Annotated in this window: 51 protein-coding genes and 2 pseudogenes (1 of these 53 running past the window's edge); 40 read left to right on the plus strand and 13 right to left on the minus strand. The window is 59.1% G+C overall.

All coding sequences use genetic code 11. The annotated features are described in order from the left end of the window. Both HU743_RS18225 and HU743_RS18230 read left to right on the plus strand, forming a co-directional pair. Nucleotides 1-617: RNase A-like domain-containing protein (locus tag HU743_RS18225; protein ID WP_276569459.1), on the plus strand; the 617-nt coding region annotated here is incomplete at its 5' end. Continuing rightward, nucleotides 607-906 (plus strand): contact-dependent growth inhibition system immunity protein, encoded by a 300-nt coding sequence (locus tag HU743_RS18230; protein WP_186650310.1) that lies wholly within the window; start codon nt 607-609, stop codon nt 904-906. The genes HU743_RS18225 and HU743_RS18230, both read left to right, overlap by 11 nt. A 191-nt stretch (nt 907-1097) precedes the next feature. Here HU743_RS18230 and HU743_RS18235 read toward each other — a convergent pair whose 3' ends face one another. Then, nucleotides 1098-1748, minus strand: coding sequence for a lytic polysaccharide monooxygenase auxiliary activity family 9 protein (locus tag HU743_RS18235; RefSeq protein ID WP_186650313.1), 651 nt, complete (start codon nt 1746-1748; stop codon nt 1098-1100). A gap of 221 nt (nt 1749-1969) precedes the next feature. After that, nucleotides 1970-2407 carry a hemerythrin domain-containing protein gene (locus HU743_RS18240; protein ID WP_186551833.1) on the minus strand — a complete coding sequence of 146 codons (438 nt, stop codon included), beginning with the start codon at nt 2405-2407 and terminating at the stop codon, nt 1970-1972. A gap of 151 nt (nt 2408-2558) precedes the next feature. On the opposite strand from HU743_RS18240, the gene HU743_RS18245 reads away from it, so the two are divergent. Further along, a complete protein-coding gene (locus tag HU743_RS18245; RefSeq protein ID WP_186650316.1) occupies nt 2559-2984 on the plus strand; it encodes a GNAT family N-acetyltransferase in 426 nt (141 codons plus the stop codon). A gap of 105 nt (nt 2985-3089) precedes the next feature. Here HU743_RS18245 and HU743_RS18250 read toward each other — a convergent pair whose 3' ends face one another. Beyond that, nucleotides 3090-3440 carry a hypothetical protein gene (locus HU743_RS18250; protein ID WP_186623005.1) on the minus strand — a complete coding sequence of 117 codons (351 nt, stop codon included), beginning with the start codon at nt 3438-3440 and terminating at the stop codon, nt 3090-3092. 102 nt (nt 3441-3542) lie between these two features. Here HU743_RS18250 and HU743_RS18255 point away from each other — a divergent pair, with 102 nt between their 5' ends. The 7 genes from HU743_RS18255 (at nt 3543) to HU743_RS18285 (ending at nt 7435) form a co-directional block, all read left to right on the plus strand. Further along, nucleotides 3543-3872, plus strand: a complete 330-nt coding sequence (locus HU743_RS18255; RefSeq protein WP_186551830.1) for a DUF6388 family protein — start codon at nt 3543-3545, stop codon at nt 3870-3872. Between the two features lie 96 nt (nt 3873-3968). Beyond that, on the plus strand, nt 3969-4361 hold the full coding sequence (gene tusD / locus HU743_RS18260; protein WP_186623001.1) for a sulfurtransferase complex subunit TusD: 393 nt from the start codon (nt 3969-3971) through the stop codon (nt 4359-4361). A gap of 1 nt (nt 4362) precedes the next feature. After that, nucleotides 4363-4719 carry a sulfurtransferase complex subunit TusC gene (gene tusC, locus HU743_RS18265; RefSeq protein ID WP_186650319.1) on the plus strand — a complete coding sequence of 119 codons (357 nt, stop codon included), beginning with the start codon at nt 4363-4365 and terminating at the stop codon, nt 4717-4719. Further along, the gene (gene tusB / locus HU743_RS18270; RefSeq protein WP_186551827.1) at nt 4719-5012 is read left to right on the plus strand and encodes a sulfurtransferase complex subunit TusB; all 294 of its coding nucleotides are present in this window, start codon (nt 4719-4721) and stop codon (nt 5010-5012) included. Before tusC ends, tusB begins: the two co-directional genes overlap by 1 nt. Further along, nucleotides 5009-5344, plus strand: a complete 336-nt coding sequence (locus tag HU743_RS18275) for a TusE/DsrC/DsvC family sulfur relay protein (RefSeq protein ID WP_186650321.1) — start codon at nt 5009-5011, stop codon at nt 5342-5344. The genes tusB and HU743_RS18275 overlap by 4 nt, the downstream gene beginning before the upstream one ends. Next, nucleotides 5341-6342, plus strand: coding sequence for a glycosyl transferase family protein (locus HU743_RS18280; RefSeq protein WP_186650323.1), 1002 nt, complete (start codon nt 5341-5343; stop codon nt 6340-6342). The genes HU743_RS18275 and HU743_RS18280 overlap by 4 nt, the downstream gene beginning before the upstream one ends. A 91-nt stretch (nt 6343-6433) precedes the next feature. Beyond that, on the plus strand, nt 6434-7435 hold the full coding sequence (locus tag HU743_RS18285; RefSeq protein ID WP_186650325.1) for a glutathione S-transferase family protein: 1002 nt from the start codon (nt 6434-6436) through the stop codon (nt 7433-7435). A 132-nt stretch (nt 7436-7567) separates the two neighbouring features. Here the strand turns inward: HU743_RS18285 and cysG are convergent, their stop codons facing one another. The 6 genes from cysG to HU743_RS18315 form a co-directional block, all read right to left on the minus strand. Then, nucleotides 7568-8962: a siroheme synthase CysG gene (cysG, locus tag HU743_RS18290; RefSeq protein WP_186650327.1), complete on the minus strand. Its 1395-nt coding sequence runs from the start codon at nt 8960-8962 to the stop codon at nt 7568-7570. Then, the gene (gene serS / locus HU743_RS18295) at nt 8963-10243 is read right to left on the minus strand and encodes a serine--tRNA ligase (RefSeq protein ID WP_186622990.1); all 1281 of its coding nucleotides are present in this window, start codon (nt 10241-10243) and stop codon (nt 8963-8965) included. 15 nt (nt 10244-10258) lie between these two features. After that, complete coding sequence (gene crcB, locus HU743_RS18300; protein ID WP_186551821.1) at nt 10259-10633, minus strand: fluoride efflux transporter CrcB; 375 nt, start codon at nt 10631-10633, stop codon at nt 10259-10261. Next, nucleotides 10633-11955 carry a replication-associated recombination protein A gene (locus tag HU743_RS18305; protein WP_186650329.1) on the minus strand — a complete coding sequence of 441 codons (1323 nt, stop codon included), beginning with the start codon at nt 11953-11955 and terminating at the stop codon, nt 10633-10635. The genes crcB and HU743_RS18305 overlap by 1 nt, the downstream gene beginning before the upstream one ends. A gap of 171 nt (nt 11956-12126) precedes the next feature. Further along, complete coding sequence (lolA, locus tag HU743_RS18310; protein WP_186551819.1) at nt 12127-12747, minus strand: outer membrane lipoprotein chaperone LolA; 621 nt, start codon at nt 12745-12747, stop codon at nt 12127-12129. 66 nt (nt 12748-12813) lie between these two features. Beyond that, entirely contained in the window at nt 12814-15222 is a 2409-nt protein-coding gene (locus tag HU743_RS18315) for a DNA translocase FtsK (protein WP_186551818.1), read from the minus strand. Nucleotides 15223-15740: 518 nt separating this feature from the next. Between HU743_RS18315 and aat the strand changes: the two genes are divergently transcribed. The 3 genes from aat to infA all read left to right on the plus strand — a co-directional run bounded on the left by aat (nt 15741) and on the right by infA (nt 17517). Then, the gene (gene aat / locus HU743_RS18320) at nt 15741-16421 is read left to right on the plus strand and encodes a leucyl/phenylalanyl-tRNA--protein transferase (protein ID WP_186650331.1); all 681 of its coding nucleotides are present in this window, start codon (nt 15741-15743) and stop codon (nt 16419-16421) included. A gap of 57 nt (nt 16422-16478) precedes the next feature. Beyond that, on the plus strand, nt 16479-17186 hold the full coding sequence (locus HU743_RS18325) for an arginyltransferase (protein ID WP_186650333.1): 708 nt from the start codon (nt 16479-16481) through the stop codon (nt 17184-17186). Nucleotides 17187-17298: 112 nt separating this feature from the next. Then, nucleotides 17299-17517: a translation initiation factor IF-1 gene (gene infA / locus HU743_RS18330; RefSeq protein ID WP_002553999.1), complete on the plus strand. Its 219-nt coding sequence runs from the start codon at nt 17299-17301 to the stop codon at nt 17515-17517. Nucleotides 17518-18501: 984 nt separating this feature from the next. Here the strand turns inward: infA and clpA are convergent. Together clpA and clpS are read right to left on the minus strand one after the other, a co-directional pair. Continuing rightward, a complete protein-coding gene (gene clpA, locus HU743_RS18335) occupies nt 18502-20772 on the minus strand; it encodes an ATP-dependent Clp protease ATP-binding subunit ClpA (protein WP_016775266.1) in 2271 nt (756 codons plus the stop codon). 30 nt (nt 20773-20802) lie between these two features. Next, nucleotides 20803-21186 carry an ATP-dependent Clp protease adapter ClpS gene (clpS, locus tag HU743_RS18340; RefSeq protein WP_011334948.1) on the minus strand — a complete coding sequence of 128 codons (384 nt, stop codon included), beginning with the start codon at nt 21184-21186 and terminating at the stop codon, nt 20803-20805. A gap of 224 nt (nt 21187-21410) precedes the next feature. Between clpS and HU743_RS27370 the strand changes: the two genes are divergently transcribed. After that, on the plus strand, nt 21411-21722 hold the full coding sequence (locus HU743_RS27370; RefSeq protein WP_186650335.1) for a cold shock domain-containing protein: 312 nt from the start codon (nt 21411-21413) through the stop codon (nt 21720-21722). Nucleotides 21723-21804: 82 nt separating this feature from the next. Here HU743_RS27370 and icd read toward each other — a convergent pair whose 3' ends face one another. After that, on the minus strand, nt 21805-23061 hold the full coding sequence (icd, locus tag HU743_RS18350; protein WP_186650337.1) for an NADP-dependent isocitrate dehydrogenase: 1257 nt from the start codon (nt 23059-23061) through the stop codon (nt 21805-21807). 481 nt (nt 23062-23542) lie between these two features. Between icd and HU743_RS18355 the strand changes: the two genes are divergently transcribed. The 25 genes and pseudogenes from HU743_RS18355 to HU743_RS18475 all read left to right on the plus strand — a co-directional run. Beyond that, complete coding sequence (locus tag HU743_RS18355; protein ID WP_186622985.1) at nt 23543-25768, plus strand: NADP-dependent isocitrate dehydrogenase; 2226 nt, start codon at nt 23543-23545, stop codon at nt 25766-25768. 197 nt (nt 25769-25965) lie between these two features. Beyond that, nucleotides 25966-26412: an NUDIX hydrolase gene (locus HU743_RS18360; RefSeq protein WP_186650340.1), complete on the plus strand. Its 447-nt coding sequence runs from the start codon at nt 25966-25968 to the stop codon at nt 26410-26412. 59 nt (nt 26413-26471) lie between these two features. After that, a complete protein-coding gene (gene mnmA / locus HU743_RS18365) occupies nt 26472-27596 on the plus strand; it encodes a tRNA 2-thiouridine(34) synthase MnmA (protein WP_186650343.1) in 1125 nt (374 codons plus the stop codon). Continuing rightward, nucleotides 27593-28216, plus strand: coding sequence for a high frequency lysogenization protein HflD (hflD, locus tag HU743_RS18370; protein WP_186551810.1), 624 nt, complete (start codon nt 27593-27595; stop codon nt 28214-28216). The genes mnmA and hflD overlap by 4 nt, the downstream gene beginning before the upstream one ends. A gap of 126 nt (nt 28217-28342) precedes the next feature. Further along, nucleotides 28343-29713, plus strand: coding sequence for an adenylosuccinate lyase (gene purB / locus HU743_RS18375; protein ID WP_186551809.1), 1371 nt, complete (start codon nt 28343-28345; stop codon nt 29711-29713). An 86-nt stretch (nt 29714-29799) separates the two neighbouring features. Next, complete coding sequence (locus HU743_RS18380) at nt 29800-30969, plus strand: cupin domain-containing protein (RefSeq protein WP_186650345.1); 1170 nt, start codon at nt 29800-29802, stop codon at nt 30967-30969. Beyond that, nucleotides 30962-31387 (plus strand): GNAT family N-acetyltransferase, encoded by a 426-nt coding sequence (locus HU743_RS18385; RefSeq protein WP_186622978.1) that lies wholly within the window; start codon nt 30962-30964, stop codon nt 31385-31387. Before HU743_RS18380 ends, HU743_RS18385 begins: the two co-directional genes overlap by 8 nt. Nucleotides 31388-31682: 295 nt before the next feature. Next, nucleotides 31683-31766: pseudogene (locus HU743_RS18390) on the plus strand (GNAT family N-acetyltransferase); the annotation flags it as partial. A 374-nt stretch (nt 31767-32140) separates the two neighbouring features. Further along, a complete protein-coding gene (locus HU743_RS18395; RefSeq protein ID WP_186650347.1) occupies nt 32141-32902 on the plus strand; it encodes a secretin N-terminal domain-containing protein in 762 nt (253 codons plus the stop codon). Nucleotides 32903-33375: 473 nt separating this feature from the next. Then, on the plus strand, nt 33376-34701 hold the full coding sequence (gene aceA, locus HU743_RS18400) for an isocitrate lyase (protein ID WP_186622975.1): 1326 nt from the start codon (nt 33376-33378) through the stop codon (nt 34699-34701). Nucleotides 34702-35345: 644 nt separating this feature from the next. Then, nucleotides 35346-35759, plus strand: coding sequence for an NADH-quinone oxidoreductase subunit A (locus tag HU743_RS18405; RefSeq protein ID WP_003223812.1), 414 nt, complete (start codon nt 35346-35348; stop codon nt 35757-35759). Nucleotides 35760-35769: 10 nt separating this feature from the next. After that, nucleotides 35770-36444: an NADH-quinone oxidoreductase subunit B gene (locus tag HU743_RS18410; RefSeq protein WP_186634957.1), complete on the plus strand. Its 675-nt coding sequence runs from the start codon at nt 35770-35772 to the stop codon at nt 36442-36444. A 69-nt stretch (nt 36445-36513) separates the two neighbouring features. Then, nucleotides 36514-38298, plus strand: a complete 1785-nt coding sequence (nuoC, locus tag HU743_RS18415; protein WP_186650348.1) for an NADH-quinone oxidoreductase subunit C/D — start codon at nt 36514-36516, stop codon at nt 38296-38298. A gap of 2 nt (nt 38299-38300) precedes the next feature. Beyond that, nucleotides 38301-38798, plus strand: coding sequence for an NADH-quinone oxidoreductase subunit NuoE (gene nuoE, locus HU743_RS18420; protein WP_003223804.1), 498 nt, complete (start codon nt 38301-38303; stop codon nt 38796-38798). Further along, nucleotides 38795-40150 carry an NADH-quinone oxidoreductase subunit NuoF gene (nuoF, locus tag HU743_RS18425; RefSeq protein WP_186650350.1) on the plus strand — a complete coding sequence of 452 codons (1356 nt, stop codon included), beginning with the start codon at nt 38795-38797 and terminating at the stop codon, nt 40148-40150. Before nuoE ends, nuoF begins: the two co-directional genes overlap by 4 nt. A gap of 136 nt (nt 40151-40286) precedes the next feature. Continuing rightward, entirely contained in the window at nt 40287-43001 is a 2715-nt protein-coding gene (gene nuoG / locus HU743_RS18430; protein WP_186650352.1) for an NADH-quinone oxidoreductase subunit NuoG, read from the plus strand. Continuing rightward, the gene (gene nuoH / locus HU743_RS18435) at nt 42998-44005 is read left to right on the plus strand and encodes an NADH-quinone oxidoreductase subunit NuoH (RefSeq protein ID WP_039763316.1); all 1008 of its coding nucleotides are present in this window, start codon (nt 42998-43000) and stop codon (nt 44003-44005) included. Before nuoG ends, nuoH begins: the two co-directional genes overlap by 4 nt. A gap of 11 nt (nt 44006-44016) precedes the next feature. Beyond that, the gene (gene nuoI / locus HU743_RS18440; RefSeq protein WP_186534151.1) at nt 44017-44565 is read left to right on the plus strand and encodes an NADH-quinone oxidoreductase subunit NuoI; all 549 of its coding nucleotides are present in this window, start codon (nt 44017-44019) and stop codon (nt 44563-44565) included. 9 nt (nt 44566-44574) lie between these two features. After that, complete coding sequence (nuoJ, locus tag HU743_RS18445; protein ID WP_007951462.1) at nt 44575-45075, plus strand: NADH-quinone oxidoreductase subunit J; 501 nt, start codon at nt 44575-44577, stop codon at nt 45073-45075. A gap of 3 nt (nt 45076-45078) precedes the next feature. Further along, a complete protein-coding gene (gene nuoK, locus HU743_RS18450) occupies nt 45079-45387 on the plus strand; it encodes an NADH-quinone oxidoreductase subunit NuoK (RefSeq protein ID WP_003180046.1) in 309 nt (102 codons plus the stop codon). Next, on the plus strand, nt 45384-47237 hold the full coding sequence (gene nuoL / locus HU743_RS18455) for an NADH-quinone oxidoreductase subunit L (protein ID WP_186650354.1): 1854 nt from the start codon (nt 45384-45386) through the stop codon (nt 47235-47237). The genes nuoK and nuoL overlap by 4 nt, the downstream gene beginning before the upstream one ends. A gap of 39 nt (nt 47238-47276) precedes the next feature. Further along, on the plus strand, nt 47277-48809 hold the full coding sequence (nuoM, locus tag HU743_RS18460) for an NADH-quinone oxidoreductase subunit M (RefSeq protein WP_016775285.1): 1533 nt from the start codon (nt 47277-47279) through the stop codon (nt 48807-48809). Nucleotides 48810-48816: 7 nt separating this feature from the next. Further along, nucleotides 48817-50280 (plus strand): NADH-quinone oxidoreductase subunit NuoN, encoded by a 1464-nt coding sequence (nuoN, locus tag HU743_RS18465; RefSeq protein WP_101159113.1) that lies wholly within the window; start codon nt 48817-48819, stop codon nt 50278-50280. A gap of 284 nt (nt 50281-50564) precedes the next feature. Continuing rightward, entirely contained in the window at nt 50565-50996 is a 432-nt protein-coding gene (locus HU743_RS27215; RefSeq protein ID WP_238351755.1) for a type II toxin-antitoxin system prevent-host-death family antitoxin, read from the plus strand. Further along, nucleotides 50993-51157: pseudogene (locus HU743_RS18475) on the plus strand (PIN domain-containing protein); the annotation flags it as partial. The gene HU743_RS27215 and the pseudogene HU743_RS18475, both read left to right, overlap by 4 nt. Before the next feature lie 196 nt (nt 51158-51353). Here HU743_RS18475 and HU743_RS18480 read toward each other — a convergent pair. After that, complete coding sequence (locus HU743_RS18480; protein ID WP_186650357.1) at nt 51354-55367, minus strand: hypothetical protein; 4014 nt, start codon at nt 55365-55367, stop codon at nt 51354-51356. Between the two features lie 335 nt (nt 55368-55702). Here HU743_RS18480 and HU743_RS18485 point away from each other — a divergent pair, with 335 nt between their 5' ends. Then, nucleotides 55703-57671, plus strand: partial view of a Tc toxin subunit A gene (locus tag HU743_RS18485; RefSeq protein WP_186650359.1) — the 5' portion only. Its footprint extends 1655 nt past the window's final position; 1969 of the gene's 3624 nt are visible here — the first part of the coding sequence; it begins with the start codon at nt 55703-55705; the stop codon falls past the right edge of the window.

Genomic DNA, 57671 nt, shown 5'->3' on the forward strand with positions numbered 1-57671 from the left:
CGCTGCGCTTTCAGGGGCAGTACTTCGATGCGGAAAGCGGGCTGCATTACAACCGGCATCGGTATTACGACCCGAGGCTTGGGCGGTATCTGACCCCGGATCCGGTGAAGCTCGCGGGTGGGGTGAATCAGTACCAGTACGTGCCGAATCCGACGGGGTGGGTGGATCCGTTGGGGTTAAGTTGCAATCCGTGTCCGGGGGAAATACGCGCTGACGGGCCATATAGCGAAATTGTACCGGGGGGCGGTCTGGCCGCTAACGACTCACGAGGTGGCCACGTTATCAAAAAACATGTTGAGCGAACCGAAGCCCAATTGAGAACCCGGCTGGAGGAAGAGCCCAACATACCTATCGCGTCAACATTTCAAAGTCGGGCAGAAGCCGAGGCTGCGCTGTCGAAGGTAATTAGAAATAATCAGAATAAAATTGATACCTTCATCAAAGGGCAAGCTAAAAAGGCTGTTATCAATGAGCAGGTCTCCGCACCAGCAGGTATTGGCGTTATTCGAAAAACTGGAAAATTAGAGCAACTGTACAGTATTAGGCTGGTGCTGCAACGCAAGGAAAAAACTCCACTCGGATACTTTATCTTGACAGGATTCGTAAATGACAAATGAAGACTTCCCAGCACTCTTTCAATTCTTGGGTGCCTATTTTCACGAAGATTGGATGTGTGAATCCAATCTAGCGGACGAGATTGTAAACTCATTCATAAATGACTCTGCGCTCAAAACGATAGAAGTTGTTGCAAAAGAAATTCAAAACCTATTGGATTTAAAATTAAGTGAAACCGTTTTGAGAGATTTCCTGTTGAAAGAAATCGGATGTAGCTATTGCTACTGGCATGAGTGGCAGAGCGGAGAGCAATGGCTCAGACACGTAGCTTTCAAGCTACAGCAGCCGTGAGAATCAACCGAAAGACGCTTCCAAGATAGTTTCTATTGAGGCTCAGCGACTCACTAAAATAGAAAGCCCGGCAGCACTGCCGGGCTTATATATCTGCAACTAATGAGCGCTACGATCTAGCGTACCGAGCCCGGGTTTGCGGCAAAGTGAAGTCGTTTCCCGGCCTGTTCCGACCATCAGAACAGTCGAGCCTAAGAAGCAGCGCCACTATTAAAGTCAACATCAAACGCCTGATAAAACGCATTCCCGGTATTAGCGACGATCCACATCAGCACAATAACGTGATGCCCCTTCTTGTTCGCAGGCAGTTTCACTTCGTGGTCGACTTTGGCCTTCAGTTCGTCCGCATGGCTGTAATACGGCACTTGGGGGTAGAAGTCCTCGAAGAAGGGTGCCGCTTCCAGTTGCGCGCGGGTAATGCGTTGCTGTGGATCCCAGCCATCCTTGGTGATCAGCCAACGATATCCGCGGGTGGTGTGCGGTGCGGTGTAGACCCAGCTGACCTTGAAGGTCTGGCCCGGATCGACGTTAAGCAGCGGCCAGGTGAACGGGCGAGCGAGCTTGGTGCTCATCTCGATATGGGTGTAGTTCACGCAATCGCGTGCATCGGTCTTGCCGCCGCTGAGAATGTAGCCGTCGGCTGGCGGCGCGACGCTGTCAGCGTCTGTGTCGAAGGGCTGCGGGAACGGTCCGGCCGCCAATGCCGGAAAGTTCTTGCCACCTTCCATTTCGTTGACTTGCCAACCGCCGAGCAAGCCGAGGTCAATGGCCACTGCGCCGCGACTCGCTGGCGAAATAACGCGGCCGTGTTTCAGTTGGGTCTGTGCAATTGCCTGATTCATGTTTTTCACTCCGTTGATTTAAGAACTCTCCTTCCCGAGGAGAGGCCTTCAAGCTAACGGAGGCAGTTTTTTTGTCCATCGGCGCTTTTGTCGCAGGTTGATCGGCCGGAAAGGCAGATCGCCGAAAATACTGGATGGATAACCAGTTACTACAGAGACTTCGCACTCGTCATGTAGCTAATCGCGTACACGCTGAATTGATGAAATCGCGCCTGGTTGATTCAAGCCAGTTTTGCCTGATATTCCTTTTCGTACTGCCCGGCGAGTTGCACTTTCTGTTTTTCGTCGAGCAGCTTGCCGGCCATCTGGAAGAATTTATGCTCTTCCTCCTCAAGGTGATGATGGACCTTGTCCGACAGCTTTTTTGCCGTGGCCAACCATGCCGGGCTCGACATCTCGGTTTCGTCGAGTTCTTCCATCATCTCGTCCATTTCATGATGCTCGGCAATGGCGTGGCGGCTCAGATCAACGCCTTCGTCGATTTCCATCAACGGAATGTAGAAGTGCCGCTCTTCTGCGGTTTCGTGCGCTTGCAGTTCAGCTTTCAGCTGTTTGTAGGCTTCGACCCGCTCAGGGCTGTCGCCGCTGGTCGCGATGAGCGCCTTGGCGTAAGTGCGCTGGCGCTCGTGGCTTTCGCGCAGGGCTTCAAAAATATTCAAGGGGGTTTCCTCATCAATCGCGCTCAGGGAAAGACGCGGTAAAAGCTAGACCGCGGCGCTTGATTGACGGTTCCGCTTGTTTATCGAGGGGCTTGGAGGCACCTGCCCGAACACGGTAGGCTGGGCCTTCAATTACACAAGGAAGTCATGCATGAATTTGCGTATCGAGTTGACGCAGAGCCCTACCGAAGAACAGCGCCAAGCAATTCTCCAACCATTGATTGAATACAACGATGCGAAGACCGGAATATCGAAAACCGAGCCGTTCGCCTTGATGGTCAAAGATGAGTATGGCGCGATACTGGGCGGTTTGTACGGGCGAGTGACTTTGCGCTGGATGTTCATCGATTTGTTGTCAGTGCCGGAACAAGGTCGCGGACAGGGGATTGGCTCCCAGTTGATGGCACAGGCAGAAGCATTGGCCAAAGACAAGAATTGCTACGGAATCTGGCTCGATACCTTCGACTTTCAGGCTCCGGAATTTTACAAGAAGTTGGGCTTCAGCCAGTTCGGAGAGATCGTTGACTACCCACCGGGGCACAAGCGTCATTTCTTCCAGAAGCGGCTTATCGGTTGAATGTTCCGCCGCCTTCGCGAGCAGGCTCGCTCCACAGGTTCTGTGGCATTCACCTATGTGGGAGCGAGCCTGCTCGCGAAAAGCGCCAGCCGCTTCAGCACCTGATCAGAGACAGGTTGCCAGAGCCGCCAAACGCCGCTTGGCGACGAAATCATCCTGCTGGGCGTAGTAGTTCAACGTTGTGCCGGATGCCTCGGTGATCACATCGACAAACGATTCTGCCGAACGCGTATACACCGTCGTGCCGCCCGGCTTGCGCGGTTCCAGATAGGCCGCCGCATCGACGCCAAATACCGCTTCGTCCTGCCAGCCGAACTGCACGCACTGGGCGACGACTTTCTCAGGCTTGTCCGAGGTCAACACCTTGTAGGGGCTCTTGGTGCGAGCATCGTCCATCACCGAACCTGCGCAACCGGCCAGCAGGACCGTCACCAGCGCTACCATCAGCATTCGCATTGCATTTGCTCATTCAGAAAAAAGCGGACTGTAGCACTGCAAAGCGAGAATTCGTTCTGCTTTACTGTTTTTATACGGCCACCGGTCCCACGAGGAAAATACATGGCGCCTAGCGACCAGCGACATGAACACGCGCTGAAACTGTTTCTCGACGCGCGCCCCGAACTGCGCGAAACCCTCGATCATCTCAATCCGCTGCTGGCCCAGGCCAAGGGAGAAACCCAGGCGCAATACCGCGAAGAACGACTGCATGAAGCGTTTGAAGCCGAAGCGGAGAGTCAGGGGTTGTTTGCCTGGGAGCTGACGCTGCAACTGACGGCTGATTCGCCTGAGGAATATCAGGCGCAGCGTCTTGAGGTACACCGGGAAGTGGCGGAGATGGCGGGGATGGACTGGCTCGAATATTGCGACTTGTACGGCATCACCCCGTAGGCCCCACCCCACGCTAATGGGTCATAGGCAACCTGGATTTCGCGGCGCGACTGATAAAGCTTTATCATGCCCGCAGTTTTGCTGATCGAGTCCGTCATGAAATTCGCCATTGCGCTGTTTTCCGCCGCCCATGCGCCCTCCTCGCGCCGTGCCCTGCTGTTTGCCCAGGCCGCGCTGGCCGGGGGGCATGAGATTGTCCGGCTGTTCTTTTATCAGGACGGCGTCTTCAACGCCTGCGATGCAGTGGTAACGCCGCAGGACGAGCTGGACTTGCCCAAGCAGTGGCGCAGTTTTATCAGCGAGCAGAAGCTGGACGGTGTGGTGTGCATCGCCGCCGCTTTGCGCCGTGGTGTATTGAATGAAGAAGAAGCCAAGCGTTACCAGCGCGAGGCGATTTCACTCAGCGCGCCGTGGGAATTGTCCGGCCTCGGCCAACTGCACGACGCCGTGCAAGACGCTGATCGCCTGATCTGCTTTGGAGGTGCATAAGATGGCCAAATCGCTGCTGATCATCAGCCGTCAGTCGCCGTGGTCCGGCCCTGGCGCTCGCGAAGCGCTGGATATCGTGCTGGCCGGCGGCGCCTTCGATCTGCCGATCGGCGTGCTGTTTCTCGATGATGGCGTGCTGCAACTGGCCGCCGGTCAGAACGCCAAGGCCCTGCAACAGAAGGACCTCAGCGCCAATCTGCAAGCGCTGCCGATGTTTGGTGTCGAGGAGCTGTTCTATTGCGCCGAAAGCGGCAACGCTCGCGGACTTGGAAAACGGTCGCTGGACGAAGCACAGCCGCTGACCGCCGAGCAAATCACCGCCCTTATTGACCGTTACGACCAGGTGATCACCCTCTGATGTCGACTTTGCATGTGTTGTCCCATTCCCCGTTCGGCGACGATCGCTTGAACAGTTGCCTGCGTGTCATCGGCAGCGCGGATGCATTGCTGCTCTGCGGTGACGCGGCCTATGCGTTGCAACCGGGCACGGCGCCATTCGCCGCGCTGCAAGCCTGTGCGCGCAAACGCTACGTCCTGGCCGAAGATGCCCAGGCTCGCGCCATCGAGATTCCCGACTGGGCCGAAACCATCGACTACCCGGCCTTCGTCGCACTGTCGATCCATCACGACAAGGTCAACAGTTGGCTATGAATCGCATGACCGTAGGCGGCCGTACCATCGAACTCGACAAGGACGGCTTTCTTGTCGAACTGAGCGACTGGTCGACCGAGGTCGCCAGCGCCCTCGCCACCGCCGAAGATCTCGATTTGACGCCCGAACACTGGGAAGTCCTCGAACTGCTGCGCAGCTTCTACGAAGAATTCCAGCTGTCGCCGGCCACGCGACCGCTGATCAAGTACACCGCGATGAAGCTCGGTCCGGACAAAGGCAACAGCCTGCACCTGAACCGACTGTTCAAAGGCACCCCTGCCAAACTCGCCGCGAAACTGGCGGGCCTGCCCAAACCGACGAATTGCCTATGACCGACTATCCAGCGCTGACCCTCGACACACCCGCCGAACACCCGTTCGCGCAGTTCGTGCGCATCCTTGGCAAGGGCAAGCGCGGCGCCCGCGACCTGACCCGAGCCGAAGCGCGGGAAGCCATGGGCATGGTGCTCGACGACAAGGTCGAGGACACCCAGCTCGGCGCCTTTCTGATGCTGCTGCGGCACAAGGAAGAAAGCGCCGAGGAGATGGCCGGTTTCACCGAAGCCCTGCGCGAACGCTTGCAGGCGCCGGCGCTGCAGGTCGATCTCGACTGGCCGACCTACGCTGGCAAGAAACGCCATCTGCCGTGGTATCTGCTGGCGGCCAAGTGCCTGGCGCAGAACGGCGTGCGTATCTTCATGCACGGTGGCGGCGCACACACGGCCGGACGGCTTTACAGCGAGCAATTGCTCGGCGAGCTGAACATCCCGTTGTGCCGCAACTGGCAACAGGTCGGTACCGCGCTGGATAATGCTGGCCTGGCCTTTATGCCGCTGGTGGATTGGGCACCGCACTTGCAAAAAATGATCGACCTGCGCAATACCCTGGGCCTGCGCTCGCCGATCCACTCGCTGGCGCGGATTCTTAATCCGCTCGGCGCACGTTGCGGGCTGCAAAGCATTTTCCACCCCGGCTACCAGGCGGTGCATCGTGATGCCAGCGGTCTGCTCGGCGATACGGCGATTGTGGTCAAGGGTGATGGCGGCGAAATCGAAATCAACCCGGACGCCACCAGCCATCTCTACGGCACCCGCGGCGGTCAGAGCTGGGATGAAGAATGGCCGCAGTTGTCAGCGCAACGCCACGTCAAACCCGCATCGCTGGACATCGAACAGTTGAAAGCCGTGTGGCGCGGCGATGTCGTCGACAGCTACCCGCAAATGGCTTTGATTGCGACCATGGCCCTCGCCCTGCGCGGCCTCGGCCAGGGTCGTGAACAGGCCTTTGCAACCGCCGAGCAGTATTGGGCGGCACGCAACACATCGATCTAACCGATCATTAACGCCCGATCTTTGCGCTTTTTGTTCGAACTCATCGGAATAGACTCGGCTCCAACGATTATTGGTTTACGGAGTCTTGATCATGGGTTTACTCGTCGATGGCCACTGGCAGGACAAGTGGTATGAAAGCAGCAAGGACGGCGCGTTCCAGCGCGAACAGGCGCAACGCCGCAACTGGGTGACCGCTGACGGTCAGGCCGGGACGAGCGGCGAAGGCGGTTTTGCTGCCGAAGCGGGGCGCTATCACCTCTACGTGTCCCTCGCCTGCCCTTGGGCGCACCGCACGCTGATCCTGCGCAAACTCAAAGGTCTGGAAAGCCTGATCGACGTATCCGTGGTCAGTTGGTTGATGCTGGAAAACGGCTGGACCTTCGACAAGGCGCTGGGCTCGAGCGGCGACCGTCTCGACGGTTTCGACTTCATGCACGAGCGTTACACCGCTGACACGCCTGACTACACTGGCCGCGTCACGGTGCCGGTGCTGTGGGACAAAAAGCTCAAGCGCATCGTCAGCAATGAATCGGCGGAGATCATCCGCATGTTCAACAGCGCGTTCGATGGTCTCACCGGCAATGATCTGGATTTCTACCCGGCGCCGTTACGCAACGAGATAGACGCGCTGAACGAGAGGATCTATCCGGCGGTTAACAACGGTGTTTACCGTGCCGGCTTCGCCACCTCTCAACAGGCCTATGAACAAGCCTTCGATGAAGTGTTCGCCGAGCTGGATCATCTGGAACAACTGCTGGGCGCCAATCGTTACCTGAGCGGGGAATACCTGACTGAAGCCGATGTGCGCTTGTTCACCACGATGATTCGCTTCGACGCCGTGTATCACGGGCACTTCAAGTGCAACCTGCGGCGCATTGCCGACTATCCGAACTTGTCGAACTGGCTGCGCGAAATGTATCAGTGGCCAGGGATTGCCGAAACGGTAGATTTCCAGCACATCAAGCATCACTACTATGGTAGCCATAAGACCATCAACCCGACCGGGGTGGTGCCGAAGGGGCCGCACCAGGATTTCAGCGTGGCGCATGACCGGTCGCGGTTGATCGGGAGAGGGGTTTGGCGCCGGGGTTGAAATTCGAGCAGCTCTTGAGGGCGCCATCGCTGGCAAGCCAGCTCCCACAACGTCTTGTGTAATGCTGAAGATTGCAGCTTTGACACAATACCTGTGGGAGCTGGCTTGCCAGCGATTGGGGCGACGCGGTGTTTAGACCTGTGCCTGCGCCCCTTCAAACCACGCCAGTTTTTTACGCAACTGCACCACTTCCCCAACGATCACAAGCGTCGGCGCATGAACTTCATGCTCCGCCACCAGTCGCGGCAGGTCGGCCAGCGTGCCGGTAAACACTCGCTGATTGACCGTGGTGCCTTGCTGAATCAGGGCCGCCGGGGTGTCCGCTGAACGGCCATGCTTGATCAACTGCTCGCAGATGATCGGCAAGCCCACCAGGCCCATGTAGAACACCAGCGTCTGCGCCGGAGCCACAAAGTCGGCCCATGGCAGATCGGTTGAGCCGTCCTTCAAATGGCCGGTGACAAACCGCACGGATTGCGCATGATCGCGATGGGTCAACGGAATCCCGGCATACGCCGCGCAACCGCTGGCCGCCGTGATTCCCGGCACCACCTGGAACGGAATGCCGTGGGCCGCCAGTTCTTCGATCTCTTCGCCGCCACGACCGAAGATGAACGGATCACCGCCCTTCAACCGCACCACGCGTTTGCCGGCCTTGGCCAGGTCGACCAATTGCTGGTTGATCTGATCTTGCGGCACGGCGTGTTCGGAACGACGTTTGCCGACGTACACGCGCTCGGCGTCACGACGGCACAACTCCAGAATCGCCGGCGCCACCAGACGGTCGTACAGCACCACATCGGCTTGCTGCATCAAACGCAGCGCACGAAAGGTCAACAGATCCGGATCGCCCGGCCCGGCACCGACCAGATAAACCTCGCCGGTGGTGACCATGGGTTCGCCATCCACCTTGGCTTGCAGCAGGCGTTCGGCCTCGGCGCCCTGCCCGGCCAGTTGCCGATCGGCGATCGGCCCCTGAAACACATCTTCCCAGAAGCCACGGCGCTGCTGCACATCCGGAAACAGGGTTTTCACCTGGTTGCGAAAACGCGCGGCAAGTCCGGCCAGTTGACCGTAGGTCGAGGGAATCCAGGTTTCGATCTTGGCGCGAATCAGACGCGCCAGCACCGGCGCATCGCCGCCGCTGGACACTGCAATGATCAACGGCGAGCGGTCGACAATTGCCGGGAAGATCACGCTGCACAACTGCGGCGCATCGACCACGTTCACCGGCACGCAACGTCGATGCGCATCACTGGAAACCTGTGCGTTAAGCGTTTCATCGTCGGTGGCGGCGATAATCAGCGCGCAACCGTCCAGATCCGCCTCCACGTAACCGCGCAACAGGCACTCGCCAGCGGAGGCGACGACCAGTTCGCGCAGTTGCGTTTCGATTTCAGGTGCGACCACCCGCAGCAGCGCACCGGCATCGGCCAGCAGGCGGGATTTGCGCAAGGCAATCTCCCCCCCGCCGACAACCAACACACGACTGCCGCGCAGGTTGTGAAACAGCGGCAGATATTTCATTTAACCGATGACCTCAAGGCCGCCCATGTACGGCTTGAGCACGTCCGGGACGCGGATCGAACCGTCGGCCTGCTGATAGTTTTCCAGCACGGCAACCAGGGTACGGCCGACCGCCAGGCCGGACCCGTTCAAGGTGTGCACCAGTTCCGGCTTGCCGGTTTCCGGGTTGCGGAAGCGCGCCTGCATGCGGCGGGCCTGGAAGTCGCCGCAGTTGGAGCACGAGGAAATTTCACGGTACTTGTCCTGGCTCGGAATCCACACTTCCAGGTCGTAGGTCTTGACCGCGCTGAAGCCCATGTCACCCGTACACAGGGCCAGGGTGCGGTAAGGCAGACCGAGCAGTTGCAGGACTTTTTCGGCGTTGGCGGTCAGGCCTTCCAGCGCTTCCATCGATTGCGACGGCTCGACGATCTGAACCATTTCAACCTTGTCGAACTGGTGCTGGCGGATCATGCCGCGAGTGTCGCGACCCGACGCACCGGCTTCGCTGCGGAAGCACGGGGTGTGGGCGACGAACTTGATCGGCAGCAGTTTCGAATCGACGATTTCGCCGGCGACAATGTTGGTCAGCGACACTTCGGCAGTCGGAATCAGGTACAAATCGGCTTCGCCTTCGCGAGCTATCTTGAACAGGTCTTCTTCGAACTTCGGCAACTGGCCAGTGCCTTGCAGTGCCGGGGCTTGCACCAGATAAGGCGTGTAGGCCTCTTCATAGCCATGTTCGTTGACGTGCAGGTTGATCATGAACTGCGCCAGTGCACGGTGCAGACGGGCGATCGGGCCACGCAGCAGAGCAAAGCGGGCGCCGGACAGCTTGGCGGCAGTCTCGAAGTCCAGCCAGCCGAACTTCTCGCCCAGGGCGACGTGGTCTTTCACTTCGAAATCGAATTGAGTCGGGGTGCCCCAGCGGCGCACTTCGACGTTGTCGTCTTCGTCTTTGCCGACCGGCACCGACTCGTGCGGCAAGTTCGGAATACCGAGCAGGATCGAATCCAGTTCGGTCTGGATCGCGTCCAGCTCGACTTTACCGGCACTCAGTTCGCCCGCCATGCGCTCGACGTCCGCCATCAACGGCGCGATGTCTTCGCCGCGCTGCTTGGCCTGACCGATGGATTTGGAACGCGCGTTACGTTCAGCCTGCAGTGCTTCGGTGCGGGTCTGGACGGTCTTGCGCTGTTCTTCCAGCGCTTCGATGCGCGCGGTATCCAGGGCATAGCCACGGGAAGCCAGGCGGTCCGCTACGTCCTGAAGGTTGCTACGTAACAGTTTGGAATCGAGCATGTCGGTTTCTCGTTATCAAAGTTTGGTCAGGGACAGGCCAGCCCACGTCGCGAGCAGCCCGCCGAATACGCTGAGTGCCGCGTAGCCCAGGGCCAGCAACACCTGCCCGCTTTCGAGCAGGCGCACCGTATCCAGTGAAAAGGATGAAAAAGTCGTCAGCCCCCCGAGGAAGCCGACCATCAACCCGGCACGCACCTCGATCGGCACCTCCGGGCGTATCAAAAACAGGCCGTACAACACGCCAATCAGCAGACAGCCCACGATATTAACGGCCAGCGTCGCGGTATAGAAGTGCCGCGGCCAATTGGCGCTGACCCAATTGCCAGTGGCGAAGCGCAACAAGGTGCCGGCCACGCCGCCGACCGACACCGCAACGATCAATGGAAGCACTATTTTCTCCGCCGTCGAGGGCTTAAACGGTCGAGTTGGGCAAGGTGGTTGAGCTTCTCGCCGATCTTCAATTCCAGGCCACGCGGCACCGGCTGGTAGAACGGGATCGGCTCGAGTTCTTCCGGGAAATAATCTTCGCCGGCGGCGTAGGCATCCGGTTCGTCGTGGGCATAACGGTATTCGTCACCGTAACCCAATTGCTTCATCAGTTTGGTCGGCGCGTTGCGCAGATGCAGTGGCACTTCCAGCGAGCCGTGTTCAGCGGCGGCACGCAGGGCGGTTTTGAAGCCTATGTACACCGCGTTGCTTTTCGGCGCGCAAGCCAGGTAGGTGATGGCCTGCGCCACGGCCAATTCACCTTCCGGACTGCCGAGACGCTCCTGCACTTCCCACGCCGCCAGGCACAGACTCAGTGCGCGCGGGTCAGCGTTGCCGATGTCTTCGCTGGCCATGCGCACCACGCGCCGGGCCAGGTACAGTGGATCGCAACCGCCGTCGATCATCCGCGCAAACCAGTACAACGCACCGTCGGGATTGGAGCCGCGTACCGATTTGTGCAGCGCCGATATCTGGTCATAGAACGCTTCGCCGCCCTTGTCGAAACGCCGCCGGGTGTCGCCGAGCAGACTTTGCAGCAGCTCGGTGCCGATTTCGCTGTTGTCTTCGGCCAGGTCCGAGGCGTTTTCCAGCAGGTTGAGCAGGCGCCGGCCATCGCCATCGGCGGCTGACAGCAGCATCTGGAAGCCTTCGTCGTTGAGCGTCAGGTTGCGCTTGCCCAGGCCGCGCTCTTCAGTGAGCGCGCGGTGCACCAGTTTGCGCAACGCCGCTTCGTCGAGGCTTTTCAGCACGTAGACGCGCGCGCGCGACAGCAGCGCGTTGTTCAATTCGAACGAAGGGTTTTCGGTGGTGGCGCCGATGAAGATCAGCGTGCCGTCTTCAACATAGGGCAGAAACGCATCCTGCTGCGACTTGTTGAAGCGGTGCACCTCGTCGACGAACAGAATCGTGCGCTTGCCGTACTGGCCGGCCTGCTGTTTGGCGATTTCAACGGCCTGACGGATTTCCTTGACCCCGGCGAGCACTGCCGAGACCGTTTCGAAGTGTGCATCGGAAACTTCCGCGAGCAACCGCGCAAGGGTGGTCTTGCCCACACCCGGCGGCCCCCAGAAGATCATCGAATGCAGGGCACCCTGCTCCAGCGCCTCGCGCAGAGGCTTGCCGCGAGCGAGTACATGCTCCTGACCGACGTACTCATCCAGATTGGCCGCACGCAAACGCGCGGCCAGCGGCTGGGCTATCGGTGCACTGCGAAACAGATCCATCACGTAGCGTTGAAACCTCTGATGTTCCTGGCCCCATCGGAGACCTGTGGCGAGGGAGCTTGCTCCCGCTGGCGCGCGAAACGGCCCCGCTGTTATTAGAAAGCGGGCCTGCTGCGCAGTCCAGCGGGAGCAAGCTCCCTCGCCACAAATGCCCCGACAAGGACCCCGGATTTATTCCTGGATGACGTCGGCACCCTTGGGGATGTCGAACTTGAACTTCGATGCCGGTACCGCTTCGTTGGCTTTCACCCCAGTGAACAGGATATTGGTGCGTTGGCCAACGCTGTCAATCAGTTGCATGTCATTGAGCAGGCCGTTGCGGAACGACAGGCGCAGGTTGTCGAACAGGGTGTCCTTGGTCTTCGGCTTGAGGGTGAAATCGATCACGCCGCCCGCCTCTTTCGCGCTGATGTCAAAGCTCTGGCTGATCTTCGACACGTCGCCGGAGAGCAGCAATGCCGGGGTCTGGGTCAGGCGTTCGTCGAGCTTTTTGATGGTCGCCTGTTCCAGGTCCGGGTCCCACAGGGTGACTTTCTTGCCGTCGGAGACCATGGTCTGCTCGGCCGGGGCGTTGGTGTGCCAGTAAAACAGGCCCGGACGCTGCAGGGTCATGTTGCCAGTGGTTTCCTGCAATTGCGTGCCGCTGCCGTCGAGGGTCAGCTGCGAGAAGTTCGCGCTCAGGGTCTTGGATGTTTCCAGCAATTGGGTCAGACGGGCTACGTCTTTTTCATCGGCGTGAGCGGTGAGCGCGGTCAGCGCCAGTACTGGCAACAGCATGCGGATAAGACGCATGGGAGTCCTCTTGAATACTCGTGGGAGAGTGGCGAAACTTCATTGTCCCGCCGCTTGCTTGTCAAATCAGTCGCGCACCGGGCCTGGCGCCAGGACTTCGCGCGAACCGTTGGTGTTCATCGAGGTGACGACCCCGGCCATTTCCATGGCTTCGATCATCCGTGCGGCGCGGTTGTAGCCGATCTTCAGCTTGCGCTGGACAGCGGAAATCGAGGCGCGACGGCTTTCCAGCACGAACTGCACGGCCTCGTCATACAGCGCATCGGCTTCAGGATCATCGCCGTCGCCGCCACCGCTGCTGCCTTCAAAGCCGCTGCCCGCCTCTTCGACACCGTTGAGGATGTCGTCGTTGTATTCCGGCGCGCCGCGCAGTTTCCAGGCTTCAACCACACGATGTACTTCATCGTCGGAAACGAACGCACCGTGAACCCGGATCGGCAGGCTGGTGCCCGGCGGCATGTAGAGCATGTCACCGTGACCGAGCAACTGTTCGGCGCCGCCCTGGTCGATAATGGTCCGCGAGTCGATCTTGCTCGACACCTGGAACGCCATACGGGTCGGAATATTGGCCTTGATCAGACCGGTGATCACGTCCACCGACGGCCGCTGGGTCGCCAGAATCAAGTGAATACCGGCCGCACGGGCCTTCTGCGCAATACGGGCGATCAGCTCTTCAACCTTCTTGCCGACGATCATCATCATGTCGGCAAATTCATCGACCACCACAACAATGGTCGGCAGTTTCTGCAGCAGTGGCGCTTCGTCGTGAATGCTTTCGCGCTTGTACAACGGATCGCTCAATGGCTCGCCGGCATCCTGCGCTTCCTTGACCTTGGCGTTGAAGCCGGACAGGTTACGTACGCCCATCTTCGCCATCAATTTATAACGCCGTTCCATCTCGGCGACGCTCCAGCGCAGGGCGTTGGCGGCGTCCTTCATGTCGGTCACCACCGGGCACAGCAGGTGCGGAATGCCTTCATAAATCGACAGTTCGAGCATCTTCGGGTCGATCATGATCAGCTTGGCGTCTTCCGGGCCGGACTTGAACAGGATCGACAGGATCATCGCGTTCACGCCCACCGACTTACCGGAACCGGTCGTACCCGCCACCAGCAGGTGCGGCATCTTCGCCAGGTCGGTAATCACCGGTTTGCCGCCAATGTCGTGGCCTAGCGCCAGGGTGACCGGCGACTTGAAGTTGTCGTACTCGGGCGTCGACAGTACTTCGGAGAAGCGCACGATCTGCCGGTCTTCGTTAGGGATTTCAATACCCACGGTGGTCTTGCCCGGGATCACTTCAACGACCCGCACACTGGTCACTGCCAGCGAACGCGCAAGGTCTTTTGCCAGGTTGGCGATACGGCTGACCTTGACGCCGGCGGCAGGCTGAATTTCGTAACGGGTAATCACCGGGCCCGGGTGGATCGAATCCACGGTGACCTCGACGCCAAACTCCTTGAGCTTGATTTCGAGCAAATGGCCGACCGCAGCCAGGGATTCCGGCGAATAGTTGAGCTGTTTCTTTTCCGCAGGATCAAGGATCGAGATCGGCGGCAAGGTGCCTTCGACGGCGCTGTCGACAAACAACGGCGCCTGTTTCTCTTTCTGCACGCGCTTGCTTGGCTCGGGGGCTTTGGCCGGGGCCGGCGCAATGACCGGCGGGACCTGCTTCTCGCGATCGGACATATGCTTGCTCAGGGCTTGCTCACGCTCGATCAGGCGCTCCTTGACCTTGGCCTGCTCACGCTTGTCAGTGACAGTCGGCGCGACCACGTCGTGCACGCGGTCATCGACCTCACGCAATTGCGCGACCAATTGTTTGCGCTCGGTGCGCGCCGTCCACCAGCGGTTGAGCGCGCTCTGGAACAATTCGAACAGGTCGAGCGTGATCTTGCCGGTGATGTCCATCACCTTGAACCACGACAGATCGGTGAACACCGTCAGGCCGAACAGGAACAGCGCAATGAACAGCAACGTGCTGCCCTGAATATTCAGCGCATTCTTCGCCAGGTCGCCTAGGCTTTCGCCCAGCGCCCCACCAGCGCCAGCCGGCAAACCAGTCGCGGCATGGAAATGGATGTGGGCCAGCGCAGCCCCGGACAGCACCAGAAATACCAGGCCGATCAACCGCCAGGAGAACAGCCAGCCGCTCCACTGCCATGGCTCGTGGCGCTGACGGAAGATCTGATAGGCCTTGATCGCCAGCAAAAGCGGAAAGATGTAGGCGAAGTAACCCAGCACCATGAACAGGATGTCGGCGCTGTAGGAACCCGCAGGGCCGCCGAAATTCTGTACGTCGTCGATCTTGCTGTTATGACTCCAACCCGGATCGTCCTTGCCGTAGGTCAGCAAGGCCATCATCAGGAACAGACACAACGCGCCGATGGCGATCAATGCACCTTCCTTGAGCCGGTAGTGCAGTTGCTGACGCCAGAGCGGAACGACTGTTTTTGGTGCTTCGGTGGATTTCTTCAAAACGCTTCTTTTCCTGCGCCCGAGGCGCGTCCATCTATTGAATGACAAAAAACTGCCCAATCCAGGCAGGTAAAAAGTAAACGGGCACAACCGAGACTACTTTTAACACTGTGCGGCGGCTTTTATAAACACAGCGATAGGCGCGGCGCGCAGCAAATATCTGTAACAGCCCGGCATTGTACGGGTTTGTACGAGCGTTACCATGCTTGCAGCCCAGTGTTGAGCATAGCCAAGCGTACACAAACTGCGGTCCAATTTGATCATGCATTGTCTTTTGTGACAAAGGCTTATGAGGTGTATTTGATGAACGTAGCGAAGCCTGCGACCGCGTCCCGCTTGCCACGCTGAATCGGCACACACGCGATGATCGCTTACGACCGCAGCCGACACCTCAAGTTGCACCACGATGCAGGTGCAGGCAGGCTTGCATGCAGGACATCTCGGGCGATTCGCGGCACACTCGCTCCCGGGACCAAAACACCCCTGACCGCCCTCCCCTTCTGCAAAGCCTGGATGCCATGCTGACTTGGTTACAACGTAATTCACTGACTTTTCCACCACTGGAAAAGGCCATGCGCGACCCCAACGGCCTGCTCGCCGCGGGTGGCGACCTGTCCGCCGATCGGCTGATACAAGCTTATCGCCACGGCTGCTTTCCGTGGTTCTCAGAAGGCCAGCCGATTCTCTGGTGGTCGCCTAATCCGCGTACGGTGCTGTTTCCCGACGAACTGCACGTTTCGCGCAGTCTCGGCAAATTGCTGCGCAAGCAGCGTTACCAGGTGACCTTCGATCAAGATTTCGAGGCCGTAATCCGCGCCTGCGCCGCGCCACGGAATTACGCCGACGGCACCTGGATCACCCAGGCCATGCAGGACGCTTACGTTGAATTGCACCGACGCGGCTTTGCCCATTCGGTCGAGGTCCGCGATCAGGGCGAACTGGTCGGCGGCCTGTACGGCCTGGCGATGGGCCAGTTGTTTTTCGGTGAATCAATGTTCAGTCGCGCCGACAACGCCTCGAAATATGGCTTTGCCACGCTGGTGCAGCACTTGAAGGACTCCGGATTCGTGCTGATCGATTGCCAGATGCCAACCGATCATCTGCACAGTCTCGGCGCCCGGGCGATTCCGCGCCAGGAATTCGCCGACTATCTGGCCCGACACCTGGATCAACCCAATCGCGCGACCTGGGTTTGCTGAGCGACTTTCGCGCGCGTGGCTTACACTTAATTCACCAGCTTATCCCGAGGGTTGATCATGACCGAGTTGGCGCGGTTGAAGTTCTATGCCACTCAGCCTCACTCTTGCAGTTATCTGCCCGAGGAGCAGGCCACGACCCTGTTTCTCGATCCAAGTCAGCCCATGGATGTGCATGTCTACGCAGACCTGTCGGAGATGGGCTTTCGTCGCAGTGGCGACCATTTGTACCGGCCGCATTGCCAGAATTGCAATGCGTGCGTGCCTGCGCGCATTCCGGTCGCGCAGTTCAGCCCTAATCGTCAGCAGAAGCGTATTTTCAAACGCAACGCCGATTTGCAGGTACGTCCGGCCAAGCCTCAGTTCAGCGAAGAATATTTCGACCTGTACCAGCGTTATATCGAACAACGCCACGCCGACGGCGATATGTACCCGCCGAGCCGCGATCAGTTCTCGACTTTTCTGGTGCGCGACCTGCCCTTCTCGCGCTTCTATGAGTTCCGACTCGACGGACGGCTACTCGCGGTGGCGGTGACCGATTTGCTGCCGAACGGTTTGTCGGCGGTGTATACCTTTTACGAACCCGAGGAAGAACGTCGCAGCCTTGGCCGTTTCGCCATCCTCTGGCAGATCGGCGAGAGCCAGCGCCTTGGCCTCGAAGCGGTCTACCTCGGTTACTGGATCAAGAATTGCAAAAAGATGAATTACAAGACGCAATATCGGCCCATCGAACTGCTGATTAATCAGCGCTGGGTCGTCCTCAACTAATCCCACCGCCTAAACCCCTTGGCGTAAACCCCATTTTTCGGGCACAATGCACGCCGCTTTTGCCTGGCGCAGTTGCACCGGGCCATTCATTGGATACCGAGGGCTTTACTGCATGTCGAAAGAAGACAGCTTCGAAATGGAAGGCACTGTCGTCGACACCCTGCCCAACACCATGTTTCGTGTGGAGTTGGAAAATGGGCACGTCGTAACCGCGCATATTTCCGGCAAGATGCGCAAGAACTACATTCGTATTCTTACCGGTGACAAAGTGCGCGTCGAGCTGACGCCCTATGATTTGAGCAAAGGGCGGATCACTTACCGCGCTCGTTAATCAAGTCAATACAGAACGCCCGGGTTATGCCGGGCGTTTTTGTATGTGCGGTTTTTGGTTTTTTGGTTTTTTGGTTTTGTGAGCATATCCGTTGCTGCGGGTGTGGCCGCTGGCGGTTTCGCTCTTACAGCGAGTCCCTTTTTCAAACGCCAAAAAGGAACCAAAAGGCTTTGCCCCCGGCGTACGGCCCGCTCGCTGGGGCTCGGGGTTCCTTCGTTACGGGATCGATCCGGGCGCAGCGTCTCCGGTTTGCTTCGCTGCACCTCCTCTCGCTGTGTACGACTGCGTCGTACGGTCGCTGCGCTCCCACGCCCGGATCAATCCCGTAACGAAGCCTGCCGATGGGGCATAAGATCAAAAGCCAGAGCCAGAGCCAGAGCCAGAGCCAGATCAAAAGATCGCAGCCTGCGGCAGCTCCTACGGTTGGATCGTTTGTATCCGGTAGAAATATGTTGGCCGGAAGGCCGCCATCGCGAGCAGGCTCACTCCTACAGTTGGAATAGGTACAACCTCAAGAAACAGGTCGGCTGTCAGGCCGCCTTCGCGAGCAGGCTCGCTCCCACAGAAAAGCAAAGCAGCGCAGCTGCCCGCGGCAAAGCCGCCCCACTCAACAATGAGCGTTAGCTCGAGTACCGCTCTTGATCTTGATCCACGGGCGACTTCGGAAGGCTGAGTGGAGGGATTGATCGGGGCGTGGGAGCGCAGCGACCGTTTGGCGCAGCCAAACACAGCGAGAGGAGGTGCAGCGAAGCAAACCGGAGACGCTGCGCCCGGATCAATACCGCAGCGAAGGAACCCGAGCCTGCGAGGGCCGAACGCAGGAGCAAAGCCTTTTTGGTTACTTTTTCGGCGTCTGGAAAAAGTGACCCGCCGTAAGGGCGGAACCCTAAGCAGCCATCACCGCAGCAACGGATATTCACCCCCCCCCAAAAAAACGACAAATAACAAAAAGGCGCCCGAAGGCGCCCTCGTGATCCAAGGCCGTCAGGCCATTTCCGCGGTAGTTTCGAAGTCGAACGTCAGTTCCCCGTCCTTGATGTCGATGTGCACCACACCGCCATGCTCGGCCAGCTCACCAAACAGAATCTCCTCTGCCAGCGGACGCTTGATCTTGTCCTGAATCAAACGCGCCATCGGCCGTGCGCCCATTGCCGAGTCGTAACCACCCGCCGCGAGCCAACTGCGCGCCGCATCGGTCACTTCCAGCAACACGCGCTTGTCTTCCAGCTGCGCCTGAAGCTCGGTAAGGAACTTGTCCACCACACTTTTGATGACCTCATGGCTGAGGCGACCAAACTGGATAATGGTGTCCAGACGGTTACGGAATTCCGGCGTGAAGCTCTTCTTGATCACCTCCATCGCATCGGACGAGTGGTCCTGATGGGTGAAACCGATCGAAGCCCGCGCGGCCGTTTCGGCACCGGCGTTGGTGGTCATGATCACGATCACGTTGCGGAAGTCCGCTTTGCGCCCGTTGTTATCGGTCAGCGTACCGTGGTCCATGACCTGCAGCAGCAGGTTGAAGACTTCCGGATGCGCCTTCTCGATTTCGTCGAGCAGCAATACGCAATGTGGCTGCTTGGTGATCGCTTCGGTCAACAGACCGCCCTGATCAAAGCCGACATAACCCGGAGGCGCGCCGATCAAACGCGATACGGTGTGACGCTCCATGTATTCGGACATGTCGAAACGCACCAGCTCGATGCCCAGTGCCTTGGCCAGTTGGCGCGCGGCCTCGGTCTTGCCGACACCGGTAGGCCCTGCGAACAGGAACGAACCGACCGGCTTGTCGGGCGACTTGAGCCCGGCACGGGACAATTTGATCGCGGTCGACAGCGAATCGATCGCCGCGTCCTGGCCAAACACCGTGAGCTTCAGATCGCGCTCCAGATTACGCAGCAGCTCCTTGTCGGAACTGGTGACGTGTTTCGGTGGAATCCGCGCGATTTTCGCCACGATGTCTTCGACCTGCGGCACTTCGATACGCTTGACGCGCATCTCGACCGGTTGCAGACGCTGGTAGGCGCCCGCCTCGTCGATCACATCGATAGCCTTGTCCGGCATGTGCCGGTCGTTGATGTAGCGCGACGCCAGCTCGGCGGCGGCACGCAACGACTCATCGCTATATTCGATGTTGTGGTGCTGCTCGAAACGCCCTTTCAGGCCACGCAGGATACCGATGGTGTCTTCCACCGACGGCTCGACGACATCAACCTTCTGGAAACGGCGGGCCAAGGCACGATCCTTCTCGAAGATGCCGCGAAACTCCTGGAAGGTGGTCGAGCCGATGCAACGAATGTCGCCAGACGACAGCAGCGGCTTGAGCAGGTTGGATGCATCCATCACGCCACCGGACGCAGCGCCCGCACCAATAATGGTGTGGATTTCGTCGATGAACAGGATCGCCTGCGGACGTTTTTTCAGTTCATTGAGCAGCGCCTTGAAGCGCTTCTCGAAATCGCCGCGATATTTGGTGCCCGCGAGCAGAGCGCCAAGATCGAGCGAGTAGACAACCGCATTGGCCAGCAGATCCGGCACCTGATTGTCGACAATGCGCTTGGCCAGGCCTTCGGCAATCGCGGTTTTACCCACGCCTGCCTCGCCGACCAGCAGCGGGTTGTTTTTGCGCCGACGCGCAAGGATCTGCGCGACACGCTCGACTTCCGACTCGCGCCCGACCAGCGGATCAATCCGCCCCTGACGAGCAAGTTCGTTGAGGTTGCTGGCATAAGCATCCAGAGGATTGCCTGAAGAAGAAGACTCACCGCCCTCGTCGTCCTGCATATCTTGTTCACCTTCAGAGTGATCGCCATGCCCCGGCACTTTGGAAATGCCATGAGCGATGTAGTTGACGACATCAATGCGCGCAACGCTCTGCTGTTTCAGCAGAAACACTGCCTGACTCTCTTGCTCACTGAAGATTGCAACCAGCACGTTGGCGCCGGTGACTTCGCGTTTGCCCGAGCTCTGTACGTGGAAAACAGCACGCTGCAGGACACGCTGGAAGCCCAGGGTTGGCTGGGTTTCACGGTCCTCGTCATGAACGGGGATCAATGGCGTGGTGGAGTCGATGAACTCCTGCAGGTCGTGCTTGAGTTTGTCGAGGTTTGCGCCGCAGGCACGCAAAACGGTGGCGGCAGCCTCATTATCCAATAGGGCCAGCAGCAGGTGTTCGACGGTCATGAATTCATGACGTTTCGAACGAGCCTCCTTGAAGGCTAGATTGAGGGTGACTTCGAGCTCGCGGTTTAACATAGCTTCACCTCATACCCAAGTGGTCGGCGATTAACCGTCCTTCTCGATTTCACAGAGTAGCGGATGCTGGCTTTCCCTGGCGTACTGGTTGACCTGCATGGCCTTTGTCTCGGCGATGTCGCGGGTAAACACTCCACATACTGCCCGCCCTTCTGTATGGACGGCCAGCATGACCTTGGTCGCCAGCTCGCGATTCAGGTTAAAAAACACCTCGAGCACTTCGACGACGAAATCCATCGGTGTGTAGTCATCATTGAACAAAACCACCTTGTACATCGGCGGCGCCTGTAACGCAGGCTTTGCTTCCTGAACAGCAACGCCTGCCGAATCGTCGTCGTGCTCCTGTGGAAGATCCTTTTGGAGAAGCGGGCGATCCTGATTGAATGTTAGTCGAATCTGGCTGATTGCATGCATGGAAAGAAAGGTTCGTCAGTTGTGCAAATACAGTGGTGGGGGCGATTGCTCACGTTTTCAACTCCGACTGCCCGGTCACCTTGACTATCGGGAAAACGGTGTTACAACCAATAGAGCCCACAGTGGGTAAAAAAGATCCGCGGAGTCAATTCTTTTAACGAATTCGATTGCGGATGTCCTGGATGATACTCCAGCGATGGAGACTGTTGCAGAGGGATTTGAGCATGGCTGTCGGCAAGGTGAAATGGTTCAACAATGCCAAGGGGTTCGGCTTCATCAACACCAATGGCCGTGAAGGTCGCGACGAGGATGGCAAGGACATCGATTTCTTTGCCCACTTCTCGGCGATCGAAATGGACGGGTACAAAACCCTGAAAGCGGGCCAGGAAGTGAACTTCGACATCGTGCAGGGTCCGAAGGGACTGCATGCCGTAGGCATCAAGCCCGTGATCATCAAACCAACCACGGCTTCTGAAAGTGCCGCTGTTGGCGCAGCGGCTGCTGCCGCTGCCGCAACTGCCAAAGCGATGAGCTGACTGATTCCTGCCTGAATACGCCGAGCAAAAAAACCGCCTGACTCAACCCATCGAGTCAGGCGGTTTTTGTGTGCCTGCGACTTTACATATGTGAGATCAACGCATCCCCGAACCCCGACGACGAAACCAGCTTGGCTCCCTCCATCAAACGCTCGAAATCATAAGTAACAGTCTTCGCCCCAATCGCACCGTTGGTGCCCTTGATGATCAGGTCTGCCGCTTCAGTCCAGCCCATGTGACGCAGCATCATCTCGGCCGAGAGGATCAGCGAGCCCGGGTTGACCTGGTCCTTGCCGGCGTACTTCGGCGCCGTACCGTGAGTCGCCTCGAACATTGCCACGGTGTCGGAAAGGTTGGCGCCCGGCGCGATACCGATACCGCCCACTTCCGCTGCCAGCGCGTCGGACAGATAGTCACCGTTCAGGTTAAGCGTAGCGATGACGTCGTATTCGGCCGGGCGCAGCAGGATCTGCTGGAGCATGGCGTCGGCGATAGCGTCCTTGACCACAACGTTCTTGCCGGTTTTCGGGTTCTTGAACTGCATCCACGGACCGCCGTCGAGCAGCGTTGCGCCGAATTCTTCGGCCGCCACTTCGTAGGCCCATTCCTTGAAGGCACCTTCGGTGAACTTCATGATGTTGCCTTTGTGCACGATGGTCAGCGAATCGCGGTCGTTATCGACCACGTATTGCAGGGCCTTGCGCGCCAGACGCTTGGTGCCTTCGCGGGAAACCGGCTTGACGCCAATGCCGCAGTTTTCGTCGAAACGGATCTTGGTGACACCCATTTCTTCTTTAAGGAATTTGATGACCTTGGTGGCTTCCGGCGAACCGGCCTTCCACTCGATACCGGCGTAAATGTCTTCGGAGTTTTCGCGGAAGATGGTCATGTCGACATCGCCAGGCTTTTTCACCGGGCTTGGCACGCCTTCGAACCAGCGCACCGGGCGCAGGCAGACGTACAAGTCGAGTTGCTGACGCAGGGCGACGTTCAGCGAGCGGATGCCGCCGCCAACCGGGGTGGTCAACGGGCCTTTGATGGACACCACGTAATCCTTGACCGCATCGAGAGTTTCCTGCGGCAGCCAGGTGTCCTGATCGTAAACCTGGGTGGCCTTTTCCCCGGCGTAGACTTCCATCCAGGAAATCTTGCGCTTGCCGCCGTAGGCCTTTTCAACAGCAGCATCGACAACCTTGATCATCACCGGACTGATGTCGACACCAATACCGTCACCTTCGATGAAGGGGATGATCGGGTTATCAGGAACATTGAGAGAATGGTCTGCATTGACGGTGATTTTGTCGCCGACGGCTGGAACCTGAATCTTCTTGTAACCCATGCTGAACTCCATTGTTTGGATTGAACATCTGGCTTGCTTCGAGCGTAACCCAGTTAAATCAACACGCAAACCCCATGTTCCGCCACCGCGCACTTCTCGTTTCGTACAAGCCTGAAAGCAAAGGGAAAAGCGCCAAACTCCAGCATTCGTAACGAGTCTTTGCCCAACCCCGCCCTGCGACCTTTAGACCAATGGACGAGAATCGTTGCATATGAACCATCGGCAGATTGCCAGCTACCTATGTATAATGCCGCCCGCTGACCACAGGGTCACGACGGCTGGCCTCTCTAGCACGAGACTTTCCGCCTGATTGGTCGGGTTGTTACCGCAGCCTGACTGCTTGACGCTCTACTGATGCACCCAACATCACCGCGAAGAATCTCGACATTCGGTTCATGGATGACTTTGAACGAACGCGCTTACCCGGCGCCCCTCGAGTTTCTGCGCACGCTTTAGCAAAGAAGAGAGAGTTAATCCGAATATGCCCACCCGCTCGAAGATCATCTATACCTTCACCGACGAAGCCCCAGCCCTCGCCACCTATTCCCTGCTGCCGATCATCGAGGCTTATACCGCCTCGGCCGATATCGCCGTGGAAACCCGCGATATCTCTCTTGCAGCGCGCATCCTGGCCAGCTTCCCCGAGCAACTGGGCGACAAAGCCGTAGCCGACCACCTCGCCGAACTGGGCGACCTGGCCGTTACGCCTGAAGCCAACATCATCAAGCTGCCGAACATCAGCGCTTCGGTGCCACAGCTGCAAGCCGCGATCAAAGAGCTGCAGGCGCAGGGTTACAACCTGCCGGACTACCCGGAAACCGTGACCAGCGACGCCGACAAAGACGCCAAGGCGCGTTACGACAAGGTCAAGGGCAGCGCCGTGAACCCGGTTCTGCGCGAAGGCAACTCCGACCGCCGCGCTCCGCTGTCGGTGAAGAACTACGCGCGCAAGCACCCGCATAAAATGGGCGCTTGGGCCAAAGACTCCAAGTCTCACGTTGCTCACATGAGCACCGGCGATTTCTACGGCAGCGAAAAAGCTGCCCTGATCGACGCCGCTGACGCCGTGAAGATCGAACTGATCGCCAAAGACGGCACCGCTACCGTCTTGAAAGAAAAAACCACCGTCCAGGCTGGCGAGATCCTCGACTGCGCCGTGATGAGCAAAAACGCCCTGCGCGCGTTCATCGCTGCGGAAATCGAAAGCGCCAAGGCCCAGGGCGTGCTGCTCTCGGTTCACCTGAAAGCGACCATGATGAAGGTCTCCGACCCGATCATGTTCGGCCAGATCGTTGCCGAGTTCTACAAAGACGCCCTGACCAAGCACGCTGACGTGCTGGCTCAGATCGGCTTCAACCTGAACAATGGCATCGGCGATCTGTACGCCCGCATCAAGGCCCTGCCTGGCGATCAGCAAGCGCAGATCGAAGCGGACATCGCCGCGGTCTACGCCGTGCGTCCGTCGCTGGCGATGGTCAACTCCGACAAAGGCATCACCAACCTGCACGTGCCGAGCGACGTCATCGTCGACGCCTCGATGCCGGCGATGATCCGTGACTCCGGCAAAATGTGGGGCACTGACGGCCAGTTGCACGACACCAAGGCCGTGATCCCGGATCGTTGCTACGCCACCATCTACCAGGCCGTGATCGAAGACTGCAAAGCCAATGGCGCCTTCGACCCGACCACCATGGGCAGCGTGCCAAACGTTGGCCTGATGGCGAAGAAAGCCGAAGAGTACGGCTCGCACGACAAGACCTTCCAGATCAAGGCTGACGGCGTGGTTCGCGTGACCGACAGCAAAGGCACCCTGCTGATGGAGCAGGCAGTTGAAGCCGGCGACATCTTCCGCATGTGCCAGACCAAAGACGCGCCGATCCAGGACTGGGTCAAACTGGCCGTCAACCGCGCTCGCGCAAGCAGCACGCCGGCCATCTTCTGGCTGGACCCGATGCGCGCTCACGATGGCGTGGTGATCGAGAAGGTTCAGGCTTACTTGAAGGATCACGACACTGCCGGTCTGGATATCCAGATCATGGCGCCGGTCGACGCGATGAAGTACACCCTGCAGCGCACCCGCGAAGGCAAGGACACCATTTCGGTGACCGGTAACGTGCTGCGCGACTACCTGACCGACCTGTTCCCGATCATGGAACTGGGCACCAGCGCCAAGATGCTGTCGATCGTGCCGCTGATGAACGGCGGTGGCCTGTTCGAAACCGGCGCCGGCGGTTCGGCTCCGAAGCACGTGCAACAACTGGTTGAAGAGAACTTCCTGCGCTGGGATTCGCTGGGTGAGTTCCTCGCCCTGGCCGCTTCTCTCGAGCATCTGGGTGTGAACTACAACAACCCGAAAGCACTGGTGCTGTCGAAAACCCTGGACCAGGCCACCGGCCAGTTCCTCGACAACAACAAGTCGCCATCGCGCAAAGTCGGCAACATCGACAACCGCGGCAGCCACTTCTACCTGGCAATGTACTGGGCTCAGGCCCTGGCGGCCCAGACTGAAGACGCTGCACTGCAAGCGCAGTTCGCGACACTGGCCAAGACGCTGACCGAGAACGAGGCAACCATCGTTGCCGAGCTCAATGCCGTTCAGGGCAAGCCAGTCGACATCGGCGGTTACTACCACGCCGACGCCGAGCTGATCAGCAAGGCCATGCGCCCAAGCGCAACCTTCAACGCGGCGATTGCTGCGCTGGTTTAAGGTTGTAGCGCTGTAAACAGACCCCGGCCGAGTGCCGGGGTTTGTGTTTCTGCTGACAACACAACCCCCTTGTAGGAGTGAGCCTGCTCGCGATAGCGGTATACCATTCACCATTAATGGCGACTGATGCACCGCTATCGCGAGCAGGCTCACTCCTACAAGGGATTGGGTTTCAACCAATAGATTGAGGAGGTTTTATGGAATGGCTCCCCCACATCACCGTCGCCACCGTCATCGAGGACAACGGCCGCTTCCTGATGGTCGAAGAGCACAAGGCCGGGCGCAACGTGCTCAATCAGCCGGCCGGGCATCTCGATCCGGATGAAACACTGATCGACGCCGCCATCCGCGAAACCCTCGAAGAAACCGGCTGGGACGTCGAACCCACCGGGGTGATCGGCATCTACCTGTACACCGCACCGAGCAACGGTGTGACTTATCAGCGTGTATGTTTCAGCGCCAAAGCCGTGCAACACCACCCGGATTACCAACTCGACGACGGCATCCTCGGCGCCAAGTGGCTGACCCGCGACGAATTAATTGCCCAGCGCGACAACTGGCGCAGCGAGCTGATCATCCGTTGCATCGACGATTACCTGGCCGGTCATCACTTCAGCATCGAACTGATCCGCCCTTCTCTTTAGCCTTGCGGCCGCGAGCCTGATAGAATCGCGCCCTTTTCCAAGACACTCATTGAATCCCTATGCGTGATCCAGCCCCTTCTGACACATCCAAGCAGCGCGTCATTGTCGGCATGTCCGGCGGCGTGGACTCTTCCGTTTCCGCACTTCTGCTGATCGAGCAGGGCTATGAAGTGGAAGGCCTGTTCATGAAGAACTGGGAAGAAGACGACGGAACGGAATACTGCACCGCCATGGACGATCTGGCGGATGCGCAGGCCGTGTGCGACAAAATCGGCATCAAGCTGCACACCGCCAACTTTGCCGCCGAGTACTGGGACAACGTGTTCGAGCATTTCCTCGCCGAATACAAGGCCGGACGCACACCGAACCCGGACATCCTCTGTAACCGCGAGATCAAGTTCAAGGCGTTCCTCGACTACGCCATGATGCTCGGCGCCGACCTGATTGCCACCGGCCACTACGTTCGCCGCCGCGACATCGACGGTCGCACCGAACTGCTCAAGGGCCTGGACCCGAACAAGGATCAGAGCTACTTCCTGCACGCCGTCGGTGGCGAACAGATCGCCAAGACGCTGTTCCCGGTCGGCGAACTGGAAAAGCAGCAAGTACGCGAAATTGCCGAGAAATACGAGCTGGCGACCGCGAAGAAGAAGGACTCCACCGGGATCTGCTTTATCGGCGAGCGGCGCTTCAGCGATTTCCTCAAGCAATACCTGCCAGCCCAGCCAGGCGAGATCAAGACCACCGAAGGCGAAGTCATCGGCCGTCACCACGGCTTGATGTACCACACCATCGGCCAGCGCCAGGGCCTCGGCATCGGCGGCCTGAAAGACGCCGGTGATGAGCCGTGGTACGTGCTGCGCAAGGATCTGGACACCAACGAGCTGATCGTCGGCCAGGGCAACAACCATCCGTGGCTGTTTTCCAGCGCCCTGCTCGCCTCGGAAATCTATTGGGTCAACCCGATCGACCTGAGCCAGCCGCTGCGCCTGACCGCCAAAGTGCGTTATCGCCAGAGCGATCAGGCCTGCACCCTGGAAAAAACCGCCAACGGCTACCGCGCCGTGTTCGACGAACCGCAACGCGCGGTGACGCCGGGTCAATCGGTGGTGTTCTATGACGGGGAAATCTGCCTCGGCGGCGGCGTGATTGAAGTCGCCGAACCGTGGAGCGGCCAGGCATGAGCCCGACTCAGGAGCAACTGACGGCGCTGGGCGGTGTGTTTCTCGCCGCTGTGCTGGTCGACCGCATCGCCAAGACCGGACAGACCCACGAAGCCGGCCTGAGCTGCATGCTCGGCAGCCTGCTGGTGCGCGATCCGAAAGATACACTGGATGTGTACGGCGGCGATGACCTCAATCTGCGCGAAGGCTACCGCGCGCTGATCGGCGCCCTTGAACGTGATCCAAGCACCTTGCAGCGCGAGCCGCTGCGCTACGCCCTGTCGATGCTCGGTCTGGAGCGGCAGTTGGCCAAGCGCGGCGACATGCTGGAAGTGATCGGCAAGCGTCTGCCGCAAATCCAGTCGCAGGTCGAGCACTTTGGCCCGGCCCACGAAAACGTGATCGCCGCGTGTGGCGCGCTGTATCAGGACACCCTGAGTACGCTACGCCAACGCATTCAAGTGCACGGCGACATGCGCAATCTGCAGCAGCCAAGCAACGCCTCGAAAATCCGCGCCCTGCTCCTTGCCGGTATTCGCTCGGCGCGCCTGTGGCGCCAGCTCGGCGGCCATCGCTGGCAGTTGGTGATCAGCCGCCGCAAGCTGCTCAAAGAGCTGTATCCGTTGATGCGCAGCGAGTAAACGCCGCGCCATAAAAGCTTTGTAGTCTGTAACGCGTAATACGCCGGTCAGTTGGCAGCGGATCGGCGGATTTTTTCATGTATGATACGCGCCCCATTTCGTTGCCCGACTGTCCGAGAACACCCCATGCAGCTCTCTTCGCTCACTGCGGTTTCCCCTGTAGACGGCCGCTACGCCGGCAAAACCCAGGCCCTGCGCCCGATTTTCAGCGAGTACGGTCTGATCCGTGCCCGCGTCCTGGTTGAAGTGCGCTGGCTCCAGCGCCTGGCCGCCCACGCCGGTATCCCTGAAGTACCGGCCTTCTCCGCCGAAGCCAACGCCGTTCTCAATGAACTGGCGGAAAACTTCTCGCTGGAGCACGCCGAGCGCGTCAAAGAGATCGAGCGCACCACCAACCACGACGTCAAGGCGATCGAATACCTGCTCAAGGAGCAGGCGGCCAAGCTGCCGGAGCTGGCCAAGGTCAGCGAGTTCATCCACTTTGCCTGCACCAGCGAAGACATCAACAACCTGTCCCACGCCCTGATGCTGCGCGAAGGCCGTGACGAGGTGATGCTGCCGCTGATGCGCCAGACCGCCAACGCCATCCGCGAGCTGGCCATCCGTTTCGCCGACGTGCCGATGCTGTCGCGCACCCACGGTCAGCCGGCTTCGCCGACCACTTTGGGTAAAGAACTGGCGAACGTGGTTTACCGCCTCGAGCGTCAGATCGCTCAGGTCGCTGCCGTTCCGCTGCTGGGCAAGATCAACGGCGCCGTCGGCAACTACAACGCGCACCTGTCGGCCTACCCACAGATCGACTGGGAAGCCAACGCCCGCGCCTTCATCGAAGACGAGCTGGGCCTGGGCTTCAACCCGTACACCACGCAGATCGAACCGCACGACTACATTGCCGAACTGTTCGACGCCATTGCGCGCTTCAACACCATCCTGATCGACTTCGACCGTGACATCTGGGGCTACATCTCCCTGGGCTATTTCAAGCAGCGCACCATCGCCGGCGAAATCGGTTCGTCGACCATGCCGCACAAGGTCAACCCGATCGACTTCGAAAACTCCGAAGGCAACCTGGGCATCGCCAACGCGCTGTTCCAGCACCTGGCGAGCAAACTGCCGATCTCCCGCTGGCAGCGCGACCTGACCGACTCCACCGTATTGCGTAACCTCGGTGTCGGCTTCGCCCACAGCGTGATCGCCTACGAAGCCAGCCTCAAAGGCATCAGCAAACTCGAGCTGAACGAGCAGAAGATTGCCGCTGACCTGGATGCTTGCTGGGAAGTATTGGCCGAGCCGATCCAGACCGTGATGCGCCGCTACAACATCGAAAACCCGTACGAAAAACTGAAAGAACTGACCCGCGGCAAGGGCATCAGCCCTGAAGCGCTGCAGACTTTCATCGATGGCCTGGACATGCCTGCCGAGGCGAAAGCCGAGCTCAAGCAACTGACCCCGGCCAACTACATCGGCAACGCTGTGGCACAAGCCAAACGCATCTGATCGACCGTTTGCCCCGTTTAAGACGCCCGGCCGCGCCGGGCGTTTTTATTCCCGTCTGAAAAGTGCTTTTTTTCAATAGGTTACATATGAATTCCGATATTCCTCTTCAACTTCTGGGCGGCCTTACAGCACGCGAATTCTTGCGCGACTACTGGCAGAAAAAACCGCTGCTGATTCGTCAGGCGATTCCTGACTTCGAAAGCCCGATCGACGCCGACGAACTGGCCGGCCTGGCCCTGGAAGAAGAAGTAGAATCGCGTCTGGTCATCGAGCACGGCGAGCGCCCTTGGGAACTGCGTCGCGGCCCGTTCGCCGAGGACGAGTTCAGCAAGCTGCCGGAAAAAGAGTGGACGCTGCTGGTACAAGCGGTCGACCAGTTCGTGCCAGAAGTCAGCGAACTGCTGGAAAACTTCCGCTTCCTGCCGAGCTGGCGCGTCGACGACGTGATGATCAGCTTCGCCGCCCCAGGTGGCAGCGTCGGTCCGCACTTCGACAACTACGACGTGTTCCTGCTTCAGGGCCACGGCAAGCGCAACTGGAAAATCGGCCAGATGTGCGATTCCGAGAGCGCGCTGTTGCAGCACGCCGATCTGCGCATCCTCGCCGAATTTGAACAGACCGAAGAATGGGTGCTGGAGCCAGGTGACATGCTCTACCTTCCACCGCGTCTGGCCCATTGCGGCGTCGCGGTCGACAACTGCATGACCTACTCAGTGGGCTTCCGCGCCCCGAGCGCCGCTGAAGTGCTGACCCATTTCACCGACTTCCTCAGCCAGTTCCTGACCGACGAAGAGCGCTACACCGATGCCGACGCACAGCCAGCGGCCGACCCGCATCAGATCCAACATGACGCGCTGGATCGCCTGAAAAGCCTGCTCGCCGAACACATGAGCGACGAGCGCCTGCTGCTGACCTGGTTCGGCCAGTACATGACCGAGCCGCGCTATCCGGAACTGGTGGTCGGCCCGGAAGACGTCGAAGAAGAAGATTTCCTCGCCGCCCTCCAGGACGGCGCCGTCCTGATTCGCAACCCGAGCGCGCGTCTGGCCTGGTCCGAAGTCGATGACGATTTACTCCTGTTCGCCAGTGGCCAGAGCCGTTACCTGCCGGGCAAGCTGCGCGAACTGCTGAAGCTGATCTGCGCCGCCGACGCCCTGCACACCGATAACCTCGGCGAATGGCTGAACGACGAAGACGGTCGCGGCCTGCTGTGCGAACTGGTCAAGCAAGGCAGCCTGGGGTTCGCCGATGAATAAAATTCGCGTTCGTGTCGCAGACTGGCAGAAGGATATCGCCGAGATCCGGCGCATTCGTGAAGCGGTGTTCATCGCCGAGCAATCGGTGCCGCCCGAGCTTGAGTGGGACGCGGACGACGCGACCGCCGTGCATTTTCTTGCCTTTGAAGGCGACTTTCCGATTGGCACCGCGCGCCTGCTGCCCGATGGGCACATCGGCCGGGTCTCGGTGCTGAAAGACTGGCGCGGGATGAAGGTCGGTGACGCGCTGATGCAAGCGGTGATCGCCGAAGCCGAAGCGCGCGGCCTGAAGCAACAGATGCTCAGCGCGCAGGTACAGGCCACGGCGTTCTATGAGCGTTTGGGTTTCAGCCTGGTCAGCGAGGAGTTTCTCGAGGCCGGGATTCCGCATGTCGATATGGTTCGGCATTCGGCCTGATACCGAGGCGCGGCCTTCGCGAGCAGGCTCGCTCCCACACTGGATCTCTGTCTGACACAAAATCTGTATCCACTGGAGCACTACTGTGGGAGCGAGCCTGCTCGCGAAGAGGTCCTCGCCTGATCATCAAAGAGCCTGAAATGTCTGCGAATCCCTGTGGCGAGGGAGCTTGCTCCCGCTGGGGCGCGAAGCGGCCCTGGACATTTGGGCCTGCTGCGCAGTCCAGCGGGAGCAAGCTCCCTCGCCACAACGTCATTTCCTGACGCTTCGGCATCGAACGTTGCCGGGCCGCCCTGAGCGTTTGGGTTTCAGCCTGGTCAGCGAGGAGTTTCTCGAGGCCGGGATTCCGCATGTCGATATGGTTCGGCATTCGGCCTGATACCGAGGCGCGGCCTTCGCGAGCAGGCTCGCTCCCACACTGGATCTCTGTCTGACACAAAATCTGTATCCACTGGAGCACTACTGTGGGAGCGAGCCTGCTCGCGAAGAGGTCCTCGCCTGATCATCAAAGAGCCTGAAATGTCTGCGAATCCCTGTGGCGAGGGAGCTTGCTCCCGCTGGGGCGCGAAGCGGCCCTGGACATTTGGGCCTGCTGCGCAGTCCAGCGGGAGCAAGCTCCCTCGCCACAACGTCATTTCCTGACGCTTCGGCATCGAACGTTGCCGGGGCGTTTTGCTGTCTACGATTCAACTTGCCCCACCCCGGGCCGACAAACTGGCACTATCAAGCCTTTCGAACGCGGAGATAACGGACATGTCCCTACGCACCCTGCTCACCACCCTGCTGCTCGGTTGCAGTTTTTCGGTGCTGGCAGCCACAGAAATCGTCCCCCTCAAGTACCACACCAGCGCCGACATGCTGCCGGTGGCGCAGGACTTTATCGGCCAGGACGGTCAGGTCAGCGCCTACGGCAACCAACTGATCGTCAAGGCTGAGCCGGGCAAAATTCAGGAATTGAAGGACCTGCTGGCGCAACTCGATACCGCGCCCAAGCGCTTGCTGATCACCGTCGACACCAACGAAAACAATGGCCGTGGCGACGAAGGTTATTCAGTCAACGGCGCTCAACCAAACCAGACCCGCATCATCAGCCGCAGCACCACCAGCCGTAACGGCGGCGTGCAACAGATTCAGGCCAGCGAAGGCGCTCCGGCATTGATTCAGATCGGTCAAAGCGTGCCGATCACCAACACCCAGAGCGATTCCTACGGCGGCTACAGTAGCGAAACCCAGTACCGCAACGTCACTCAGGGCTTCTACGTGACAGCCAGCGTTACCGGCGACACCGTTCATCTGGCAATCAGTACCAACCGTGACCGCATGAGCCAGGAACGTCCCGATGTAGTGAACGTGCAAAGCACCGACACAACCGTCACCGGGCGCCTCGGTGAATGGATCACCCTGGCGGGCGTCAACAGCCAGACTCAGGCCGACAAACAGGGCCTGACCCGCAGCTACTCGACTCAAGGCCGGGATGACATGACCCTGCGGGTGAAAGTCGACACGCTGGACTAAAGCACCGAAAACTGACTGATTAGTCGTATTAGACGAAAGATGTAGTGCTTGAAAAAAAGCACTACAAAACGTTTGACGAGGCAAAAAAGGGGAGGCATGATGGCCTCGCTCCCGCTAATCAGAGGCCCTGGCAAGGGCCTTCGAAGCGCCGTTCGCACCTACCCCGCGAACCGTTTCGTGTCTGTACCGCCCACAAGGTGTGTTTGACGAGGTTGCCGACTGGAACGAAGTTGTCCCGAGGGACGGAAGCGTATTTAGGTAACCCGGCTTCACGCTGTTGATCGCATAAAGGCCCACGACGCCCGAATGTGCCTGCAGTACGCCACTACCTGCTCACTTCCCCTCGAGCCCATCGTTCATCCCGTCGCCTACCCCGCCGAATCCGTCTTGACCCCGAAGCTTCTGGTCAGCGAGCGCAGGAATTTTCCACCGCAGAACAACTTTTCATAAAAGACGCGACGAGGTTTATCTCCATGGCACTGACACGCGAACAGCAAATTGCAGCCCTCGAAAAAGACTGGGCTGAGAACCCGCGCTGGAAAGGCGTGACTCGCACTTACTCCGCTGCTGACGTGGTTCGTCTGCGTGGCTCGGTCCAGCCTGAGCACACCTTTGCGAAGATGGGCGCCGAGAAGCTGTGGAACCTGGTGACCCAGGGTGCCAAGCCGTCCTTCCGTCCAGAGAAAGATTTCGTCAACTGCATGGGCGCCCTGACCGGCGGTCAGGCTGTGCAGCAAGTCAAGGCCGGTATCCAGGCGATCTACCTGTCGGGCTGGCAAGTGGCAGCGGACAACAACTCCGCAGAATCGATGTACCCGGACCAGTCGCTGTACCCGGTGGACTCGGTGCCAACCGTGGTCAAGCGCATCAACAACTCGTTCCGTCGCGCCGACCAGATCCAGTGGAAAGCCGGCAAGAACCCGGGCGATGAAGGCTACATCGACTACTTTGCGCCAATCGTGGCCGACGCAGAAGCCGGTTTCGGCGGCGTGCTGAACGCCTACGAGCTGATGAAAAGCATGATCGAAGCAGGCGCCGCCGGCGTTCACTTCGAAGACCAACTGGCGTCCGTGAAGAAATGCGGACACATGGGCGGCAAGGTACTGGTACCCACCCAGGAAGCCGTACAGAAGCTGACCGCTGCGCGTCTGGCAGCTGACGTTGCTGGCACACCGACCATCATTCTGGCCCGCACCGACGCCAACGCGGCTGACCTGCTGACCTCCGATTGCGACCCGTACGACCAGCCATTCGTCACTGGCGAACGTACTCAGGAAGGTTTCTACAAGGTGCGTGCCGGCCTGGATCAAGCCATCGCCCGTGGTCTGGCTTACGCGCCATACGCCGATTTGATCTGGTGCGAAACTGCCAAGCCGGACCTGGACGAAGCCCGTCGCTTCGCCGAAGCGATCAAAAAGGAATACCCGGACCAGCTGCTGTCGTACAACTGCTCGCCTTCCTTCAACTGGAAGAAAAACCTGGACGACGCGACCATCGCCAAGTTCCAGCGCGAACTGTCCGCCATGGGCTACAAGCACCAGTTCATCACCCTGGCCGGCATTCACAACATGTGGCACAGCATGTTCAACCTGGCGCACGACTACGCCCGCAACGACATGACCGCCTACGTGAAGCTGCAAGAGCAGGAATTCGCTGACGCCGCCAAGGGTTACACCTTCGTGGCTCACCAGCAGGAAGTGGGCACCGGCTACTTCGACGACATGACCACCGTGATCCAGGGCGGCTCGTCCTCGGTGACCGCGCTGACCGGCTCGACCGAAGAAGAACAGTTCCACTGATAACGCTTCGCTGAGCAAACGGCCTTTGCGGATCGAATAAAAAGCTAACTGCAGAGCCGCAAGAGACTGACGCCCCGACTGGTTCGGGGCGTTTTTTTGCCTGCGTGAATCTCAAAGACACCACAAATCCTTTGTAGGAGTGAGCCTGCTCGCGATAGCGGTGTGTCCGTCACCCGATGCGTTACAGGAACACCGCTATCGCGAGCAGGCTCACTCCTACAGGTTTTGTGTTTCCCTGTGCGAAAACATTGATCTGACGCGGTACAAGCGTCAGAAATTTCCGCTAAAACGGTAGGCTTCGCTACTTGCAGTAACGCGCAAGTAAGACAACTTCCCAACCACTCACTCGTTAAACAGTTACAAAACCACTCCAAACGATATCAATTATCATTCAGCGGCAACTATGTTCGTTACATTCCCTACAAAACATAATTGATGGAAACCCGGCTAATGCCCGCAACGCATGGGCCGCAGGGCTGTGAGGAAGCGCTATGTCCTTAATCCGGTAAATAATTTCGCCTTTGGAATTTTACTTGCCGGGTGTTTAGCCATAAAATCAGCCCGATTGATTGCTGCGACATATCGTCACTGCCTATTTCTTTATCAAGCTCAGAGACCTTTGCTCTCTGTTAAGGATTACCAGCATGCCCGAAGCGACAGGACTCATGGCCCACAACTGGGGCTTTGCCATTTTCCTTCTGGGTGTCGTCGGCCTGTGTGCCTTCATGCTTGGCGTCTCCAGCCTCCTTGGGTCAAAAGCCTGGGGTCGCAGCAAAAACGAACCGTTCGAGTCGGGCATGCTACCTACCGGTGGCGCCCGCTTGCGGCTCTCAGCCAAATTCTATCTGGTCGCGATGCTGTTCGTGATCTTCGATATCGAAGCCCTCTTTCTCTTTGCATGGTCTGTGTCCGTCCGCGAAAGCGGCTGGACCGGATTCGTCGAAGCTCTCGTTTTCATAGCAATTCTGTTGGCAGGTCTTGTCTACCTGTTCCGAGTGGGCGCCCTTGACTGGGCTCCGGAAGCTCGTCGCAAGCGGCAGGCGAAGCTGAAACAATGAGGCTTTGGCAATGCAATACAATCTCACCAGGATCGACCCCGATGCTCCTAACGAGCAATATCCGATTGGCCAGCGGGAAACCGTTTCCGATCCGTTAGAAGATCAAGTCCACAAAAACATTTTCATGGGCAAGCTGGAAGACGTGCTGAGTGGCGCGGTCAACTGGGGACGTAAAAACTCCCTGTGGCCGTACAACTTCGGCCTGTCGTGCTGCTACGTGGAAATGACCACCGCCTTCACGGCGCCCCACGACATCGCGCGCTTTGGCGCCGAAGTGATCCGGGCCTCGCCGCGTCAGGCCGACTTCATGGTTATCGCCGGTACCTGCTTCATCAAGATGGCGCCGATCATTCAGCGTCTCTATGAGCAGATGCTCGAACCGAAGTGGGTTATCTCCATGGGTTCGTGCGCCAACTCCGGCGGCATGTACGACATCTACTCCGTGGTTCAAGGCGTAGACAAGTTCCTGCCCGTGGACGTCTACGTACCTGGCTGCCCGCCCCGTCCGGAAGCATTTCTGCAAGGCTTGATGCTGTTGCAGGAATCGATTGGACAGGAGCGTCGTCCGCTTTCCTGGGTCGTTGGTGATCAAGGCGTGTATCGCGCCGACATGCCTTCGCAGAAGGATGCGCGCCGCGAACAGCGAATCGCAGTCACCAACCTGCGCAGCCCTGACGAAGTCTGATCCAGTTCTGTTCCAAGTAACGAGAAGCTGGCTTCATTCTTTACGTTGACCGAAAGCGAAAAAATAACCATGACTACAGGCAGTGCTCTGTACATCCCGCCTTACAAGGCAGACGACCAGGATGTGGTCGTTGAATTGAACAACCGTTTTGGCGCCGAAGCGTTCACCGCTCAGTCGACCCGCACCGGCATGCCGGTGCTGTGGGTCGCGCGCGCCAGGCTCGTTGAAGTCCTGACGTTCCTGCGCAACCTGCCCAAGCCGTACGTCATGCTCTATGACCTGCACGGCGTGGACGAGCGTCTGCGCACCAAGCGTCAAGGCCTGCCGAGCGACGCCGAGTTCACCGTGTTCTATCACCTCATGTCGCTGGAGCGTAATAGTGACGTGATGATCAAGGTGGCCTTGTCCGAAGGCGACCTCAGCATGCCTTCCGTCACCAGCATCTGGCCGAACGCCAACTGGTACGAGCGTGAAGTCTGGGACATGTTCGGCATCGACTTCAAAGGCCACCCGCACCTGTCGCGCATCATGATGCCGCCGACCTGGGAAGGTCACCCGCTGCGCAAGGATTTCCCGGCGCGCGCCACCGAGTTCGACCCGTACAGCCTCAACCTCGCCAAGCAGCAGCTTGAAGAGGAAGCGGCGCGTTTCCGTCCTGAAGACTGGGGCATGAAGCGTTCCGGGGCCAACGAGGACTACATGTTCCTCAACCTCGGTCCGAACCACCCTTCGGCGCACGGTGCATTCCGTATCATTCTGCAGCTGGACGGCGAAGAGATCGTCGACTGCGTTCCGGACATCGGTTACCACCACCGTGGTGCCGAGAAGATGGGCGAGCGTCAATCCTGGCACAGCTACATTCCGTACACCGACCGCATCGACTACCTCGGCGGGGTGATGAACAACCTGCCGTACGTGCTCTCGGTGGAGAAGCTCGCTGGTATCAAGGTGCCCGAGAAGGTCGACGTCATCCGCATCATGATGGCCGAGTTCTTCCGTATCACCAGCCACTTGCTGTTCCTGGGTACCTACATCCAGGACGTCGGCGCCATGACCCCGGTGTTCTTCACGTTCACCGACCGCCAGAAGGCGTACACGGTGATCGAAGCCATCACCGGTTTCCGCCTGCACCCGGCCTGGTACCGCATCGGTGGCGTCGCCCACGACCTGCCGCGCGGCTGGGAAAAACTGGTCAAGGACTTCGTCGAGTGGATGCCCAAGCGTCTGGACGAATACACCAAGGCCGCCCTGCAGAACAGCATTCTCAAGGGCCGTACCGTCGGCGTCGCCGCCTACAACACCAAAGAGGCCCTGGAATGGGGCGTCACCGGTGCCGGCCTGCGTTCGACCGGTTGCGATTTCGACCTGCGTAAAGCGCGTCCGTACTCGGGCTACGAGAACTTCGAATTCGAAGTGCCACTGGCCGTCAACGGCGATGCCTACGACCGCTGCATGGTTCGCGTCGAAGAGATGCGCCAGAGCATCAAGATCATCGACCAGTGCATGCGCAACATGCCCGAAGGCCCGTACAAGGCGGATCACCCGCTGACCACGCCGCCGCCGAAAGAGCGCACGCTGCAGCACATCGAAACCCTGATCACGCACTTCCTGCAGGTTTCGTGGGGCCCGGTCATGCCGGCCAACGAATCCTTCCAGATGATCGAAGCGACCAAGGGCATCAACAGTTATTACCTGACGAGCGACGGCGGCACCATGAGCTACCGTACCCGGATCCGCACCCCAAGCTTCCCGCATCTGCAACAGATCCCTTCGGTGATCAAAGGCAGCATGGTCGCGGACTTGATTGCGTACCTGGGTAGTATCGACTTCGTTATGGCCGACGTGGACCGCTAAGCATGAACAGCACGCTTATCCAGACAGACCGTTTCACCTTGAGTGAAACCGAGCGCTCGGCCATCGAGCACGAGCTGCATCACTACGAAGACCCGCGCGCGGCGTCGATCGAAGCCCTGAAGATCGTTCAGAAGGAACGCGGCTGGGTGCCGGATGGCGCCCTGTACGCGATCGGCGAGATCCTCGGCATCCCAGCCAGTGACGTTGAAGGCGTGGCGACGTTTTACAGCCAGATCTTCCGTCAGCCGGTCGGCCGCCACATCATTCGCGTCTGCGACAGCATGGTCTGCTACATCGGCGGCCACGAGTCGGTAGTCAGCGAAATCCAGAACAATCTGGGCATCGGCCTGGGCCAGACCACCGCCGACGGTCGTTTCACCCTGCTGCCGGTCTGCTGCCTCGGCAACTGCGACAAGGCACCGGCGCTGATGATCGACGACGACACCTTTGGCGACGTCCAGCCTGCTGGCGTGGCCAAACTGCTCGAGGGCTATGTATGACCCTGACATCTTTCGGTCCTGCCAACCGCATTCAGCGTTCGGCCGAGACTCACCCGCTGACCTGGCGTCTGCGCGATGACGGCGAAGCCGTGTGGCTCGACGAGTACCAGGCCAAGAACGGTTACGCCGCTGCGCGCAAAGCCTTCGCCGACATGGATCAGGACGCCATCGTCCAGACTGTGAAAGACGCCGGCCTCAAGGGTCGCGGCGGCGCAGGCTTCCCGACCGGCGTGAAGTGGGGCCTGATGCCCAAGGACGAATCCATCAACATCCGCTACCTGCTGTGCAACGCGGATGAAATGGAGCCGAACACCTGGAAAGACCGCATGCTGATGGAGCAGCTGCCCCATCTGCTGATCGAAGGCATGCTGATCAGTGCCCGCGCGCTGAAAACCTACCGTGGCTACATCTTCCTGCGTGGCGAATACACCACCGCCGCCAAGCACCTCAACCGTGCCGTGGAAGAAGCCAAGGCTGCTGGCCTGCTGGGCAAGAACATCCTCGGTTCCGGTTTCGATTTCGAGCTGTTCGTACACACCGGCGCCGGGCGTTACATCTGCGGTGAAGAAACTGCACTGATCAACTCCCTCGAAGGCCGCCGCGCCAACCCGCGCTCCAAGCCGCCCTTCCCCGCCGCCGTCGGCGTGTGGGGCAAGCCGACCTGCGTGAACAACGTCGAAACCCTGTGCAACGTGCCGGCGATCATTGCCGACGGCGTTGACTGGTACAAATCGTTGTCCCGCGAAGGCTCCGAAGACATGGGCACCAAGCTCATGGGCTTCTCCGGCAAGGTCAAGAACCCGGGCCTGTGGGAATTGCCATTCGGCGTCACCGGTCGCGAACTGTTCGAAGATTACGCCGGCGGCATGCGCGACGGCTTCAAGCTCAAGGCCTGGCAGCCAGGTGGCGCCGGTACCGGTTTCCTGTTACCGGAACACCTCGACGCACAGATGTACGCCGGCGGCATCGCCAAGGTCGGCACCCGTATGGGTACCGGTCTGGCAATGGCGGTGGATGACAGCGTCAATATGGTCTCGCTGCTGCGCAACATGGAGCAGTTTTTCGCCCGTGAATCCTGCGGTTTCTGCACCCCGTGCCGCGATGGTTTGCCATGGAGCGTCAAGCTCCTGATGGCCATCGAGCAAGGCAAGGGCCAGCCAGGCGACATCGAGACCCTGCTGGGTCTGGTCGGTTTCCTCGGCCCGGGCAAGACCTTCTGTGCTCACGCACCGGGTGCCGTGGAGCCGTTGGGCAGTGCCATCAAATACTTCCGTCCAGAGTTCGAAGCCGGTATCGCGCCTGTCAGCGCCGCCGTCCCGCCTCTGGCAAGGCCGATCGTAGTCGGCGCGTAAACGCTTAAAAAGGCGAAGGGTCCGTGCCCTTCGCCTTTCGTCCGATGACGCCCTTCGGGGCTGTTTGGATTCGGACGCATAACAAGATTCCATTAGCCACGCCCGCTGACACCGGGCCAACGAAGACCTTTGAACCATGGCCACTATCCACGTAGACGGCAAAGCGCTCGAAGTCGACGGGGCAGACAACCTGTTACAGGCATGTCTGTCGCTGGGCCTCGACATTCCATATTTCTGCTGGCACCCCGCGCTTGGTAGCGTCGGGGCCTGCCGCCAGTGCGCAATCAAACAGTACACTGACGAGAACGACACCCGTGGTCGCATCGTCATGTCCTGCATGACGCCTGCCACCGACAACACCTGGATCTCCATCGACGATGAAGAATCCAAGGCGTTCCGCGCCAGCGTTGTCGAATGGCTGATGACCAACCACCCGCACGACTGCCCGGTGTGCGAAGAAGGCGGTCACTGCCACCTGCAAGACATGACGGTAATGACCGGCCACAACGAGCGCCGTTACCGCTTCACCAAGCGCACCCACCAGAACCAGCAACTGGGCCCGTTCATTTCCCACGAGATGAACCGCTGCATCGCTTGCTACCGCTGTGTGCGTTTTTACAAGGATTACGCCGGCGGCACTGACCTTGGTGTATTCGGCGCCCACGACAACGTGTACTTCGGTCGCGTTGAAGACGGCACTCTCGAAAGCGAGTTCTCCGGCAACCTTACCGAGGTCTGCCCGACCGGTGTGTTCACCGACAAGACTCACTCCGAGCGCTACAACCGCAAATGGGACATGCAGTTTGCCCCGAGCATCTGCCATGGCTGCTCGAGCGGTTGCAACATTTCCCCGGGCGAGCGTTACGGTGAACTGCGTCGTATCGAAAACCGCTTCAACGGTTCGGTGAACCAGTACTTCCTCTGCGACCGTGGCCGTTTCGGTTATGGCTACGTCAACCGCACCGACCGTCCACGTCAGCCGCTGCTGGCCGACGGCACCAAGCTGAGCCTCGACGCTGCGCTGGATAAAGCCGCCGATCTGCTGCGCGGTCGCAACATCGTCGGTATCGGTTCGCCGCGTGCCAGCCTCGAAAGCAACTACGCGTTGCGCGAACTGGTCGGTGCCGAGCACTTCTACTCCGGCATCGAAGCCTCCGAGCTGGAGCGCATCCGTCTGGTCCTGCAGGTGCTGAACGACAGCCCGCTGCCAGTGCCGAACATGCGCGACATCGAAGACCACGACGCGATTTTCGTCCTCGGCGAAGACCTGACCCAGACCGCTGCGCGCATGGCACTGGCCCTGCGTCAGTCGGTCAAGGGCAAGGCTGAAGACATGGCCGAAGCCATGCGCGTACAGCCTTGGCTCGACGCTGCGGTGAAGAACATCGGTCAGCACGCGCTGAACCCGCTGTTCATCGCCAGCCTCGCCGAAACCAAGCTCGACGACGTCGCTGAAGAATGCGTACACGCCGCTCCCGACGATCTGGCACGCATCGGTTTCGCTGTTGCTCACGCGCTGGATGCCAGCGCCCCGGCCGTTGACGGTCTGGACGCCGAAGCGCTGGAACTGGCGCAGCGCATCGCCGACGCCCTGCTCGCCGCCAAACGCCCGCTGATCATCGCCGGTACTTCGCTGGGCTCCAAAGCGCTGATCGAAGCCGCCGCCAACATTGCCAAAGCGTTGAAGCTGCGCGAGAAGAACGGTTCGATCAGCCTGATTGTGCCGGAAGCCAACAGCCTCGGTCTGGCCATGCTCGGTGGTGAATCGGTCGACGCCGCGCTGCAAGCGGTTATTGATGGCAAGGCCGACGCCATCGTCGTGCTGGAAAACGATCTGTACACCCGCACCGCCAAAGCCAAGGTCGATGCAGCACTGGACGCCGCGAAAGTGGTGATCGTCGCCGACCATCAGAAAACCGCTACCACCGACCGCGCACAACTGGTTCTGCCAGCGGCGAGCTTCGCCGAGGGCGACGGTACGCTGGTCAGCCAGGAAGGCCGCGCCCAGCGCTTCTTCCAGGTTTTCGATCCGCAGTACATGGACGCGAGCATTCTGGTTCACGAAGGCTGGCGCTGGCTGCACGCCTTGCGCGCCACCCTGCTCAACCAGCCGATCGACTGGACGCAACTCGACCACGTTACCGCTGCCGTTGCTTCGAGCACCGCGCAACTGGCGCGTATCGTCGACGCTGCACCGTCGGCTGCGTTCCGCATCAAAGGTCTGAAACTGGCGCGTGAGCCGCTGCGTTATTCCGGTCGCACCGCGATGCGCGCCGACATCAGCGTCCACGAACCGCGCACCCCACAAGACAAGGACACCGCGTTCGCCTTCTCCATGGAAGGTTACTCGGGCTCTGCCGAACCGCGTCAGCAAGTGCCGTTCGCCTGGTCGCCGGGCTGGAACTCGCCACAAGCGTGGAACAAGTTCCAGGACGAAGTCGGTGGTCACCTGCGCGCTGGCGATCCGGGCACCCGCCTGATCGAAAGCACTGGCGATTCGCTGAACTGGTTCGCCACCGCGCCGCGTGCATTCAACCCGGCGCCGGGTACCTGGCAAGCCGTGCCGTTCTTCCACTTGTTCGGCAGCGAAGAAAACTCTTCGAAAGCTGCACCGGTGCAAGAGCGCATTCCGGCGCCTTACGTGGCTCTGGCGAAATCCGAAGCGGATCGCCTCGGCGTTAACGACGGTGCCCTGTTGAGTCTGAACGTGGCCGGCCAGACCCTGCGTCTGCCGCTGCGCATCAATGAAGAACTGGGCGCCGGTCTGGTGGCATTGCCTGCGGGCATCGCCGGTATTCCACCGGCATTCGCCGGCGTGTCCGTCGACGGTCTGCAGGAGGCAGCGCAATGACCTGGTTCACCCCTGAAGTGATCGATGTGATCCTGACGGTCATCAAAGCCATCGTGATTCTGCTGGCCGTGGTGGTCGCAGGCGCCTTGCTCAGCTTTGTCGAACGTCGCCTGCTGGGCTGGTGGCAGGACCGTTACGGTCCGAACCGCGTTGGCCCGTTCGGCATGTTCCAGATCGCCGCCGACATGCTGAAGATGTTCTTCAAGGAAGACTGGACCCCGCCGTTTGCCGACAAGGTGATCTTCACCCTGGCGCCGGTGGTGGCCATGTCCGCCCTGCTGATCGCCTTTGCGATCATCCCGATCACCCCGACCTGGGGCGTGGCGGATCTGAACATCGGCCTGCTGTTCTTCTTCGCGATGGCCGGTCTGTCGGTCTATGCGGTGCTGTTCGCCGGCTGGTCGAGCAACAACAAGTTCGCCCTGCTCGGCAGCTTGCGTGCCTCGGCGCAGACCGTGTCCTACGAAGTGTTCATGGGCCTGGCCCTGATGGGCATCGTGGTGCAGGTCGGCTCGTTCAACATGCGCGACATCGTCGAGTACCAGGCACAGAACCTGTGGTTCATCATTCCGCAGTTCTTCGGCTTCTGTACCTTCTTCATCGCTGGCGTGGCCGTGACTCACCGTCACCCGTTCGACCAGCCGGAAGCGGAACAGGAACTGGCCGACGGTTACCACATTGAATATGCCGGCATGAAATGGGGCATGTTCTTCGTCGGTGAGTACATCGGCATCATCCTGATCTCGGCGCTGCTGGTCACCCTGTTCTTCGGTGGCTGGCACGGTCCGTTCGGCATCCTGCCGCAACTGTCCTTCGTCTGGTTCGCATTGAAGACCGCGTTCTTCATCATGCTGTTCATTCTGCTGCGCGCTTCCATCCCGCGTCCGCGTTATGACCAGGTGATGGATTTCAGCTGGAAGTTCTGCCTGCCACTGACCCTGATCAATTTGCTGGTAACCGCTGCGGTTGTGTTGTTGAACACGCCTGCGGTTGCGGTTCAGTGAGGATTTGACCCATGTTCAAATATATTGGCGACATCATTAAGGGTACCGGTACCCAGTTGCGCAGCATGGTCATGATCTTCGGTCATGGCTTTCGCAAGCGCGACACCCTGCAATACCCAGAGGAGCAGGTCTACCTGCCGCCGCGCTACCGTGGCCGCATCGTCCTGACCCGCGATCCCGATGGCGAAGAACGCTGCGTAGCCTGCAACCTGTGCGCCGTGGCGTGCCCGGTGGGTTGCATCTCGCTGCAGAAAGCTGAAACCGAAGACGGTCGCTGGTACCCGGACTTCTTCCGGATCAACTTCTCGCGCTGCATTTTCTGCGGTCTCTGCGAGGAAGCCTGTCCGACCACCGCGATCCAGTTGACCCCGGATTTCGAGATGGCCGAGTTCAAACGTCAGGACCTGGTGTACGAGAAAGAAGATCTGTTGATCTCCGGCCCCGGCAAAAACCCTGATTACAACTTCTATCGTGTTGCAGGTATGGCAATCGCTGGCAAGCCGAAAGGCGCTGCGCAGAACGAAGCCGAACCGATCAACGTGAAGAGCTTGCTGCCTTAAGGAAGAACGATGGAATTCGCTTTCTATTTCGCATCGGGTATCGCTGTTGTGTCCACGTTACGCGTGGTCACCAACACCAACCCTGTGCATGCCCTGCTCTACCTGATCATCTCGTTGATCGCCGTGGCCATGACCTTCTTCGCCCTCGGCGCACCGTTCGCCGGTGTGCTGGAAGTGATCGCCTACGCGGGCGCCATCATGGTGTTGTTCGTGTTCGTGGTGATGATGCTCAACCTGGGGCCCGCCTCGGTGCAGCAGGAACGCACCTGGCTCAAGCCCGGCATCTGGGCGGGGCCGGTAATTCTTGCCGCGCTGCTGCTGGCCGAACTGCTGTATGTGCTGTTCGCTCACCAGAGCGGCCAGGCCATCGGCCACACCACCGTAGATGCGAAAGCCGTGGGCATCAGCCTGTTCGGCCCGTACCTGCTGGTGGTCGAACTCGCCTCGATGCTGCTGCTCGCCGCAGCCGTCACGGCGTTCCATTTGGGCCGTAACGAGGCGAAGGAGTAACACATGCCTGCTATCCCTCTCGAGCATGGACTGGCCGTTGCCGGCATCCTGTTCTGCCTTGGTCTGGTCGGCCTGATGGTCCGCCGCAACATTTTGTTCGTGTTGATGAGTCTGGAAGTGATGATGAACGCCTCTGCCCTGGCCTTCATCGTTGCGGGCGCCCGCTGGGCGCAACCGGATGGACAGATCATGTTCATCCTGGTGATCAGCCTGGCAGCCGCCGAGGCCAGTATTGGCCTGGCAATCCTGCTGCAACTGTATCGCCGCTTCCACACGCTCGATATCGACGCTGCCAGTGAGATGCGCGGATGAACCTGATCTTTCTGACTTTCGTATTTCCTCTAATCGGTTTCCTGCTGCTGTCGTTCTCCCGTGGACGCTGGTCGGAAAACCTCTCGGCGCTGGTCGGCGTGGGTTCCATTGGCTTGTCGGCGATTATCACCGCTTACGTCATCTGGCAATTCAACGTCGCGCCTCCCGAAGGCGGTCACTACACCCTGGTGCTTTGGCAGTGGATGGCGGTGGAAGGCTTCAAGCCTGACTTCGCCCTCTACGTCGATGGCCTGTCGATCACCATGCTCGGCGTGGTGGTTGGCGTCGGTTTCCTGATCCACCTGTTCGCGTCCTGGTACATGCGCGGCGAAGCGGGTTACTCGCGCTTCTTCTCGTACACCAACCTGTTTATCGCCAGCATGCTGTTCCTGGTACTCGGCGATAACCTGTTGTTCCTGTACTTCGGCTGGGAAGGCGTGGGCTTGTGCTCGTACCTGTTGATCGGTTTCTACTACAGCAACCGCAACAACGGTAACGCCGCACTCAAGGCCTTCATCGTGACCCGGATCGGCGACGTGTTCATGGCCATCGGCCTGTTCATCCTGTTCCAGCAAGTGGGCACGCTGAACATTCAGGAACTGCTGGTGCTGGCACCGCAGAAATTCCAGGTCGGCGACTTCTGGATCACGCTGGCGACCCTGATGCTGCTCGGCGGTGCTGTCGGCAAATCGGCACAACTGCCGCTGCAAACCTGGCTCGCGGATGCGATGGCCGGCCCTACCCCGGTTTCGGCACTGATCCACGCTGCAACCATGGTGACCGCGGGTGTCTACCTGATCGCCCGTACCCACGGTCTGTTCACCCTGGCGCCGGACATCCTGCACCTGGTCGGCATCGTCGGTGGCGTAACGCTGGTACTGGCCGGTTTTGCCGCGCTGGTGCAGACCGACATCAAACGCATCCTCGCCTACTCGACCATGAGCCAGATCGGCTACATGTTCCTGGCGCTGGGCGTTGGCGCCTGGGAAGGCGCGATCTTCCACCTGATGACCCACGCCTTCTTCAAGGCCCTGCTGTTCCTGGCGTCCGGTGCGGTGATCGTGGCCTGCCACCACGAGCAGAACATCTTCAAGATGGGCGGTCTGTGGAAGAAGCTGCCACTGGCTTACGCCAGTTTCATCGTCGGTGGTGCGGCGCTGGCCGCTCTGCCACTGGTCACCGCCGGCTTCTACTCGAAGGACGAAATCCTCTGGGAAGCGTTTGCCAGCGGCAACCAGGGTCTGCTTTACGCAGGTTTGGTCGGTGCGTTCATGACGTCGCTGTACACCTTCCGCCTGATCTTCATTGCGTTCCACGGTGAAGCCAAGACCGAAGCCCACGCCGGTCACGGCATTGCACATTGGTTGCCACTGTCGGTGCTGATCGTGCTGTCGACCTTCGTCGGCGCGATGATCGTGCCGCCGCTGCACGGCGTTCTGCCGCAAAGCGTTGGTCATGCCGGCGGCGAAGCCAAGCACAGTCTGGAAATCGCCTCGGGCGCCATCGCCCTGGCCGGTATCCTGCTGGCGGCCCTGCTGTTCCTCGGCAAGCGTCGCTTCGTCACGGCAATCGCCAACAGCGGCATCGGCCGCTTCCTTTCGGCCTGGTGGTTCGCTGCCTGGGGCTTCGACTGGATCTACGACAAACTGTTCGTCAAGCCGTACCTTGCGATCAGCCATGTACTGCGCAAAGACCCGCTCGACCAGACCATTGGTCTGATCCCGCGTATGGCCAAGGGTGGTCACACTGCCCTGAGCCGCACCGAGACCGGTCAACTGCGTTGGTACGCCGCCTCGATGGCTGCTGGTGCCGTGCTGGTGATCGGCGCCATCGTGCTGGTAGCGGTCTGATATGAACCTTGCGAATTTGCGAAAGGAAACGAGCCCGTCATGATTCTGCCTTGGCTAATCCTGATCCCCTTCATCGGCGGCCTGCTGTGCTGGATGGGTGAGCGCTTCGGCGCTACCCTCCCGCGCTGGATTGCGCTGTTGACCATGACCCTGGAACTCGCACTCGGCCTCTGGCTGTGGGCCCACGGTGACTATTCATTCGCACCGGCGCCGGGCGCCGATCCGACCTGGGCGCTTGAGTTCAAGCACGTCTGGATCCAGCGTTTCGGCATCAACGTGCACCTGGCCCTCGACGGCCTGTCGCTGTTGATGATCCTGCTGACCGGCCTGCTGGGTATCCTCTCGGTACTGTGTTCGTGGAAAGAGATTCAACGTCACGTTGGCTTCTTCCACCTGAACCTGATGTGGATCCTGGGCGGTGTGGTCGGTGTGTTCCTCGCCCTCGACCTGTTCATGTTCTTCTTCTTCTGGGAAATGATGCTGGTGCCGATGTACTTCCTCATCGCGCTCTGGGGTCACAGTTCTTCGGACGGCAAGAAAACCCGGATCTACGCGGCGACCAAGTTCTTCATCTTCACGCAGGCTTCCGGCCTGATCATGCTGGTGGCGATCCTCGGTCTGGTGCTGGTCAACTTCAACAACACTGGCGTGATCACTTTCAACTACGCCGATCTGTTGAAAACCAAGATGTCGATGACCACCGAGTACATTCTGATGCTCGGCTTCTTCATCGCCTTCGCGGTCAAGCTGCCGGTCGTACCGTTCCACTCGTGGCTGCCTGACGCTCATGCCCAGGCGCCGACCGCAGGTTCCGTCGACCTCGCCGGTATCCTGCTGAAAACCGCGGCCTACGGTCTGCTGCGTTTCGCCCTGCCGCTGTTCCCGAATGCTTCGGCCGAGTTTGCGCCGATTGCCATGACCCTCGGTCTGATCGGGATTTTCTACGGCGCGTTCCTGGCGTTCGCACAAACCGACATCAAGCGTCTGATCGCCTTCTCTTCCGTTTCCCACATGGGCTTCGTGTTGATCGGCATCTACTCCGGCAGCCAACTGGCGCTGCAAGGCGCAGTGATCCAGATGCTCGCGCACGGTCTGTCGGCAGCGGCACTGTTTATCCTCAGCGGTCAGTTGTACGAGCGTCTGCATACTCGTGACATGCGTGAGATGGGCGGTCTGTGGTCGCGTATCGCTTACCTGCCGGCGATCAGCCTGTTCTTCGCCGCCGCGTCGCTGGGCCTGCCGGGTACCGGTAACTTTGTCGGCGAGTTCCTGATCCTGATCGGCTCTTTCGCCAGCGCTCCATGGGTCACGGCGATTGCCACCTCCGGTCTAGTGTTCGGTTCGGTCTATTCGCTGATCATGATCCACCGTGCCTACTTCGGCCCGTCGAAATCCGACGCGGTGCTGCACGGTATGGACGCGCGCGAACTGATCATGGTGCTCGGTCTGGCGGTGCTGCTGATTTACCTCGGCGTCTACCCGCAACCGTTCCTCGACACTTCTGCCGCCACCATGCATGGCGTGCAGCAGTGGCTCGGCACCGCCTTCTCTCAACTCGCTTCGGCCCGGTAAGAGCGCTATGGAATTCACGATTCAACACTTTATTGCGCTTGCGCCACTGTTGATCACCAGCCTCACCATTATCGTGGTGATGCTGGCAATCGCCTGGCGCCGCAACCACTCGCAGACCTTCCTGATTTCGGTGGCGGGTCTGAACCTGGCGCTGCTGTCGATCCTGCCGGCCCTGAAAGTCGCGCCTCTGGCCGTGACCCCATTGCTGCAGATCGATGCCTTCGCCTGCCTGTACATGGCGATGATCCTGGTCGCCACCCTCGCCTGCGTCACCCTCGCCCACGCCTATCTGGGTGATGGCGGTTCGGGTTACCCGGGCAACCGTGAAGAACTTTACCTGCTGATCCTGATGGCCGCTGCCGGTGGCCTGGTGCTGGTCAGCGCGCAGCATCTGGCCGGGTTGTTCATCGGTCTGGAACTGCTCTCGGTACCGGTTTACGGTCTGGTGGCTTACGCCTTCTTCAACAAGCGCTCGCTGGAAGCCGGCATCAAGTACATGGTGCTGTCGGCCGCGGGTTCCGCGTTCCTGCTGTTCGGTATGGCGTTGCTGTACGCCGATGCCGGCTCGCTGAGCTTCGTCGGCATCGGTCAGGCCCTGGCCGCGACCGGTCTGCCAAGCCCGCTGGCGCAACTGGGCCTGGGCATGATGCTGATCGGTCTGGCGTTCAAGCTGTCGCTGGTACCGTTCCACCTGTGGACGCCGGACGTTTACGAAGGTGCTCCGGCACCGGTAGCGGCGTTCCTCGCGACCGCTTCGAAGGTGGCAGTGTTTGCGGTGATGGTGCGTCTGTTCCAGATATCCCCTGCCGCGAGCAGTGGCGTGCTGAGCGACGTACTGAGCGTCATCGCTGTCGCTTCGATCCTGTTCGGTAACCTGCTGGCCCTGACCCAGAGCAACCTCAAGCGTCTGCTCGGTTACTCGTCCATTGCGCACTTCGGCTATCTGCTGATCGCACTGGTGGCGAGCAAGGGTCTGGCAGTGGAAGCCATTGGCGTGTACCTGGTCACCTACGTGATCACCAGCCTCGGCGCGTTCGGCGTGATCACCCTGATGTCGTCGCCGTACAACGGCCGCGACGCCGACGCTCTGTACGAGTACCGCGGCCTGTTCTGGCGCCGTCCGTACCTGACTGCCGTGCTGACCGTGATGATGCTGTCCCTGGCCGGCATCCCGCTGACCGCCGGCTTCATCGGCAAGTTCTACATCATCGCCAGCGGCGTCGAAACGCGTCAGTGGTGGCTGGTGGGTGCGCTGGTGCTGGGCAGCGCCATCGGCGTGTTCTACTACCTGCGAGTGATGGTCACCCTGTACCTGATCGAGCCAAACCTGCGTCGCCACGACGCCCAGTTGCACTGGGAACAAAAGGCAGGCGGCGTCATGCTGCTGGCCATCGCCCTGGTTGCGTTCTTCCTGGGTGTTTATCCGCAGCCATTGCTGGTGCTGGTACAACAGGCGGGTCTGGCGGGCTGATTGCCCGGCTGATCTGGCTACACATGGAAACGGCACCTTCGGGTGCCGTTTTTGTTTTTGTAGAAGTTGATATCGTGGGCGCTTGTACTGGCCTCGTCGCGGGCAAGCCCCCTCCGACAAAATTATCGGGTGCCCGTTTTGTACGATTTTTTACCGACTCACTCGCATCCTCATACAAACTCCGAAAGCTCTCGCCTTAACCTCCGCTTCGTCCTACAGCCAACCTTTAGCGGATAGTTCTAAGGTGGCTGCCTTGGCAGGTGGACACTGAATCGAGGCGAGTAATGAAACGAGATATATTTTGTGAGTTGATGGAAGGTGTCGATGCTTTGGCTGCCCATCGACAACGCAATGTTGCGCAACTGCACTATCAGCGCAGGTCGACGGATCGGCCACTTGGCTGCACGGAGCATTGGCGCGACTTTGCAGCCCTGAAATATTCTGGCTATATTTGTCCAGAACACGGGGGTGAATTGATGATCATTGTTCCGCTGGCCGAGGCCAAAAACAATTTATCCAAACTCGTCGATGATGCCGCAGCCGGACAAGTCATCACAATTGCCAAGCATGGCCGGGCGATGGCTCGCCTCGTTCCCGTAGAAAAACCCAGCGCTCAACGTATTGGCGCAATGAAAGGCAAACTGGTGTTGCCCGACGATTTCGACTCACCTTTGCCCGACGACATATTGGATGCATTTGAAGGCACGCAGGCATGAGGCTTCTGCTTGACACGCACATTCTGCTCTGGACGCTGAGTGATGACGACAGATTGACCACCAAAGCCAGAAAGCTCATCGAACATGCGGCCGATATCTACATCAGTGCGGCCACGTTCTGGGAAATGGCGATCAAGGTCGGGCTCGGAAAGCTGAATGTCCTGTGGGCTTCATCCAGCTCTGCCAGATATTGAGCCATACGCTTATTCAGTTTTCTCTTCCTGACGCTTGAGGTGCTTCAAATTCATATGACGCCGCGATGCACAGGCCATAACGAAAAATGCTCCGTATCTTTCGATACGGAGCATTTTCCTTGAGCGCTGCGCAGATTGTATTGCTCTTTGAGCGAGCCCGCAGTCACTCAGTGATAGTACTTCCATCATAGCCGTTACGAATGGTCAAACTCACAACCTGGCCATCGTCATAGTAGACGTACAGCCAACCATCTGACTGAGTCCTACGCTGCACGTCTCCCGAACTGGAAACAGTGACAGTCACCGGAATATCCCCTGCTGGCTGCCCGGAGAAAGCAGACGCCACTCGCACGCCATATATCCAACGCCCGGCAATCTCCCGGGGGCCGTCCCTTTCAGTTATCTCCACCTTGTTGTGCCCCAGAGACATCGGTATTTGCGGGGATTTGTAGCCCCACATCAACGAATCCAGCCACACTGCGAAGTTGCCGGCTTGACCGCTGTTGGCGCAATCCAGCGTCCAGCTCACGCCCTTCTCCTCCATTTTTTGATCCCAATGCGGGCTCACGGTGACTCCGAGGTCTGTTCCTTCCCGGGACAACATCAATTTTACGGATTGGCCAAGCAAAGGGCTGTTGGGTTTGGGACGCATGCTTATCGTATGTGTCGCACCCAGGCAGGGATAGGCCGCTTCGCCTGAGAAAACCTGCGGGAACGTATCGAGATCGACATCCACGAACTGGTCGTAATCGCCGGGTATCAACCGTCCCGGCAGTTGCAAGTCGGACAGCACCGGACTGGTCAGGCGCAGGCCGAAGATTCCACTTTGATTCGGCGCCGAAGAAATGGTCCAAGACGTGTACTGCGCTTCTATCTTCTGTGGCGTTCCCAGTTCCGGATCAGAGATCAAACCCCGTTCCGTCGCGCCCCACAGGTCTTGCAAAGTGAGGTAGGAGCCCCACAAATCATTAGCGGGCTTGACTGAAAATAGCAGTTGGTAGGGTTTTCCTGCCACCAGCACGAGATCGCTTTTGGCCAGGTCAACGGTTTTGCCGTCCAGATAAAGAATGGCTTGCTCCGCCCAGTCATCCTTCAACAAGGCCGTCACCGGGTAGGTCTGGGTCATGGTGACGCCCGCATTGGCGTTGGTGATGTCTGCCACGACAACACTTTCTCCGACAGTCTCAGGCGTATAGGCGTAGGACGTCCAACCATCAGGGCCAGTGACTGTCGTGGCCAGAGCATCCGATACGCCTTTCATGCGCCACACCACTTGCACGCCGTTGGCCACCTCACCGGTGTCCCCCAAAAACAACTGAATCCGCAACATGACACTCTGTCCGGATCCCACCACCGGATTGCCAAGCACCGGGATGGCGTCGGCGATTCCGTACAGGGCATCAACCACCTCAAAAGTGCGCGGCTCTGAATATTCAGAAACGTCTCCCTCGTCGGTCTGTCGTACCTGAACAGTATAGAAACCGATCGGCCACATTTCTTCGTCCCAACGCCAAGACGCGCGACCTTCGACGGTGGCAATCGGCGTCGCCAGATCCTTGTGATACAGAACGATCTCCCCGCGTGTCTCTCCCTGACCACTGATTACGACTCTGCGGGGAACCAAGCTGTCCGCTGTCGGGGCAGAAATAACCGGTTTTTTCGGCAACGCTCTGACTGCGAACAGATACGGCTCACTCCATTCGGACTCTGGCCCGCCAGCTTTTTGTTTTACCTGAAGTGCGTTCGTCCCGGGATGCAAGGGCTTATCAACTTTAAACTCCAGAACGCCCTCAGCGTCCGCAGTGTCCGAATGCAATGTCTCGCCTGCTTCAAGCCGCACGGTTACCGTTGCATTGGGCAGGCCGGCGATCCCGATGATGGGCCGTGTCGGGGTACTGCCACCTGCCATCGGTTGTTCGAACCGAGGCGCGTCAGGTCGCTCCCCTACCTCGACGAAGAATGTGCATTCAATACTTGGGTCGGAGTCGATTGCATTGACCGTCTGTACTACTTTGACTGTGTTGCTTCCGGGCGCCCATTCTGCCGTCGGTGTGAAGGTACGGGTCGCTCCGCTACCGCTGAATTCGCCCTCCACCGCGCCTGCCTCGTTGGATACATGCAGGGTTACGGCACCGGTTGAAAAAACATCGGTAATGGCCAACGCCTCGTCCGCTGCCGCCGGATTGGGCAGCGGTTGAATCGCGGGTTTAGATGGCTTGACGTAGAACTCAAGCAAGTCAGTTGCAGCGGACGTCTGCCCGTCTACCGTCTGCACCGCCTTGATGTGTTTTGCTCCCGGCGGCCAGGTATAAGCAAAAGACCATGTGGTTGCGCTGTAGCTAAGAGTACCTGCAATGGGGTTTCCGTTAGAGTCTTGCACCACAACCGTCGCCCCCGTCATGCACGCTCCTTTCACCAGCACATTGCCCAGATGACTGGTTTTGGGCGGCGGTTCGGTAATTGTTGGCGTCGCCGGCCTTACAGTGAACTCATAGTTGTCCGCCCAGCCTGAGTCAGAACCCAGGTTCTGTTTTGCAGTAATGCTGTGTTTCTTGACTGACCACGGCGCAGACGCAGTAATCGACCAAGCGCCATTCGAAGCAAGGGTCTTGGATAGCTGAACACCGCCGCTGCCGCCCGTGTTAAAAATTTGGAGCAGGGCACCACTGATCCCGCCCGTTCCGCGTATGGTCGGCTTCAAATCGACCGAAACAGTGACCCCACCAATCACCGGCGTCGCCGGCGGGCTTACAGTGAATTCATATTCCTTTGCCCAGCCTGAGTGAGAACCCAGAGTCTGTCTTGCACTGATGCTGTGTTTCTTGACTGGCCATGGCGAAGACGCAGCGATCGACCAATCGCCATCAGAAGCAAGGGTCTTGGATAACTGAACTCCGCCGATGGCGCCCGAGTTAAAAATTTCAAGCACCGCCCCCTTGATTCCGCCTGCTCCGCGTATGGTCGGCTTCAAATCTACCGAAACACTGACCGCGCCAATCACCGGCGTCGTTGGCCTTACAGTGAACTCATAAGCGTCCGCCCAGCCTGAGTCAGAACCCAGGTTCTGTTTTGCAGTAATGCTGTGTTTCTTGACTGACCACGGCGCAGACGCAGTAATCGACCAAGCGCCATTCGAAGCAAGGGTCTTGGATAGCTGAACACCGCCGCTGCCGCCCGTGTTAAAAATTTGGAGCAGGGCACCACTGATCCCGCCCGTTCCGCGTATGGTCGGCTTCAAATCGACCGAAACAGTGACCCCACCAATCACCGGCGTCGCCGGCGGGCTTACAGTGAATTCATATTCCTTTGCCCAGCCTGAGTGAGAACCCAGAGTCTGTCTTGCACTGATGCTGTGTTTCTTGACTGGCCATGGCGAAGACGCAGCGATCGACCAATCGCCATCAGAAGCAAGGGTCTTGGATAACTGAACTCCGCCGATGGCGCCCGAGTTAAAGATCTCAAGCACCGCCCCCTTGATCCCGCCTGTTCCGCTTATGGTCGGTTTCAAATCTACCGAAACAGTGACCCCGCCAATCACCGGCGTCGGCGGCCTTACAGTGAACGTATAAGCGTCCGCCCAGCCTGAGTCACCATATTTGTTCTGTTTTGCAGTGATGATGTGTTCCTTGATTGGCCACGGCGAAGACGCGGTAATCGACCAAGCGCCATTCGAATCAAGGGTCTGCGATAACTGAACCCCGCCACCGCCGCCCGAGTACCAGATTTCAAGCACCGCCCCCTCGACCCCGCCTGTTCCTCTAATGGTGGGCCTCCTGTCAGCAGACACAGTCACGCCAGTGATCGCCGGCTTGGGCAACGCGGCCATCTCCATGTCCCCTGACCATGCCCACGCACTCCAGCCAATGGGCATTTTATATTCAATTTTGAAATAGAACCACGCACCGGGGGGAATCAAACCGGGGGGGACCGTTTGGAAGATTCCCACACCTCCTAGGGGCCATCCTGAAAACCTCTTCAGCCTGGTGGGGCCGATATAAATGTCGATATTCCATGACCGAGCCCCAGGTATAATGATAAGCGCATCAATGTCGAACCCCTGATAAACCCTGCCTGGCATGGGCTTCAGGATGACAGGGGCGACCCACAAGACTTCCGGGTCATCATGTTTACCGCCACCTTCACTTTCGTCTTCAATTATTCCGTCATCGTTTGCCATGGCTTGACCCTGCACCGTTGAATTATGTGCGCCGCACAACTTTCATCGATGGCGCGGAAAAAACCACCTGTAAGAACTGACAGTCCAGATAAACGGTCATCAACACGTCTTTGCCGGCCATGCATGGGGAAAACCACCCGCAAGGGTTTAAACGGAGAAATTCCGTTCGCTGGCGAAATCGGAATTAAAAAAACAGTATTTAGAATCAGAAGATATAGATAAAAGGTCTACACCTGTCAGGTCTGACAGGTTACGCCCCCCCCATTTACCGTTAGCGTGATCCTGCCGGGCATTGCATCCATCAATGCCACCCTTCTGGTAGGAGCCTCACCGTCATGGCCGATGACAACACCTCGCTGATCAATTCGCTCGTCAACACTGAAAGTCCCTTGAAAAAAGGGCGGATCGACTTCGCCACGGCCATGCAGAAAATGGGCTTCACGTCGGTCTTCGACATCGTCCGCCTGCCTAAACCGGCGTTTGTGCGCCAACTCGCCCAATACAGCGATGACGACGCCACACTTGCCTATGACAATGCCATGGCTTACGCGGCGCTGATTGCGCGGCTGTACCGTGAGCACACAACTTCGTCGGGGACATTCCAGCAGCTGGCCCAGCGCAGCGGCGTACGTGCGCTGGTTCCGGTGGGGCCAACATATGCCAATCTGTTCAAGGAGAACTGGGACGAGTTCTGCAAGGTCGGCGCGCTGGCCGCCATCGACTCACCCGTGGCCTATCTGAGTGCACTGCGCAAATTCATCAAGCAACTGGAAGCGACCAGTACAGACGCCAAGCGCATCTTGCTGGACGACCGCCGCCCTGACTTGAAAGACCTACTGATCGACCAGGAAAGCACCCACACGCCAAGGCCGATGCTGGACATCGTCAACGAGGTCCTGGAACGCAATCTGCGTCGATATCTGGATGGAATTTCACGCAAGAACTCACAGCCAATTCACCAGGTACTGGCCGATCAGCGCTACCCCTTCGAAATGCCCTACAACTTCTACCACCATCAGTGCCAACTGGGCCTGACCGGTACAAAACCGCAGCTGGGCGAATTGACCTACCGGGTCAGCCGGCTGTTGCCGATCAAGCAGATCGCGAAAAATGAATATGGCGAAGTACAGGAGCCTGCCTTGCAAGCACAACGGTTGTTGTGTGGGTTGAGTCCGCAGCAACAAAGCTTGCTGATCGAGCCCTCGGTGTTCAGCAACTTTTATCTGACCCGCCATGACCTGAACAAGGGCTGGAAAAGTGCCGGCACCACCCATTTGAGTCCTCACGCAGCGATGGACACCTGTTATCTGCTTGCGCCGGATCAACAGGATATCGCCAACGTCAACCCAGCGGCCCTTGATCCTACAGACGCAAATGGCCCGCACAACATCGCAGACATTACCTTTCACAACGCGGCGCTAACGCAGGTCGCCAAGGTGAATATCAGCTCCACCACCCAGGACAGCCCCTCTAGCTGGTTGGTGAATCGCCTGCACGGCGCGCAAGCGAATATTTTGGTTTCCTCCCTCAAAGCCAGCCCGGAACTCGCCGAACCCGATGCGCCGGGATACACCGTCAGATTCAATTTGCTCACTGCAACGGGCACCATCGCTGCACCGATAAAACTGGCCAGGCAAAGTTTTACCCTCACGCTCGATGATGAGTACAACCTCAATGCCGCCGAACAAGCCTTTTTCAAACAATCCTATGGTGTCGCAGCCTCGCAAACCTCGCCCCTGTGGCACCTGACCCTGCTGACCGACTTCATGGCACATACCGGCCTGAACGCCGAACAGGTCGAAATGCTCCTGTGCCGTCGCACCTACGCTGTACGCCTGTCACCGAACTGTCCGAGCCTTAATCCGCAGCACACCGGTGTGACCCTCCCGGGCAGTGCGGACAAGGTGCTGCCATTCCCGTACCCAAACCACTATGGCGCCTGCTACGTCAATGGCACCGGTACTGGGGCAGACCTGTACGACAGTCAGCAGGCACCCACACCCGAATCGATCATTCGCGACCAGTTCGACAATGCCATGGGCCTGGAGCAAAGCACGCAGGGAGACAGCAAACCGTGGCGCCTGACCAAGACCTCACTGGATCGCCTCGACCGCCTGCAACGCATGATCCGCCTGCAACGCTGGACCGACGTCCCCTTTGCCCAACTGGACACGCTGATCATCAGCGCCATCCGCGCCGAGGGTGACGCCAACCTTGGGATGGAACTCAGCGAAAACACTTTGCGCGCCCTCGGTGTCTATCGTTATCTGAACCAGCGTTACGGCATAAAGCCTGAGGAATTCG

It is taken from the genome of Pseudomonas sp. SWRI99, from assembly GCF_014270125.1.
Classification (GTDB): domain Bacteria; phylum Pseudomonadota; class Gammaproteobacteria; order Pseudomonadales; family Pseudomonadaceae; genus Aquipseudomonas; species Aquipseudomonas hamedanensis.

Bases quoted from the DNA above. Each gene is read 5' to 3' on its own strand.
- tusB (WP_186551827.1), top strand. From the start codon at position 4,719: ATGTCGACTTTGCATGTGTTGTCCCATTCCCCGTTCGGCGACGATCGC.
- nuoL (WP_186650354.1), top strand. From the start codon at position 45,384: ATGAACCTGATCTTTCTGACTTTCGTATTTCCTCTAATCGGTTTCCTG.
- HU743_RS18405 (WP_003223812.1), top strand. From the start codon at position 35,346: ATGCCCGAAGCGACAGGACTCATGGCCCACAACTGGGGCTTTGCCATT.
- HU743_RS18385 (WP_186622978.1), top strand. From the start codon at position 30,962: ATGAATAAAATTCGCGTTCGTGTCGCAGACTGGCAGAAGGATATCGCC.
- mnmA (WP_186650343.1), top strand. From the start codon at position 26,472: ATGCGTGATCCAGCCCCTTCTGACACATCCAAGCAGCGCGTCATTGTC.
- nuoH (WP_039763316.1), top strand. From the start codon at position 42,998: ATGACCTGGTTCACCCCTGAAGTGATCGATGTGATCCTGACGGTCATC.
- purB (WP_186551809.1), top strand. From the start codon at position 28,343: ATGCAGCTCTCTTCGCTCACTGCGGTTTCCCCTGTAGACGGCCGCTAC.
- HU743_RS18280 (WP_186650323.1), top strand. From the start codon at position 5,341: ATGACCGACTATCCAGCGCTGACCCTCGACACACCCGCCGAACACCCG.
- HU743_RS18480 (WP_186650357.1), bottom strand. From the start codon at position 55,367: ATGGCAAACGATGACGGAATAATTGAAGACGAAAGTGAAGGTGGCGGT.
- nuoC (WP_186650348.1), top strand. From the start codon at position 36,514: ATGACTACAGGCAGTGCTCTGTACATCCCGCCTTACAAGGCAGACGAC.
- icd (WP_186650337.1), bottom strand. From the start codon at position 23,061: ATGGGTTACAAGAAGATTCAGGTTCCAGCCGTCGGCGACAAAATCACC.
- HU743_RS27370 (WP_186650335.1), top strand. From the start codon at position 21,411: ATGGCTGTCGGCAAGGTGAAATGGTTCAACAATGCCAAGGGGTTCGGC.
- HU743_RS18285 (WP_186650325.1), top strand. From the start codon at position 6,434: ATGGGTTTACTCGTCGATGGCCACTGGCAGGACAAGTGGTATGAAAGC.
- HU743_RS18235 (WP_186650313.1), bottom strand. From the start codon at position 1,748: ATGAATCAGGCAATTGCACAGACCCAACTGAAACACGGCCGCGTTATT.
- HU743_RS18325 (WP_186650333.1), top strand. From the start codon at position 16,479: ATGACCGAGTTGGCGCGGTTGAAGTTCTATGCCACTCAGCCTCACTCT.
- HU743_RS18395 (WP_186650347.1), top strand. From the start codon at position 32,141: ATGTCCCTACGCACCCTGCTCACCACCCTGCTGCTCGGTTGCAGTTTT.
- HU743_RS18250 (WP_186623005.1), bottom strand. From the start codon at position 3,440: ATGCGAATGCTGATGGTAGCGCTGGTGACGGTCCTGCTGGCCGGTTGC.
- serS (WP_186622990.1), bottom strand. From the start codon at position 10,243: ATGCTCGATTCCAAACTGTTACGTAGCAACCTTCAGGACGTAGCGGAC.
- HU743_RS18380 (WP_186650345.1), top strand. From the start codon at position 29,800: ATGAATTCCGATATTCCTCTTCAACTTCTGGGCGGCCTTACAGCACGC.
- tusD (WP_186623001.1), top strand. From the start codon at position 3,969: ATGAAATTCGCCATTGCGCTGTTTTCCGCCGCCCATGCGCCCTCCTCG.
- clpA (WP_016775266.1), bottom strand. From the start codon at position 20,772: ATGTTAAACCGCGAGCTCGAAGTCACCCTCAATCTAGCCTTCAAGGAG.
- HU743_RS18245 (WP_186650316.1), top strand. From the start codon at position 2,559: ATGAATTTGCGTATCGAGTTGACGCAGAGCCCTACCGAAGAACAGCGC.
- HU743_RS18360 (WP_186650340.1), top strand. From the start codon at position 25,966: ATGGAATGGCTCCCCCACATCACCGTCGCCACCGTCATCGAGGACAAC.
- tusC (WP_186650319.1), top strand. From the start codon at position 4,363: ATGGCCAAATCGCTGCTGATCATCAGCCGTCAGTCGCCGTGGTCCGGC.
- nuoI (WP_186534151.1), top strand. From the start codon at position 44,017: ATGTTCAAATATATTGGCGACATCATTAAGGGTACCGGTACCCAGTTG.
- HU743_RS18275 (WP_186650321.1), top strand. From the start codon at position 5,009: ATGAATCGCATGACCGTAGGCGGCCGTACCATCGAACTCGACAAGGAC.
- cysG (WP_186650327.1), bottom strand. From the start codon at position 8,962: ATGAAATATCTGCCGCTGTTTCACAACCTGCGCGGCAGTCGTGTGTTG.
- aceA (WP_186622975.1), top strand. From the start codon at position 33,376: ATGGCACTGACACGCGAACAGCAAATTGCAGCCCTCGAAAAAGACTGG.
- HU743_RS18255 (WP_186551830.1), top strand. From the start codon at position 3,543: ATGGCGCCTAGCGACCAGCGACATGAACACGCGCTGAAACTGTTTCTC.
- HU743_RS18355 (WP_186622985.1), top strand. From the start codon at position 23,543: ATGCCCACCCGCTCGAAGATCATCTATACCTTCACCGACGAAGCCCCA.
- lolA (WP_186551819.1), bottom strand. From the start codon at position 12,747: ATGCGTCTTATCCGCATGCTGTTGCCAGTACTGGCGCTGACCGCGCTC.
- HU743_RS18410 (WP_186634957.1), top strand. From the start codon at position 35,770: ATGCAATACAATCTCACCAGGATCGACCCCGATGCTCCTAACGAGCAA.
- nuoG (WP_186650352.1), top strand. From the start codon at position 40,287: ATGGCCACTATCCACGTAGACGGCAAAGCGCTCGAAGTCGACGGGGCA.
- HU743_RS18230 (WP_186650310.1), top strand. From the start codon at position 607: ATGACAAATGAAGACTTCCCAGCACTCTTTCAATTCTTGGGTGCCTAT.
- aat (WP_186650331.1), top strand. From the start codon at position 15,741: ATGCTGACTTGGTTACAACGTAATTCACTGACTTTTCCACCACTGGAA.
- infA (WP_002553999.1), top strand. From the start codon at position 17,299: ATGTCGAAAGAAGACAGCTTCGAAATGGAAGGCACTGTCGTCGACACC.
- clpS (WP_011334948.1), bottom strand. From the start codon at position 21,186: ATGCATGCAATCAGCCAGATTCGACTAACATTCAATCAGGATCGCCCG.
- HU743_RS18305 (WP_186650329.1), bottom strand. From the start codon at position 11,955: ATGGATCTGTTTCGCAGTGCACCGATAGCCCAGCCGCTGGCCGCGCGT.
- nuoM (WP_016775285.1), top strand. From the start codon at position 47,277: ATGATTCTGCCTTGGCTAATCCTGATCCCCTTCATCGGCGGCCTGCTG.
- nuoK (WP_003180046.1), top strand. From the start codon at position 45,079: ATGCCTGCTATCCCTCTCGAGCATGGACTGGCCGTTGCCGGCATCCTG.
- nuoN (WP_101159113.1), top strand. From the start codon at position 48,817: ATGGAATTCACGATTCAACACTTTATTGCGCTTGCGCCACTGTTGATC.
- HU743_RS27215 (WP_238351755.1), top strand. From the start codon at position 50,565: ATGAAACGAGATATATTTTGTGAGTTGATGGAAGGTGTCGATGCTTTG.
- hflD (WP_186551810.1), top strand. From the start codon at position 27,593: ATGAGCCCGACTCAGGAGCAACTGACGGCGCTGGGCGGTGTGTTTCTC.
- nuoJ (WP_007951462.1), top strand. From the start codon at position 44,575: ATGGAATTCGCTTTCTATTTCGCATCGGGTATCGCTGTTGTGTCCACG.
- nuoF (WP_186650350.1), top strand. From the start codon at position 38,795: ATGACCCTGACATCTTTCGGTCCTGCCAACCGCATTCAGCGTTCGGCC.
- nuoE (WP_003223804.1), top strand. From the start codon at position 38,301: ATGAACAGCACGCTTATCCAGACAGACCGTTTCACCTTGAGTGAAACC.